The organism is Vibrio harveyi, assembly GCF_030060435.1.
Taxonomy (GTDB): Bacteria; Pseudomonadota; Gammaproteobacteria; order Enterobacterales; family Vibrionaceae; genus Vibrio; species Vibrio harveyi.
The window spans coordinates 1,557,128-1,614,798 of record NZ_CP125875.1; the positions used below are offsets into that span (position 1 = coordinate 1,557,128).

54 protein-coding genes (2 of these 54 running past the window's edge) are annotated in these 57,671 nt (G+C 44.5%); 27 read left to right on the forward strand and 27 right to left on the reverse strand.

What is annotated here, in order from left to right:
• The 4 genes from QMY49_RS07615 to QMY49_RS07630 all read right to left on the reverse strand — a co-directional run.
• A protein-coding gene (locus QMY49_RS07615) for an efflux RND transporter permease subunit (protein WP_283313845.1) crosses the window boundary here: on the reverse strand, nt 1-227 show its beginning. Its footprint begins 2,821 nt before the window's first position; the window shows 227 of its 3,048 coding nt (coding positions 1-227); it begins with the start codon at nt 225-227; its stop codon lies beyond the left edge, outside the window.
• Nucleotides 224-994: an efflux RND transporter periplasmic adaptor subunit gene (locus tag QMY49_RS07620; RefSeq protein WP_017819443.1), complete on the reverse strand. Its 771-nt coding sequence runs from the start codon at nt 992-994 to the stop codon at nt 224-226. Before QMY49_RS07620 ends, QMY49_RS07615 begins: the two co-directional genes overlap by 4 nt.
• Nucleotides 995-1,685: 691 nt before the next feature.
• Entirely contained in the window at nt 1,686-2,252 is a 567-nt protein-coding gene (locus tag QMY49_RS07625; protein WP_005451891.1) for a hypothetical protein, read from the reverse strand.
• Nucleotides 2,252-2,887, reverse strand: coding sequence for a LysE family translocator (locus QMY49_RS07630; RefSeq protein WP_050903073.1), 636 nt, complete (start codon nt 2,885-2,887; stop codon nt 2,252-2,254). Before QMY49_RS07630 ends, QMY49_RS07625 begins: the two co-directional genes overlap by 1 nt.
• Nucleotides 2,888-3,290: 403 nt before the next feature.
• Between QMY49_RS07630 and QMY49_RS07635 the strand changes: the two genes are divergently transcribed.
• From QMY49_RS07635 to QMY49_RS07670, 8 genes are all read left to right on the forward strand, one after another.
• Entirely contained in the window at nt 3,291-3,794 is a 504-nt protein-coding gene (locus QMY49_RS07635) for a hypothetical protein (RefSeq protein ID WP_223295806.1), read from the forward strand.
• An 88-nt stretch (nt 3,795-3,882) separates the two neighbouring features.
• Nucleotides 3,883-4,377 carry a hypothetical protein gene (locus QMY49_RS07640; protein WP_005451888.1) on the forward strand — a complete coding sequence of 165 codons (495 nt, stop codon included), beginning with the start codon at nt 3,883-3,885 and terminating at the stop codon, nt 4,375-4,377.
• Between the two features lie 76 nt (nt 4,378-4,453).
• The gene (locus QMY49_RS07645) at nt 4,454-5,158 is read left to right on the forward strand and encodes a fimbrial biogenesis chaperone (RefSeq protein WP_005451887.1); all 705 of its coding nucleotides are present in this window, start codon (nt 4,454-4,456) and stop codon (nt 5,156-5,158) included.
• 1 nt (nt 5,159) lies between these two features.
• Complete coding sequence (locus QMY49_RS07650) at nt 5,160-5,846, forward strand: fimbrial biogenesis chaperone (RefSeq protein WP_009696975.1); 687 nt, start codon at nt 5,160-5,162, stop codon at nt 5,844-5,846.
• On the forward strand, nt 5,830-8,313 hold the full coding sequence (locus QMY49_RS07655) for a fimbria/pilus outer membrane usher protein (RefSeq protein WP_283313852.1): 2,484 nt from the start codon (nt 5,830-5,832) through the stop codon (nt 8,311-8,313). Before QMY49_RS07650 ends, QMY49_RS07655 begins: the two co-directional genes overlap by 17 nt.
• Nucleotides 8,303-9,175: a hypothetical protein gene (locus tag QMY49_RS07660; RefSeq protein WP_017819447.1), complete on the forward strand. Its 873-nt coding sequence runs from the start codon at nt 8,303-8,305 to the stop codon at nt 9,173-9,175. The genes QMY49_RS07655 and QMY49_RS07660 overlap by 11 nt, the downstream gene beginning before the upstream one ends.
• A 107-nt stretch (nt 9,176-9,282) precedes the next feature.
• Nucleotides 9,283-9,951, forward strand: coding sequence for a response regulator transcription factor (locus QMY49_RS07665; protein ID WP_017188108.1), 669 nt, complete (start codon nt 9,283-9,285; stop codon nt 9,949-9,951).
• Nucleotides 9,952-10,187: 236 nt separating this feature from the next.
• Nucleotides 10,188-11,666, forward strand: a complete 1,479-nt coding sequence (locus QMY49_RS07670; RefSeq protein WP_283313856.1) for a carboxypeptidase M32 — start codon at nt 10,188-10,190, stop codon at nt 11,664-11,666.
• Between the two features lie 131 nt (nt 11,667-11,797).
• Here QMY49_RS07670 and QMY49_RS07675 read toward each other — a convergent pair whose 3' ends face one another.
• Complete coding sequence (locus tag QMY49_RS07675) at nt 11,798-12,100, reverse strand: DUF3861 domain-containing protein (protein ID WP_005451880.1); 303 nt, start codon at nt 12,098-12,100, stop codon at nt 11,798-11,800.
• A gap of 203 nt (nt 12,101-12,303) precedes the next feature.
• Between QMY49_RS07675 and QMY49_RS07680 the strand changes: the two genes are divergently transcribed.
• Nucleotides 12,304-12,741, forward strand: a complete 438-nt coding sequence (locus tag QMY49_RS07680) for a MarR family winged helix-turn-helix transcriptional regulator (RefSeq protein ID WP_283313857.1) — start codon at nt 12,304-12,306, stop codon at nt 12,739-12,741.
• Between the two features lie 91 nt (nt 12,742-12,832).
• On the opposite strand, the gene QMY49_RS07685 is transcribed toward QMY49_RS07680, so the two are convergent.
• From QMY49_RS07685 to QMY49_RS07700, 4 genes are all read right to left on the reverse strand, one after another.
• Nucleotides 12,833-13,405, reverse strand: coding sequence for a hypothetical protein (locus tag QMY49_RS07685; protein ID WP_283313858.1), 573 nt, complete (start codon nt 13,403-13,405; stop codon nt 12,833-12,835).
• A 49-nt stretch (nt 13,406-13,454) separates the two neighbouring features.
• Entirely contained in the window at nt 13,455-13,985 is a 531-nt protein-coding gene (gene thpR, locus QMY49_RS07690) for an RNA 2',3'-cyclic phosphodiesterase (protein WP_005451877.1), read from the reverse strand.
• A 104-nt stretch (nt 13,986-14,089) separates the two neighbouring features.
• Nucleotides 14,090-15,037, reverse strand: a complete 948-nt coding sequence (locus QMY49_RS07695; protein ID WP_283313862.1) for an LpxL/LpxP family Kdo(2)-lipid IV(A) lauroyl/palmitoleoyl acyltransferase — start codon at nt 15,035-15,037, stop codon at nt 14,090-14,092.
• A 242-nt stretch (nt 15,038-15,279) separates the two neighbouring features.
• Nucleotides 15,280-16,218, reverse strand: coding sequence for a LysR family transcriptional regulator (locus tag QMY49_RS07700; RefSeq protein ID WP_017819450.1), 939 nt, complete (start codon nt 16,216-16,218; stop codon nt 15,280-15,282).
• A gap of 466 nt (nt 16,219-16,684) precedes the next feature.
• Between QMY49_RS07700 and QMY49_RS07705 the strand changes: the two genes are divergently transcribed.
• Complete coding sequence (locus tag QMY49_RS07705) at nt 16,685-17,314, forward strand: LysE family translocator (RefSeq protein WP_009698046.1); 630 nt, start codon at nt 16,685-16,687, stop codon at nt 17,312-17,314.
• Between the two features lie 147 nt (nt 17,315-17,461).
• On the opposite strand, the gene QMY49_RS07710 is transcribed toward QMY49_RS07705, so the two are convergent.
• Complete coding sequence (locus QMY49_RS07710; RefSeq protein WP_255211851.1) at nt 17,462-17,587, reverse strand: hypothetical protein; 126 nt, start codon at nt 17,585-17,587, stop codon at nt 17,462-17,464.
• Nucleotides 17,588-17,928: 341 nt separating this feature from the next.
• Between QMY49_RS07710 and QMY49_RS07715 the strand changes: the two genes are divergently transcribed.
• Nucleotides 17,929-19,356, forward strand: a complete 1,428-nt coding sequence (locus tag QMY49_RS07715; RefSeq protein ID WP_005451870.1) for an APC family permease — start codon at nt 17,929-17,931, stop codon at nt 19,354-19,356.
• Nucleotides 19,357-19,451: 95 nt separating this feature from the next.
• On the opposite strand, the gene QMY49_RS07720 is transcribed toward QMY49_RS07715, so the two are convergent.
• The 3 genes from QMY49_RS07720 to QMY49_RS07730 all read right to left on the reverse strand — a co-directional run bounded on the left by QMY49_RS07720 (nt 19,452) and on the right by QMY49_RS07730 (nt 21,325).
• The gene (locus QMY49_RS07720) at nt 19,452-19,784 is read right to left on the reverse strand and encodes a DMT family transporter (protein ID WP_005451868.1); all 333 of its coding nucleotides are present in this window, start codon (nt 19,782-19,784) and stop codon (nt 19,452-19,454) included.
• A gap of 153 nt (nt 19,785-19,937) precedes the next feature.
• Nucleotides 19,938-20,618, reverse strand: a complete 681-nt coding sequence (locus QMY49_RS07725) for a hypothetical protein (protein WP_226982052.1) — start codon at nt 20,616-20,618, stop codon at nt 19,938-19,940.
• 305 nt (nt 20,619-20,923) lie between these two features.
• The gene (locus QMY49_RS07730) at nt 20,924-21,325 is read right to left on the reverse strand and encodes a DUF6559 family protein (protein ID WP_005451865.1); all 402 of its coding nucleotides are present in this window, start codon (nt 21,323-21,325) and stop codon (nt 20,924-20,926) included.
• 577 nt (nt 21,326-21,902) lie between these two features.
• On the opposite strand from QMY49_RS07730, the gene metA reads away from it, so the two are divergent.
• The 4 genes from metA to QMY49_RS07750 all read left to right on the forward strand — a co-directional run bounded on the left by metA (nt 21,903) and on the right by QMY49_RS07750 (nt 25,995).
• Nucleotides 21,903-22,844, forward strand: a complete 942-nt coding sequence (metA, locus tag QMY49_RS07735) for a homoserine O-acetyltransferase MetA (protein WP_005451864.1) — start codon at nt 21,903-21,905, stop codon at nt 22,842-22,844.
• A 148-nt stretch (nt 22,845-22,992) separates the two neighbouring features.
• Complete coding sequence (pilW, locus tag QMY49_RS07740; protein WP_009698053.1) at nt 22,993-23,721, forward strand: type IV pilus biogenesis/stability protein PilW; 729 nt, start codon at nt 22,993-22,995, stop codon at nt 23,719-23,721.
• 305 nt (nt 23,722-24,026) lie between these two features.
• Nucleotides 24,027-25,604 (forward strand): S41 family peptidase, encoded by a 1,578-nt coding sequence (locus QMY49_RS07745; protein ID WP_009698054.1) that lies wholly within the window; start codon nt 24,027-24,029, stop codon nt 25,602-25,604.
• Complete coding sequence (locus tag QMY49_RS07750) at nt 25,588-25,995, forward strand: hypothetical protein (RefSeq protein ID WP_005451861.1); 408 nt, start codon at nt 25,588-25,590, stop codon at nt 25,993-25,995. Before QMY49_RS07745 ends, QMY49_RS07750 begins: the two co-directional genes overlap by 17 nt.
• 91 nt (nt 25,996-26,086) lie before the next feature.
• Here the strand turns inward: QMY49_RS07750 and QMY49_RS07755 are convergent, their stop codons facing one another.
• The 3 genes from QMY49_RS07755 to hrpA form a co-directional block, all read right to left on the reverse strand.
• Nucleotides 26,087-26,602: an outer membrane beta-barrel protein gene (locus tag QMY49_RS07755; protein ID WP_009698056.1), complete on the reverse strand. Its 516-nt coding sequence runs from the start codon at nt 26,600-26,602 to the stop codon at nt 26,087-26,089.
• 195 nt (nt 26,603-26,797) lie between these two features.
• Complete coding sequence (locus QMY49_RS07760) at nt 26,798-27,277, reverse strand: outer membrane beta-barrel protein (protein WP_005451857.1); 480 nt, start codon at nt 27,275-27,277, stop codon at nt 26,798-26,800.
• A 213-nt stretch (nt 27,278-27,490) separates the two neighbouring features.
• On the reverse strand, nt 27,491-31,528 hold the full coding sequence (gene hrpA, locus QMY49_RS07765) for an ATP-dependent RNA helicase HrpA (protein WP_283313872.1): 4,038 nt from the start codon (nt 31,526-31,528) through the stop codon (nt 27,491-27,493).
• Nucleotides 31,529-31,703: 175 nt separating this feature from the next.
• Here hrpA and QMY49_RS07770 point away from each other — a divergent pair, with 175 nt between their 5' ends.
• Nucleotides 31,704-32,288: an FMN-dependent NADH-azoreductase gene (locus QMY49_RS07770; RefSeq protein WP_283313875.1), complete on the forward strand. Its 585-nt coding sequence runs from the start codon at nt 31,704-31,706 to the stop codon at nt 32,286-32,288.
• A 55-nt stretch (nt 32,289-32,343) separates the two neighbouring features.
• Here the strand turns inward: QMY49_RS07770 and QMY49_RS07775 are convergent, their stop codons facing one another.
• The 6 genes from QMY49_RS07775 to QMY49_RS07800 form a co-directional block, all read right to left on the reverse strand.
• Nucleotides 32,344-32,841 carry a 4Fe-4S binding protein gene (locus QMY49_RS07775; RefSeq protein WP_283313878.1) on the reverse strand — a complete coding sequence of 166 codons (498 nt, stop codon included), beginning with the start codon at nt 32,839-32,841 and terminating at the stop codon, nt 32,344-32,346.
• Complete coding sequence (locus QMY49_RS07780) at nt 32,828-33,439, reverse strand: TorD/DmsD family molecular chaperone (RefSeq protein WP_140280177.1); 612 nt, start codon at nt 33,437-33,439, stop codon at nt 32,828-32,830. The genes QMY49_RS07775 and QMY49_RS07780 overlap by 14 nt, the downstream gene beginning before the upstream one ends.
• Before the next feature lie 149 nt (nt 33,440-33,588).
• The gene (locus tag QMY49_RS07785; RefSeq protein WP_023585783.1) at nt 33,589-34,440 is read right to left on the reverse strand and encodes a dimethyl sulfoxide reductase anchor subunit family protein; all 852 of its coding nucleotides are present in this window, start codon (nt 34,438-34,440) and stop codon (nt 33,589-33,591) included.
• The gene (locus QMY49_RS07790; RefSeq protein ID WP_005433785.1) at nt 34,440-35,069 is read right to left on the reverse strand and encodes a DMSO/selenate family reductase complex B subunit; all 630 of its coding nucleotides are present in this window, start codon (nt 35,067-35,069) and stop codon (nt 34,440-34,442) included. The genes QMY49_RS07785 and QMY49_RS07790 overlap by 1 nt, the downstream gene beginning before the upstream one ends.
• Nucleotides 35,069-37,516 (reverse strand): DmsA/YnfE/YnfF family dimethyl sulfoxide reductase, encoded by a 2,448-nt coding sequence (locus QMY49_RS07795; RefSeq protein WP_283313882.1) that lies wholly within the window; start codon nt 37,514-37,516, stop codon nt 35,069-35,071. Before QMY49_RS07795 ends, QMY49_RS07790 begins: the two co-directional genes overlap by 1 nt.
• 524 nt (nt 37,517-38,040) lie before the next feature.
• A complete protein-coding gene (locus QMY49_RS07800; protein WP_283313884.1) occupies nt 38,041-39,354 on the reverse strand; it encodes a MipA/OmpV family protein in 1,314 nt (437 codons plus the stop codon).
• Between the two features lie 290 nt (nt 39,355-39,644).
• Here QMY49_RS07800 and QMY49_RS07805 point away from each other — a divergent pair, with 290 nt between their 5' ends.
• The 3 genes from QMY49_RS07805 (at nt 39,645) to QMY49_RS07815 (ending at nt 42,542) form a co-directional block, all read left to right on the forward strand.
• Complete coding sequence (locus QMY49_RS07805) at nt 39,645-39,995, forward strand: VC1380 family protein (protein WP_050902287.1); 351 nt, start codon at nt 39,645-39,647, stop codon at nt 39,993-39,995.
• Nucleotides 39,996-40,017: 22 nt separating this feature from the next.
• Entirely contained in the window at nt 40,018-41,958 is a 1,941-nt protein-coding gene (locus tag QMY49_RS07810) for an alkaline phosphatase D family protein (RefSeq protein WP_283313889.1), read from the forward strand.
• 143 nt (nt 41,959-42,101) lie between these two features.
• Nucleotides 42,102-42,542 carry a tellurite resistance TerB family protein gene (locus tag QMY49_RS07815; RefSeq protein ID WP_005451837.1) on the forward strand — a complete coding sequence of 147 codons (441 nt, stop codon included), beginning with the start codon at nt 42,102-42,104 and terminating at the stop codon, nt 42,540-42,542.
• Nucleotides 42,543-42,745: 203 nt separating this feature from the next.
• On the opposite strand, the gene QMY49_RS07820 is transcribed toward QMY49_RS07815, so the two are convergent.
• Both QMY49_RS07820 and QMY49_RS07825 read right to left on the reverse strand, forming a co-directional pair.
• On the reverse strand, nt 42,746-43,276 hold the full coding sequence (locus QMY49_RS07820) for a 3'-5' exonuclease (RefSeq protein ID WP_283313891.1): 531 nt from the start codon (nt 43,274-43,276) through the stop codon (nt 42,746-42,748).
• 82 nt (nt 43,277-43,358) lie between these two features.
• Complete coding sequence (locus tag QMY49_RS07825) at nt 43,359-44,900, reverse strand: sensor domain-containing diguanylate cyclase (RefSeq protein WP_045488391.1); 1,542 nt, start codon at nt 44,898-44,900, stop codon at nt 43,359-43,361.
• Between the two features lie 287 nt (nt 44,901-45,187).
• Here QMY49_RS07825 and QMY49_RS07830 point away from each other — a divergent pair, with 287 nt between their 5' ends.
• The 3 genes from QMY49_RS07830 to QMY49_RS07840 are packed head-to-tail and all read left to right on the forward strand — an operon-like array spanning nt 45,188 to nt 50,650.
• On the forward strand, nt 45,188-45,820 hold the full coding sequence (locus tag QMY49_RS07830) for a DUF2760 domain-containing protein (RefSeq protein ID WP_005434042.1): 633 nt from the start codon (nt 45,188-45,190) through the stop codon (nt 45,818-45,820).
• Complete coding sequence (locus QMY49_RS07835) at nt 45,820-47,784, forward strand: Hsp70 family protein (RefSeq protein WP_283313897.1); 1,965 nt, start codon at nt 45,820-45,822, stop codon at nt 47,782-47,784. Before QMY49_RS07830 ends, QMY49_RS07835 begins: the two co-directional genes overlap by 1 nt.
• A 55-nt stretch (nt 47,785-47,839) precedes the next feature.
• Complete coding sequence (locus tag QMY49_RS07840; RefSeq protein ID WP_283313900.1) at nt 47,840-50,650, forward strand: Hsp70 family protein; 2,811 nt, start codon at nt 47,840-47,842, stop codon at nt 50,648-50,650.
• 85 nt (nt 50,651-50,735) lie between these two features.
• Here QMY49_RS07840 and QMY49_RS07845 read toward each other — a convergent pair whose 3' ends face one another.
• A complete protein-coding gene (locus tag QMY49_RS07845; protein ID WP_005377692.1) occupies nt 50,736-50,930 on the reverse strand; it encodes a hypothetical protein in 195 nt (64 codons plus the stop codon).
• A gap of 86 nt (nt 50,931-51,016) precedes the next feature.
• Between QMY49_RS07845 and QMY49_RS07850 the strand changes: the two genes are divergently transcribed.
• Complete coding sequence (locus QMY49_RS07850; RefSeq protein ID WP_017819464.1) at nt 51,017-51,703, forward strand: DNA-3-methyladenine glycosylase I; 687 nt, start codon at nt 51,017-51,019, stop codon at nt 51,701-51,703.
• 84 nt (nt 51,704-51,787) lie between these two features.
• Here the strand turns inward: QMY49_RS07850 and QMY49_RS07855 are convergent, their stop codons facing one another.
• Together QMY49_RS07855 and QMY49_RS07860 are read right to left on the reverse strand one after the other, a co-directional pair.
• Complete coding sequence (locus QMY49_RS07855) at nt 51,788-52,765, reverse strand: Gfo/Idh/MocA family protein (protein ID WP_283313903.1); 978 nt, start codon at nt 52,763-52,765, stop codon at nt 51,788-51,790.
• An 11-nt stretch (nt 52,766-52,776) separates the two neighbouring features.
• On the reverse strand, nt 52,777-53,064 hold the full coding sequence (locus QMY49_RS07860; RefSeq protein ID WP_283313906.1) for a putative quinol monooxygenase: 288 nt from the start codon (nt 53,062-53,064) through the stop codon (nt 52,777-52,779).
• A gap of 103 nt (nt 53,065-53,167) precedes the next feature.
• On the opposite strand from QMY49_RS07860, the gene QMY49_RS07865 reads away from it, so the two are divergent.
• The 4 genes from QMY49_RS07865 to QMY49_RS07880 form a co-directional block, all read left to right on the forward strand.
• The gene (locus QMY49_RS07865) at nt 53,168-54,046 is read left to right on the forward strand and encodes a LysR family transcriptional regulator (RefSeq protein ID WP_258455316.1); all 879 of its coding nucleotides are present in this window, start codon (nt 53,168-53,170) and stop codon (nt 54,044-54,046) included.
• Nucleotides 54,047-54,472: 426 nt separating this feature from the next.
• Nucleotides 54,473-55,816: a sodium/glutamate symporter gene (locus QMY49_RS07870; protein ID WP_283313914.1), complete on the forward strand. Its 1,344-nt coding sequence runs from the start codon at nt 54,473-54,475 to the stop codon at nt 55,814-55,816.
• A 229-nt stretch (nt 55,817-56,045) separates the two neighbouring features.
• Entirely contained in the window at nt 56,046-56,537 is a 492-nt protein-coding gene (locus tag QMY49_RS07875) for a type II secretion system protein (protein WP_005451816.1), read from the forward strand.
• A 271-nt stretch (nt 56,538-56,808) separates the two neighbouring features.
• Nucleotides 56,809-57,671: the start of an ABC transporter transmembrane domain-containing protein gene (locus tag QMY49_RS07880; protein WP_074050361.1), read on the forward strand. It continues 880 nt past the right edge of the window; 863 of the gene's 1,743 nt are visible here — the first part of the coding sequence; it begins with the start codon at nt 56,809-56,811; the stop codon falls past the right edge of the window.

Consider the following 57,671-nt stretch of genomic DNA (forward strand, 5'->3'; position numbering starts at 1 on the left):
GAAATAGACAGCAATTCTTTCTCAATTTTACTGGTGATGTTGCTTTCAATATCTTTCGCACTGGCGCCAGGATAAACCGTGACGATATCGCCTTTTCCTAAGTCAAATCGAGGCTTCTCAGCAAGGGGAAGATTGTAGGCAGTAAGGGCACCAATGCTGATGATCAAAATGGTCAGGATTTTAGACGCAAACTTTCGGTGAGAGAGCAAATCTAAGAAGAAATTCACATTGCCTCCTGATCATTGAAATACACGTACGATTCCATGCCCGGATTAAGCGTGCCGTTGGCGTTATCTACCGTCACTTCAACAAGGAAGCCCGGCTCACTGTTTTGGAAAGCAGGAGAAAGTAAAGTGATGGTGCCGTCCAACGTCTGCTCAACAGAAGGCACTTCGACCTTAACCTTCTCGCCTTTACTGAACTTGTTGAAATCAATCTCTAACAGGTGAAAACGTACTTTCAATCGTTCCATATCTGCAATGGTAAAGAGCGCATCACCCACCGAAATAAACTGCCCTAGCTCAACAGAGCGATTGATGACCACCCCATCAAAAGGTGCATCCGGAGAGGCTTTATCCAGCGTTCGTGCGGCGATTTTGTAGTGTGTATTACTTACGTTGAATTGAGCTCGACCAATGTTGGTTACACGAATTTGGTTGTCCACGTCACTTGCCGAGACGCCATTACTGGTCAGCAAGGATTGATAACGCTTTAATTGCTTTTCTTGAATATCTAACTCGGCACGACTCACCTCTAACTCGTTACGGGCTAAGTCCAAACTCAATGCATAATCTTCTGAGGATAGAGACAATAGCTCCTGCCCTTGAGTCACAGAGTCACCGTTATCGTAACGATAAGAATCCACCACGCCGACGACTTCACTTTTTACCACAACACTTTTTTCAGGAATCAATTGACCAACAACGTAATCGCTCGCTGCATGAGCAGCGCTTGATAAAAGAAATAAAGGAATTAGTACGGATCTTTTTTTCATTTAGTTATCTCATTTCCGATGAACCAAATGACTTGTGTAACCGTTCCTCCGACAAGTCACCACTGACAGGAACACACAAGCCTTTAGTGTTTACTAAGGCATTAACCAGAAGTACAGCAAACGATTAACGCTCTTATTTATTGATGCTTGATATATAAATTATCAGTGGAGGTGTGGAAAAAAAGTGAGTCCTGAATGAAGCGTTTAACTACTTAAATCGAGGGAGTCCTTTCTGATTTGTTAGTACTTCGTTCAATCAAAACCGTTGCAGTTCTGTCGAGAGAAACTAACCATGATTTGATATATACCCAAGTAACCTCGAGATGCTTGGTTCAGCGAGAATGACTTGGTTTGAAGGCGAGGCAACAATTTGAAGATCTAGTGGTTCTAAATCGAAAATTGTTAACGAAGCATGCGAACCAAGGCAACTCGCCCTTCGGGAGCGTGTCACTGAAGCAATTTCATCGTCAAACAACTTGGAAATAGCTTGCTATTCCGCTTCGTTGTTTTCCTTGAACTTGAATCAGTGACGACGCTCTGAATCTAGCATCTTGAAGTCACTTGGGTATACCTCTATAACCTCGCGATGCTTGGCTATAAAAAAAGAGACAAGCCGATCGACTTGTCTCTTTCTCATTTCATCTTATTGTATTTATACCCAGGTCACTCCTAGATACTTAGGTATAGCACATCAATCTCTGAGCCATTGATGATCTTCACCACCATCTTTCTTATTGAAAAATGCAGAGTGCTGTTGTTTGAACTGATCCGCTTTTATCTCTGAAATCGGCCACAATGTAAAATCTTCACGAATAAAGCTATCGTCAATACCAAACTCAAGTGTTCTTAGCTTATTGCCGATAAATCGATAGATATACGTTTCACCGGTCTTCTCGCACACCATTGGTACATGCGACATCGGCTGACCATTGACGGAAACTGACACCCATTTACTGCTCTTTGGCTCACAAGACGCTTGATTTACTACATCAATTTCGAACTTGTTGTCTAAGGTCGTACCGACAAAGACGACGGTGGAATCTTGCAAATAGACGCGCCTTAATAAAAGCTGTTTAGTATCTTGAGTACGTGTGGTTTGAATACCATTAGAAAATGGTTCGAAGTAAGACCAATGCCAGTTCCATTGCATGCCTTTTTCAACAAAGTGAAGTTGAGGTATGGTTTTCCAAGCCACAATACCAGCAAGCGCCGCAATAAAAGCGATCAGGATAATTAGAATTCGAACAAGTGAGTGCATTAGACTGGTTTTTCTACAAGTAATTTAACACCAAGTGCAACCAGTACCGCTCCAGTTGCCCCTTCCATCCATTTCATAAAACTTGCATTTTTTAACAAGCTTTTCGCGGAATTTAATGCACCAGCCAGACCACATTGCCAAACCATCGCAATCATAAAGTGAATAGACGCCATAACCATAGATTGCATTAATGGAGAACCTTCTGGGTTAACAAACTGAGGTAAGAACGCCAAATAGAACACTGCCGTTTTTGGATTAAGCACATTAGATAAGAAGCCTTCACGGAAAGAGCGTTTACCGCTATACGCTTGGTGGGTCTGTTCAGAGACAGCAATGCCGCCATTCGATTTCATTAACGCTCTCAAACTACTTAATCCAAGCCAGATCAAATAAGCAGCACCCACCATTTTCACCATTTGAAATAGTTCAGCGGATTGAGCTAAAACAGCAGAGATGCCTACAGCAGAGAAAAATGCATGAACAAACAGACCGAAACAAATACCTAAACTTGTCGTACAACCATCTTTAAGACCTGCACGACTGGTGTTACGAATCACCAAAGCGGTGTCCAATCCCGGTGTAAGCGTCAAAATAGTGATAGCAATGAGGAATGCCTCAAAATTCAAAATATCCATATTCTTGTAGTGAGTGATTGTGCATTACCCATCAATACCGTCAATCCACGTAATTCGCAAGCAACTTTTGTGATCAACATCGTTGAAAATCACATAACGTACAAAGCCATACGCATAAAAGCACTTAATAAGCATACACACAAATGATTTTAAGATGCAGAGCTCAAAACGTTGTCATTGATTCGAGGTCAAGGAAAACAACGTAGCGTCTACAAACCAAGTCATTCTCGCTAAACAAAGCATCTCGAGGTTACTTGAGTATAAGGTCTTTCTTATATAAAGAGAGTTACTACTATTTCTACAACTTTTATAAAAACGATCAACCTCCTTTACTACTCTTCTATTTCCATCAGGAATTATAGTTTATTTCAACAACACAAAATAAACGAAAGTTGGTGTGCAAATGGGATATATGCTTCTTTTTCATTGCTGCCTGATGATCGCAATTTGGTTATTTATATTTGCGCCACTTTTTAGTAACGCAAATACCTTAACGATGAATCTTGTTGGCAAATTAGAAGACCGATGTGAGATAAATTTCACGTCAGGTCAGAAAATCGACTTGTCCGACAGCAATATAAAAACACTACCATTGGACATATATTGCAACCAACCACTCGGCGTAAGCGTATATTCAAAAAATGGCGGACTAAAATTGGATAAAAGAGATGATATTCCACCATTCGAGTATTTATTTGAAATCAACATTAACAAAGCAAATATTCATGAAGAAGTAAAAAGCATTGATTTGCTCTCTGAAAAACGCTTTGACAGTTCAGGTGTTATTCCTTTCTCGGCACTAGGAGAAATTAGAATAACACTAGAAGACCGCTTGCTATACGCAGGCTATTACGAAGACGTGATTGAAATTGATGTATTCCCCTCAATTAACAGCGTCATCAACTAGGAGTTCTGTATTCGATACAGAGAAAGGCTAGCTCGGTGGGATTTGGGCTAAACATGTATGTTATCTCTCAAGTTAAAGGAATCTTTTTATGAAAAAACTTACGATTTGTGCAGCGGCTGTTACAGCAATTTTCGGTTCGCAAGTTCACGCAGGTCCGGGTGATGTTCAATTAGTGGGTTATGTTTCTCCAGTATGTGAAGTATCAGGGCTTGCTACTCAATTGCTCGACTTTGGTGATGTAACACAAGAACAAACTGTTTCTATCGATCTGGATATGAAATGTAACGATGTCGATGGTGCAACCGTTTCTTTGACCAGTTCTGAAGGTGGTCTTGAATCGGATGATGACGAAGATTTCGCGCTAACTTATACCGCAACTTTTGCGCCTACAGGTCTTCCATCATTTGATCTAAATGCACCTGGTGGTCCGGGTTTAAACGATGTCTCTAGTGAGCTGTCATACCCAGGTTCTTCGGGTCTAGCATCTGGTGTTGATGCGACATTGACTGTACAAACAACAGAAGTGGCAACATGGGCGGGTGGCTACTCAGATACGCTAACCGTTAACGTGACTTCTAACTAAGTTCCCCTCCGGGAGGCTAAGCGTATAGCCTCCCTTTCTACACAGCCATACCAAGCTGACATTGATGGAGCTCAACATGACTCGATGGATTATCCTAGTCGCAACATTTTTATTTTGTTCTTACGCTAACGCATACAAGGTTGAACCTATGGTTGCTGAGATTGAACCTATAGGCAATCGAGCCCAAATGTCGATGCGTATCGACAATACATCCCGAGTACCCCTAACTGTTGAGCTCTATCCTTTTTCAATGACCATGGATGAGCAAGGTGTAGAAACAACAAAACCCGCAGACGATGAATTGCTCGTTATTCCAGTAACCGCAATCATAGAGCCAGGTCGCTCTCAATCGGTCATGATTCGTTATTTGGGTGATCCTTCAATCTCTGAATCAAAAGCATACCGTGTCTCCATTAAGCAGGTTGAAGTAGCCCGTGGCGAAGAACAAAGCGCTAAGATGGGGTTATTACTTCAATTCAATACATTAATTAATGTTAAGCCCAAAAATACATCGGCAAACTTAGATATAAAAAGTGTCAAACAAAAAGGAAGCAAATGGATTGTTGAAGTAGAGAATAATGGTAATAGTTATGGCAGGCTAACGAATACTAATTGGCATTTAACGGATGGCAGTAATTCTAAATACCTAAAAGGATTAGATATCAGTAAGTTAATCGCAGGCACACTTGTACTTCCTCATTCAACACGATTTTTTGAAATGAAACCATTGAAAGGGTTTGACGTGTCAGATTTGTCGATAGAAATAGAGCAGGATAAATAACATGTTCTATCAATCTATAACATGTCTAATCTTGTTATTATTTAGTGGTTTTTGTAATGCAATCATTATTTCACCGACTGTATTTGAATTGAACACAGATAGAAATACAACATCACAGATCATAGTGACAAATAATTCAACAGAAAAAATGCCGCTAGAAGTAAGTATTCATCAGCTAGTATTTAAGAAAAATGGTCAATATGAAACCAAAGCTTTAAATAGCGACGCACTTTTGGTTTTTCCACCAGCAGCAATGTTAGCACCGAACTCAAAGCAAGTATTTCGTATTCAATGGCTTGATCCTTCTGTACAAAAAACATCCTCTAGCTACTTTATACGCTTTACGCAAGCTCATTTAACGGGTGCTAATGGACAAAGTAGAGCTTTGCCTGTGCAGCAGAGCGGAGTCAAAATTAAAGTGCATTATAACGCACTGCTTCATGTGTACTCCAACAACCAACAACCTGACGTCACCTTGGAAGTGTCTGATGCCGGACAATTGGTTATTCGTAATACTGGCGAACGCTTTACCTACTCTCGACTACTGTATTTTGAGCCGTTAACAGCGACAGAAAATTACTCGCTCCAACAACAAGTCGGTGACCAATTTTTGCCACCATTTTCTACCTTCACCCTGCGTTCACGGAAAGCAATCCCAGTAGGAAAATATCATGGAAGAGAGCAATGAGCGTCGGAGCAGTGCTGTTTGGCTCCTATTCATTTTATTAACGATTTTATGTATCGCTCAAATCAACATCAGTTGGGCACGCGAGGTTGTGCTTAATCCAACAGGTCGAGATATCGAGCTATCCTCTCTTTTAAAAATCAGTGACAGCGTCTTGGGTCAGGCACAAGTCACCATTACCGCTGATGACGAGATTCGCTTACCGAAAGACAGTACCATCGCCCTACTTTCGTCATCTGTCGCCGAGTCAGCCTTAGAGAAATTACGAGACGCCCATTCAGAGACCTTATCTCAAGAAGACTTTCGACGTGCCGGGCTTGGGCTTACCTTTGATTTATCCACCCTAGAATGCATCATTTCAGTTCCTAACGAATTGAGCGTCACGCGACAAATATCGTTAGCTGAAGACAATGAACATTTTAATTATTCTGAACCCAGCTTTTTCAGTGGTTATGTTAATGTCACCGCATCGGCGAATGAAACTCAGACCATAGCAGAGCAAAATGACCGACAAAGTATTTACAGTACAAGATTTGAATCGGGCTTAAACGCAGGTTCTGCAAACCTTGAATACGAAGCCACCTTTGAAAATGGCTCGTCTCAAGACTCAGATTATTACCGCCAAGGCACGCGCTTAAACTATGATTTTCCTTCACAAGGAACGCGCCTTGTATTGGGTGATATGTTTAACTCTGGCAAGAGCTTTCAAGATGGTACCGACATCCTCGGAATCGGCATCACACGTGACTTTACTTTAATTCCTACTCGAAACGTGCGCCCTAAAGCCAATCAGTCTTTTACATTGCAACGCACCTCGAATGTCGACGTTGTTATCGATGGCATTGTCGTTCAGAGGCTGACACTGGGCGCAGGCAGCTATAACTTGAGTGATATCCCTCTCGCACAAGGTACTAACGATGTCGAATTGGTGATCACCGACTCTTCTGGGCAAACCGAAAGAATTCAATTTTCTGTCGCAACGGGGTATGACCTTCTTAACAGCGGAGAGTTTGAGTACAGTTTAATGGCGGGCGTGCCGTCAGAGGTCAATAACAACGAGCTCGATTATCAAACCGATCAAAAATTGATACATGGTTATCTTGATGTTGGTGTATTGCCATGGCTTACGCTAGGCGTAAACGGTCAAAAACGTGAAGACCTGTACCAATATGGTGGGACGGCTTTAATTGCAAGCTCACTAGGTGTCACCGAATTGTCCGCCTCTCAAAGCCATCATCCCACTCTCGATTCTGGGCAAGCATTCCGCGTCGCTTTCGATGCAGAATTTGATGATGACAACCCTTGGCAACCACAATTAAGTGTTTTCTATGAATACCAATCGGAAAACTTCGCGGGCGTAGAAAGCTACGACACCATCGACTCTCCTCTCAACCAAACCACTCACTATGCCTCGGCGTTTGGTGCGTTTTATATTAATGACGATTTGCGTGCAGCCATGACGGTCAATTACCGCTCTGGCACTGAAGATGCTGCGAATTATTGGTCAGTTAGCCCTAGCCTGTCCGGTGCGTTCTTCTCGACACCTGCGACATGGAGCGCAAGGGTCAACTATCAGAACAACGACATCGGTTCAGATGAATGGAATACGTCTCTCACGTTAAGCTGGCCATTAAGCGATTCCACACGATTAGTCAGCCGCTACAACAGTGAGGTCGATCAAGCAGCACTAGACCTCACTTATCAAAATAATGTAGGTAATACTGGGGGCATGTCAGGCTATGCTTCTGTTGTTACCAGCCGAGACAGCGACGCTGACATTGACCTTGGCGTTAACTATTCTGCCAACCGCTTTCAAGTTATCGCTGACCACGCTACGCGTATGGAGAGTTTGAACGAAGATATAAGAAACCACAGTACGCGTGTAGAAGTCAGTAGTGCGATTGCCTTTGCTGGTTCCTCAATCACAGTTGGACGCCCAGTCCGTGAAGCGTTTGCAGTGGTGTCTAAGCACCCAAGCTTGGAAGAAAACAATGTTGATATCGATCCAACTCTAGACGGTGAAAACGCCCGCGTATATAGCCATAGCGCATCCAATGTATTGATACCGGACTTGGTTGCCTACAACCCTCAATTGATCAGTTATGACGTAGAAAACCTACCGCCCGGTTACGATTTAGGTGACGGGGCATTTTGGCTGAATCCTGGCTACAAACGCGGTTACCAACTCAAGATTGGCTCAGATTCTGTGTTAACCGTAATGGGAACATTACTCGATCGACGTACTGGCAGCCCTATCCCACTCATTGCTGGCGTGGCGACTTATTTGGGTAGCGAAACCCAACAGCCCATCGAATTCTTTACTAATCGAAATGGCTTGTTTGCAATCTCCGGCTTACGCCCCGGTCAATACCAACTCACACTCGACACAAAAGAAAAACAGACTGTGGTGATCACTTTAGATGAACGCAGCAATGTTTTAATCAGATTAGGAGAGCTTTATGTGGATTAAACCTTTTATCACTCTAATATTGCTTGCTCCCCCAGCATTAGCGGGTTCTCTTTGCTCAATGAGTAACTTAAGTGTCGAACCTGCTTCTACGCAGGCACGCTATGATGTGTTTGCCTCTGGTGCATACACACTCATTTCGACATATCGACTGCGCGCGAATATTGAAGGCGAACAATGCCAAATTCCGGTCAAGTTAGAGATTGATGATGGTGACTCTTTTTTAAAAGGAGAAGCCAATGCCCAGCTAATTTTCGAATGGCAAGGCGGGAACGGTTACCAAAAAGGTAATCAATGGCATGTCGTCTTAACAGAGAATAACGCTGATATCACCTTTCAAATACGTTATCCGGCTCAACAATGGCTCGCCTCAGGTATTTATCAAGGCAAGCTCGAAGCGACAGTATTAACCGAACAACTGCTCAATAACGAATATGTTTTACCAGCTGTGACAAATATCGCAGTCACTGTTTTGCCGATGGCCAAAATACAGTTTTATGGTTTGACTCAACAGCATTACGAATTGGATATGGGGATACTCCAATCCAATAAAGTAGTTACATCCGCGCCCAAACTTTGGATTCAAAGTAACGCCGGATATAACTTGGTTTTTGAATCAACAAACCGAGGTGCGCTCCGACACGAATCTGCGGACACCCAATGGGATATTAGCTACGATATGTATCTAGATTCTAAGCAAATTAACCTAGATCAGGCGAGTGCTAGAGTCAGCGAAAATACGCCATCTAAGGGACACGCTAACAACATGAAATTTATCATCGGCGATACGCTAAATAAACCGGGAGGTACCTACAACGATGTGCTCCAGATCTCAATTGAACCTAAGCTTTCGCAACAACCTTAGGCAGTCGCAAAGTTGAAACAGAGAAAAGTGGCGAGCACTATACCCCTAGACTAAGGTGATTACATTATCAATATTATTAGTACAAAACTATTATATAGGGGCTAGTTATGAATATGGGGACGCGTAGGAATGAATTAGAATCTAACATCCTTCTTATTGGTGAAAACTGTATTCAAAACCAGTTTATTCGCCGAGAGTTGGAAAAGAACCCCCAAAACAAACTTACCCGTAAAAGCATCCATTGCTTAGACGACGAAATTAACTTGTCCAGCTACAACGTTGTTCTGATTTCTAACTATTTATTGGAAGAAAGACCACTGTCTGACTACATCTCACTCAAAACAAAAAACACCGACTTAGTGGTTTATGACGTACCGAAAACGGGCTCAGATCTTCGGCTTTTTTCTTGTCTCAATCTCAAAGGCGTACTTTATGAAGATTCGCCAATAGAGCATTTAACTCGCTGTATCGATGCCGTCTTAAGTGGCGAATTGTGGTTACCTCGAAAACTGATGGCAAAAATGCTGATTCATTTCAGACCTTATGCCATCAGCTCTCAAGAAATCAGCAACACATTAACGAAAAGAGAAAAACAAATCCTCGACCGTATTGTTCAGGGACAATCAAATTTAGAAATTGCTGACGCCCTGTTTGTTGCGGAAAGCACGGTAAAAACCCATGTTTACAAGCTTTACAAAAAACTCAACGTTAGCTGTCGTAAGGAAGCCATTCAAAAATTCAGCCGCCCTCTTAGGCAAGAAACTCAAGAACATTAGCCATCGCTGACTCTAGCTTTGTTTCTCAACGCTCCTTTTGGTTAGGTGTACAAGTGTCTGAATTTGTGCACAATAGACCTGCATTGTTTGTTAATAAATAGTAAATTAGCAACGCTTCTCTATCGGCATTCTCTTGATGCGGCACTTTTTCTGCATCGGTGCTGAGGGATTCGAACAGTACGTTCAAGGACCCCGCTTGGGGCGTTTAAGGAAAGAACATAACAAAGAGTAGTCACATGGGCGCATTTCAAAAACTCGTCGAACATTCAAAAAAAGTCTCTAATTTTGGTCACTTAGCCTCCATCGTAGGGTGGGACCAAGCTGCCGTTATGCCATCAGGCGGTGCGGAAGCCCGTTCTAATGCAATGGCAGAACTTAATGTCCACATTCACTCTCTTATGACTCAACCTCATTTAGGTGATCTATTTGCACAAGCAGAAGAAGAGTCATTATCAACGCAAGATCAAGCCGTACTGCGTGAAATGAAACGCGATTGGCAGCAAGCGAATCTACTGCCTGAATCTTTAGTACAAGCGCAATCTCTCGCAGGTTCTAAGTGTGAACATGCGTGGCGTAGCCAACGTGGGAATGATGACTGGACTGGTTTCGAAAAAAACTGGGCAGAAGTCGTTAAACTGTCTCAAGAAGAAGCTCAAATTCGTGCAGAAGCTGCTGGCACATCACCTTACGATGCCATGCTGGAGCTGTACGAACCAGGCACAACATCCGCGTCTCTAGACGTGTTGTTTACGGACGTAAAAACATGGTTACCATCAATGATTGATGAAGCCATCGAGAAGCAAAAAGCCAACAACATCCTGCTTCCGAACGGTCATTACCCGGCTGAAAAACAAAAAGCATTGGGGCTGGAAGTCATGAAGCTGCTTCAATTTGACTTCGAACATGGTCGTCTTGATGAAAGTGTTCACCCGTTCTGTGGTGGCGTTCCTACTGACGTTCGTATTACCACTCGCTACGACGAAAAAGAGTTCGTGCAATCATTGATGGGTATCGTACATGAAACAGGTCACGCGCGTTACGAGCAAGGTCTGCCAAAATCATTAGCAGGCACTACGGCTGGTGAAGCTCGTTCAATGGGCATCCACGAATCTCAATCTCTGTTCTTCGAGATGCAAGTGGGTCGCAGCCAAGCCTTTGTTGAGCACCTTGCTCGTCTGGCTTCTAACCATTTCGAAGGTCCTGAGTTTGCTCAAGACAACTTGTCGAAAATCTACACTCACGTGGAGAAAGGTTTCATCCGTGTCGATGCTGATGAACTGACTTATCCTGCTCACGTTATCTTGCGTTACGAAATTGAACGCGATCTCATGAATGGCGTTATTAAGCACACTGACGTTCCAGAACTGTGGAATGAGAAGATGAAGGCTTACTTAGGTCTGTCAACAGAAGGTAACTTCAAGAATGGCTGTATGCAAGACATCCACTGGACAGACGGCGCCTTTGGTTACTTCCCTTCCTACACGCTCGGTGCAATGTATGCAGCTCAATTCATGGCTGCAATGAAGCAAACGGTTGATGTAGATGGAGCGATTCGCTCTGGAGATCTATCCCCAATCTTCACTTGGCTATCTGATAACATCTGGAGTAAAGGTAGCTTGTTGTCTACTGACGACTTGGTAAGCCAAGCTACAGGCGATGTATTAAACGCGAAACACTTTAAAGCACACTTAGAAAGCCGTTATCTTGGTAAGTAAGATTTGCTTTTGAAAAACCAAAAAGGCTGGTGAAATACCAGCCTTTTTATTAGTTTTAAATTTATCCCCAAATAACCTCGAGATGCTTGGTTCAACGAGAATGACTTGGGTATAAAACACAGTTAAATCGATCATTGAGCCTGTTGACGCTTCACTGTGCTTTTCAAGTTTTGCATGAAATTTCTAAAGTGCGGCATAAAGTCAATAAACAACGGATGTTTACGATCTTTCATCATCACGGGTCCCAGCAGGCGAAGCGCTACACCAACACGAGTCGCATCAGTTGGCTCTAATCCACTGCCCTGATTAAGCTTCTCAACAATGTTTAGCATGTCTTCACGATCTTGAACTTCAAAACTCAAGCTTCTTGCTTCACACCCTTCTTCAACATTTACTTCTTCAATGGTGATGCGGTAGCAGTTGTCTTTTCTCATCTCATTTCTCCAATCAAAATTCATCAGCTTGTTAAAAAGCGTTCAATCTTTGGTTTGATGGTCACGGATGTTATGGTCATCAACACCATTGCTAAGGATTCTGTTATTCAATTCTAGTTCTTGAAGTTGCTTTCAATTAAGTTGATAATGTCAACTATAGTTATTTAGTTGATAATGTCAACCACTTTCACTTGGAGTGTTACATGTCGAATCCAAAATCGCTGGATAATCTATTCCAACTCGTACACGCTTTGAAGCGTCAACTGCACGAGCAAATAGAGCAACTAGAACTCCCTATCGCACCTATGCATGTGCGCGTTATAAAAATCATCAGCAAGCAGTCACCTTGCACAGCAATGGATGTAGTGAAATTCTTAAATAGAGATAAAGCGCAGGTTACACGCTTAATTAAGACATTGATTGAAGAAGGCTTTATTGAGAAAACACCAAACCCAGACGATAAGCGCAGCCAATGTTTATTAACCACCGAGAAAGGCAATGATGTGTTAGCGAAGATCAAAACGGTCGACGCCAAGATCTTTCAAAAGATGACGCTAGATGTGTCGGACGACGACCTTGCCGCATTTCAGATTACTGCAGGTAAGTTAGCTGATAATTTAGCGAAAAAAGACAGCAAGTAAACTCACGTAGCCTCCAAACTTTTATGAGTATTAGCGGTTATTTTCCATGATCGTGATTGAATAAGAGAGCAACGCGTGCTGCTCTCTCCAATTAAGCTCTTATCCGGCTACGAATTTCTAATGTTTCTTGGTAAACATCTTCAAGGTGATACGGCTCAATTGCTTCATTAGAAATAAGCCACTCACCCAAGATCGAATCATCTTCCGTTTTTACTGCAATACAAGTGCCATCAACAAACATAATGTTGAGCCCATAGTCGTAGATAACAACTTCTGAAGAAGGGACAAACGCTTTATCAGCCAAATTTTCTTTTACTGCTTTACGGCTGCGTAATCGAATGACGTCGATACACTCGATCACTTTAGATTCTTCATAAAACCTCGCGCCTTCAAGCTGTGTCAGCTTTACCTCTTGTGGATTCAGCTCATCGACAAACCTTGCTACTGGCAAATGAAAGTCATGACCTTGGGGGCTTGTGTACCATTCGTTTGTCAGCTCAACAAAACCAGTAGGTATCTGAAAAAACAATGGAGATAAGCTTGTCACCGGATCTGATTCAAGGCACGTATTATCAAAACTTGTCATTAACTTGCATTCTAATCCTACAATGCGCTTTAGTGCGTGTATCGAAGCATCATCCATTTGATAGTCGAGTATTTCCATTACTTACCTCCTTACTCCATTGCTGACAGTTTTAATAACATAAACATCATCAAGAAGATGAACAAGCGACTTCTTCGATAACTTGATAGCTCAATTGCCCCTCTATCGTTTTACTTTCCATCAATGCGATGGAGTAAATTGGTATTGTTAGCGGTGAAATAAGAACCTCATCCAAAGGGGCTTGTTTTTCGACATGTCGAGCTAATGTAATGTGGGGGACGTACGTGCGTGACTCTGTCACAAACCCATGGTGCTCTAGAGTTTCTATTAATGCATTTTGTCGTTCTGCTATGGCGGGATTGTTCTTGATGCCTAGCCAAGCTAACTGTCTACCACTTTGATGGAACGTGCCGAGATGATCGACGACAATCTGATCGCAAGAAGGCGTAACTGTGTGGAGAATCTTTGTTAGTTGCTGAGCTTCCTCGTTGGTCGATTCACCAATAAACGCCAAAGTAATATGGAAGTTGTCTTTTCGGGTATAACGCCCTTCTATTCCCTTTTGCTTCAGCTTATCTTGAATCAGTTTGAGCTTTGACTTACTTGCATCGTCAAACGTCATAGCAAAAAACAATCTCATCATAAACGTCCTTAAAGCCAGAATATCCATATTGTGGCAAACAAGCCTATGGAAATGAATCAACAGACAAAAGAAAGCCCAGAACAAACGTCTGGGCTTGGTGTTCACATTGCGGGTGCAAGTTGAGGTTTATACAAACAGCATTCACCATCAGGGCGTGTCTTAAAACGACGGTGCAACCACATATATTGACTCGGACATGCCATGATCGATTGTTCTACGATCTTGTTTACAAACACTGCCGCTTGGTCTGGGGCATTTTTCGGAAAACCTTCAACAGGAGCACGAAGGGTCAATGTATAGTGACCATCGCTACCACGAACCATGGTAAATGGTACTATTGCGCAGTCTGTTGAATCGACGAGCAAGCTTGTTCCTGTCGTAGTGCATGCACGCTTTACTGCAAACAAAGGTGCAAACGTCGAGCGACGCGTACCATAGTCATGATCCGGTGCGTACCAAACGCGATGACCAGTATTGAGTGCTTCAAGCATGCCCTTAACATTTTTACGATCGATCAATGTACGATTCGAACGAGAGCGTCCCTTGTATTGAAAGTAGTCAAAACAGGGGTTGTTGTTTGGTCGGTAAACACCAGAACCAGATTTTTTGATGCCAAACGCACGAGCACCTAATTCTAGGTTCATTGAGTGAACCGCTAACATTAATACGCCCTTCCCTTGTTTCTCAAGCGCTTCGATGTTCTCCATACCTTCAATTGTCACGTGTTTGTTCACTCGTTTATCCGACCAGAACCATGCCATCGCGGTTTCGAATAAGGCAATACCTGCGTTGTCGATGTTATCTTTTAAAATCGCATCACGCTCTTGTTCACTCATCGCTGGAAAACATAGTTCTAAATTACGTTTGATCGTGACTTGTCGCTTTTTCATTAATCGCATAGCAAGACGACCAATTCCGCTTCCTAGCGCGAGTTGAACACGAAATGGGAGGAGACTAAAAAGGTACATGATGCCGATAATGATCAATGTGCCCCAGTAGCGAGGAGCCAGAAATTCTGCCTTGAATTTTGGTGCAGTATGCTTATTCATGAATGTGTCATCAGACGAGTTCGCCTATAAAGTTCTAAAAACAATGATAGAGATTAAAATCATTGGCTGTGCTTATTACAAAAACTAAAGCGCGCGGATTCTAGGGCTCTTTAACACAACACACAATAAGAACTTTCCGATATTGCGGTCAGACCTATCAACTTGAACATAAAGGTCGTGATTTTCGTCGAATGGACACAAAAAAGCCGCCTTTCGTGGTTACAAAAGGCGACGAGTTAAGACTAGAGTTTTAAAACTTCGCTATCTAATACATTCTCTTTTACTAATTCAGACAGAATAGCTTTTGTTTTCTCTCTAAACAGATCTCTAAGTAGCCTTACCGTTGGCGTTATAGACTGTCGGCTTGGGCAAATTAACCATAGCTCCGTCGGCGTCGGTTTATATTCACTCATGACATTCATTACCTTGCCATCCAGTAAGTCCTGCGACATGTCTAGACAAGATTTAATGGCTAATCCTTTGCCTGAAACACACCAACGTCGAACTAAGTCTCCGTCATTCGAAGCTCGGTTTCCTTTAAGCTTCACTTTGTATTCAGCACTGCCATCAGAGAAACCCCAGACATCTTGCAACGTATCGTGCAACTGATAAAGCAACCCATTGTGCTCAGCTAAATCTTGCGGATGCTTCGGTGTTCCTGCGAGATTGAGATACTCGGGTGTAGCGCACAATAATCGAGGTACGTTACAGATTTTAAAACCATACATACTGGAATCGGTGGGCGCACCATAACGCAACGCCATATCAACCGAATCACGGTAAAAATCTATGTTGCTGTCACTGATGTTGCTTCGCAATGTGACTTTTGGGTAGCTATCCATGAATTCATCCAACCATGGCGTAACCAAATTGCGCCCTAAATCAGAAGAGAGCGCAATGCGCACCTCTCCATCAATGATATCGAGATCCTCACGCATGTTCTGCTTTGCATGTTCTAACATCTCTAGCGCTTTTTCACATTGAGGAAGGTAACGTTCGCCGGCGCTGGACAAACGTAAATGGCGTGTAGTACGAACGAATAGCTCCGCACCTAAAGAAGCTTCAACCCTTTTCACTGCTGCACTGGCCGTTGCTGTTCTCATATCGAGGGCTGTAGCAGCCCCAGTGATACTCCGAAACTCAGCGACTTTGAGCACGACTTGCAGATCTTCAAGCAACATATTATCTAATCCTATTTGATAATTTTCTGTCGATTATAATGCTTTAGAAAAGATAAGCATGTTCGAAAACTCACTTTTACTTAAGTCAGTTAACCTACTTGATCTACATTGCCCCTTCTGCCAAATAGAATTCTAATATACCCAAGTAACCTCGATGTGCTAGGTTCAGCGAGAATGACTTGGTTTGTAGACGCGGCGGCGATTTAAAGGTTTAGTGGGTCTAAATCAAGAATCGGCAACAAAGTATACAAGCCAAGGCAGCTCGCCCTTTGGGAGCGTGTCATTGACCCGATTGCTGCGTCAAACAACTTGGAAAGAGCTGGCTATTACACTGCGTTGTTTTCCTTACTCTCGAATCAATGACAACGCTCTGAATCCTGCATCTTGAAGTTACTTGGGTATAGTCGTTTGTTTTTAAACACAAGCAGGTGTATAAACAGCGTGTAACCTTTCTATTGGAATAACCATGAACCTCGATACCTTGTTGGCTTTCGGCGGAATTGTTTTCTTTCTAGCGATAATTCCAGGTCCCAATGCCTTGTTGATACTGTTTACTGCACTGACGCAGAGCCGCCGCTTTGCCATTGCTAACATCCTTGGTGTGGCACTTGGCTTTATGATTCATGCGTTTGTATCCGCAAAAGGGTTGAGCTTGCTGCTTTCTCAATCGGCATTGGCGTTCAACATTCTTAAATGGATGGGCGTTGCGTATTTGGTTTGGTTGGGGATCAACAACCTAAAAAGCGGTCTTAAACTGGCTGACCAGAAGTTAAAGCTCGATCGTAAAGTTGAAGAACAAACTCTTAAACAAGCCTTTGTGAAAGGATTACTCACTAACCTTCTTAACCCGAAGATCGTGCTATTTTATCTGTCGATTTTCCCACAGTTTGTACAACCAGAACACATTCTTGAGCAGAGTATGATTCTAGGAGCACTGCAAGCAGGTATCGTGGCAAGTTGGTATTTATTCGTAATTTTCTTCGCAACGAAATTGAAAGTGCTGCTTACTTCTTCGAAAACCAGCAAGTGGTTGAACTACGTTAGCGGTGCATTATTTATCTCTTTCGGCGTAGGGTTAGCAAATACTCGGTTTTAGACACAACGAGTTTTTCTAAACGAACAAAAACACGCTCTTTGGCGTGTTTTCTATTTTATACCGTTTTAACTTACACCTAAGCCCCTCGAAGTGCTTATTTAAAGAGCACGACTTGGTTCAACAACGTATGTTCGGTGTCTTTTTATGTTAGCCAAATACCGCAGCCAACAATAAGATCACAACAAACAGTGCTGCGACTAAACCTAATAAATACGATAGTTTTCCGGTGCCACCTTTTGGTGCTTGATTACAACATCCCATCATTTTCTCCATCTTCTACAACTTGTTGGTCGTATCCAATCTAGACCTTCCCCCAAGGTGAGAGTCAAACATTGGCAAAAATCCGCTAAATTTCCATATTTTCGGTAATAAATAATTCGCTATAAACACATTTATTAATATGCATTTTTTAACTCAATTTTGTGTTTTTTGACCAGAGCAAACGATTAAATTGATTACGATTAAGCCACTGAGATTTCGGTTCATTTTTGGGTAAATACATACCATTTTTGGCTATATACCCACAGATTCTTGCAGCCCTACAATACGCCGGTCTTACTTGTAGCACGCGGGTTCGCATCCAGAACTCGTGGCTCAATCATTAAAGGTATCGAATGAGCAATATCGCCAAATCCGCCGTCAAACTCAGTGTCTTTTCTGTCATCATGATTACGGTTACGTCCGTCGACAGTATAAGGAACATTCCGGGTGCCGCCTTATTTGGTAGTCACGCCATCTCTTTCTTTCTATTGGCTGGTCTTTGCTTCTTCGTTCCAACCGCATTAGTTTGTGCAGAATTGAGTACCACTTATCCGCAACAAGGCGGTGTGTATTTATGGGGTAAAGAGACGTTAGGTCCAAACTTTGGTTTTGCGACCGTGTGGTATCAGTATGCCGAGAACATTGTGTACTACCCACCGCTCATTTCATTCATCGTCGCGACTGGTGCGTACCCTTTCTTCCCTGAACTGGCACAAAACAACATCTTTATGTTGATCATGATTAACGTGATTTTCTGGGCTCTGACCTTGGTCAACATCTTTGGTTTGCGTTTGTCTTCGCTCATCACCAATGTGTTTGGCACTTTGGGGCTTATCTTCCCTATCCTACTGATCATCGGCTTGGGCGGTTACTGGGCTTATACCAACCCTAGTGAATCGCATATCTCCCTTCGTCATGCGTCTGACTGGCTACCGGATTTCTCGCAAGATGGTATTGGTGCAGGCTTTACAGCAGTTGTGCTTTCTCTAACAGGACTTGAGATAACTACGTCTTACGCGAGTGAAGTCGACAATCCGCAAAAGACTTACCCTAAGGCGCTGATTGCTTCAACTGTGTTGATTTTAGTCTCTTTGACTGCATGTTCACTTTCCATCTCTTCCGTAGTATCGAGCGATCATTCCAGCTTGAGCGAGGGCGTAATTCTGGCATTCAAAGCGTTCTTTGATGATTTGAACATGTCATTCATGCTGCCAGTTATCGCACTTGCCATTGTGTTTGGCAGCTTAGCGAGCCTAAACAACTGGATCATTGCACCAACCAAGAGCCTACACGTCGCCGCAAAAGACCACTTCATGCCACTGACGCTATCAAAAGAAAATAAGAACCAAGCGCCGGTTCCACTTCTTTTGCTACAAGGTGCGATTGTGAGTGTGCTTTCTTTGGTGTTTATCTTGGTACCAAACGTGAACCAAGGCATGTGGCTATTGAATATTCTAATGACTCAGCTCTACATGGTGATGTACATCTGTATCTTCGTAAGCTTCTTGGTATCACGCCGTAAACATGCAGATATTGAACGTCCATTCCGCGTGCCTGGCGGCAAGTTCGGTATGATGTTAGTCGCAACACTTGGCTTGGTCAGTTGCTTAGTAACTATCTTCGTTTCATTCGATGTACCAGCAGGCATTAGTGCTCAAACTGGTGCTTACGCTTTGATTCTTGGCTTTATCGCCTTCAGCTTGCCAGCAATTGCAGCGGTGATGTACCGCAACCGTAAGCGTCGCCAACAAGGTCAATTGATTGAAGCGATGGCGAATTAATCTGATCAATGTTTCTTTAGATAGCAAAAAAGTGTTTCTTCAGATAACAAAAAGCCGCGAATCATTCGCGGCTTTTTTATTGATAAACTTTTGGATTAGTGACCGACCGTCTTAGACAGCAAGTTCACAATCATTACGCCAGTAAGAATAAAACCAATACCGACGATAGCTGCAAGATCGAGCTTTTGTCCGTATAGGAAGTAGCCAACCGCAGCAACAAGAACAATCCCTGCCCCACTCCAAATTGCGTACACAAGACCAACAGGCATACTTTTCACAGTGACAGACAATAGAAAGAAAGCGATGCCATAACCGATAATAACCACGGTACTTGGCATCAACTTGGTAAACTGTTCAGTTTTAGGAATAGAAGAAGTTGCAATCACCTCACACACGATAGCAATAGACAACGCAACCAATGGAGGCATAGAAACAAGCATTTTGAACATAAGGCAATCAACGCTCAATTAACCTGAACTCGATGACATATCGAATTTCTGAGCGGCGCATTATAATCAAAATCCGTCAGCGCGCTATAAAAAGTGATGCAACTCACATTTACGCAGGTGTAATAATCACACTCAAAAGTCAGAATCTTCCAAATTGATGACGCAACCAGGTGCATCTTTTCGTGCTGTGATCAAAGCGTCTGGGTCTGCATAAACGATATTATTCAGTCCAAGCTTTTGCATATCATCAATATGGTACATCCACGCCGCATCGTCGATATCACACCCTGCTTTGTGTAATTTCTCGCGTTTATTCATATGACCAAACATGGTGATCTTAGGGTTAACATCAACCAAGGCAAAAAACGCGTCCTCATGTTGACGCCATAAGCTGAGCGACTGTTGCCATTGCTCAAGCTCTTTCTGGTCAAAGCCGTCGACATCCCATTCATCTTGCATGGCACCGCCAAACCAAAGTACATCAGAATCTTTCATCACTAAGGTGCTCGGTGCTGCGGTTAATACATAATTCGCACAGGCAGACGCACATGTACCATTGACGATCAAATGGACTTGGTTGGTATAAACCCAGCGTCCAAGTTCCATAGCAGGACGATATTCACCAGAGTCACTGTCAATCATCATGGCAACCACACCATTTGGTTGAACATTTGCTAACTCAATAGCCTCTGTTACTTTCTCTGCTGTAATCTCACCGTTAAAGTAAAGAGTTCGTCCTTCCATATAAATCTCATTAGACAAACTGCATCCCGCTAATCCCGCGAGTGTGAGTGCGCTAAGCCACCTTTGCATATCCCTCTCCATGATCTTTGTTCCAAAACTGAAAGCCAACTTCAGATTAGTATTGGACAAGATGAATATAAGCGAGAGAGAAACTGGCACATTTTTGACCAACGTCAAAATATGCACACAGACACGCATGAAAAACTAAAAATACGCTAGCTAAAAAGGAGACTAAGGGCTTTTGACGGTACCTTCTAACGAACTTGAGTGAGCGTAACACTCGGAACTGTGTGCCCGCTCATCGAAATACCACTATTAGATCTGCTCTAAATGGTGAGGAAAGCCTGCAAGGAAATGAATTTGAAATGATCGCACTAATAACCGCCATCAACACTATCGACGACATTGGCTTCATTACCAACATTGGCTTGACCGCTACTTAAGTGATGTTGTTGAGCAAGCTCAAAGTAAATATGCATATCAATAGGTTCTGGTGTATTCAACAACATTTTACCGACTTCGCGTTGGAAGTGCCCATAATTACCGAGCTCTTGCGTTAAGCCCAACTGCTCGTAACTCGCGAGACTAGTAAACATCCCATACGCATATTGATAGCGCGTCATATCTCGATGTTTCTCGTGACCTAGCTCTAATAGCGCCTTATCAACTTCATCTGGTGAGTAGCTGTTCTTATCCCCAAACTCTCTAAGTAAAACATTAGGAACTTGATGTGCGATGCTCTGAATGGTCTCTTTTCTCTTAAAAATACCGAACATGATATCCTCCGCTGACGATGATTATCCAAACTGTGTACATAAGCACGAGTTGGTGAACCCTTTCGTGTTTTTAGTATTAGGGTTCAAAAATTATACTAACTCGATCTCATAATTGCCTTCAAACTCTACGCTCTGTGTTTCACAAAAATGTATTCAGAAATCTTGCAGCAATCACAGTTGGTAGTTTGTGTTTTCTTATCGACATGACCTGACAGCACTAAGCTAAATTTCATCGGCAGTCATGGAACATAGCGTGTCTTATTATTCGCCATTAGATGTATCAAGATGAGTTATCGATTTCTTGTCGTCGCTCAGATGTATACCCAAGTAATCTCTAAATGCTAGGTTCCGAGAGAATGACTTGGTTTGTAGACGCGGCGGCGATTTAAAGGTCTAGTGGGTCTAAGTCAAGAATCGGCAACGAGTCACTTGGGTTTACAACGCAAGCTTCTGCTGAGATTGAGCCATATGAAAAGAAATCCCGTTCAAAGTCACATTTCATGTCGACATCCGCAAGCAATTACGTTAGCTTTAGAAGTATAGACGTCTAAAAAGTTAAGCTTAGGGAGAGAAAGCCGTGCCAATTAGAATTCCAGATCAATTACCCGCTAGTGATGTATTAAGGACAGAAAACATCTTTGTGATGAGCGAGAGTCGAGCGGCGAGTCAGGAAATCCGCCCATTGCGAGTGCTTATTCTCAATTTGATGCCAAAAAAGATTGAGACCGAAACGCAGTTTCTTCGCCTACTTTCCAATAGCCCTTTGCAAGTTAATGTTGAGCTACTTCGAATCGACAATCGTCCAAGCAAGAATACACCGACTGAACACCTTGATACCTTCTACCGCCAGTTTGAGATGGTAAAAGGTAAAAACTTCGATGGTCTTATCATCACGGGAGCGCCGCTAGGCTTGGTTCAGTTCGAGGACGTCATCTATTGGGACCACTTGAAAACCATTATGGAGTGGGCAAAAGACCACGTCACTTCGACTCTTTACGTGTGTTGGGCAGCGCAAGCTGGTTTGAAGCTTCTCTACAACTTGCCAAAGAAAACACGTAAAGAAAAACTGTCCGGTGTATATCACCATAACATTCACCACCAGTACCATCCTCTTTTACGAGGCTTCGATGATACATTTTTAGCGCCGCACTCTCGCTATGCAGATTTTTCACCGGAGTTTTTAGAAGAGCACACTGATCTTGATATTCTCGCGACATCTGATGTTGCTGGCGTTTATCTGGCAACAACCAAAGACAAACGTAATGTCTTTGTGACCGGTCATCCTGAATACGATTCCCATACTCTTCATAACGAGTACATTCGCGATCTGGGTGAAGGCATGGAACCTGCAATTCCAATCAATTACTACCCAAATAACAATCCAGATAATCCGCCATGCGCGAGTTGGCGTAGTCATGGTCACTTACTATTCTCTAACTGGCTTAACTACTGCGTTTACCAACAAACGCCTTATGATCTGGACCACTTCAGTGAAGATGCATTTACGAAAGACGATTAAGTCGCTGAATTAGAATGTGAACTAAGCCGCCAACTGGCGGCTTTTTTGTATCAGTTTGCTAACCTGATCGCATAGTAATTTTTCCTCATTAGGCTTTTGCACTGTAATTCATATCATGCTCTGTGGAACAGGGACGCAGGAAAAATAAATGAAAATCGTAAAGCTTGGTGCAGCAGTTCTCGTCATACAGATGGGATTGATGGGATGTGTGACCGTAAATGAAGACGGTAAAAGCCCTGTCGTTAAAGCAGATCCTGTCGCTATGGCTGAATCACGTATCGCTTTAGGTCTAGGTTACCTTGAAAGCGGAAGTATGATTCGTGCTCACGATAACCTTCAACAAGCTTTAACCCATGCACCTAGCTATTACCGTGCACAACTCTCGATGGCGCATTATTACGAAACTGTCGGAGAAGATGTCAAAGCGGAACAAATGTACAAACGCTCATTACGCCAAAACGCGAAGAACGGAAACGTACTCAATAACTACGGCACATTCCTTTGTAAACAAGGGGAGTACAAACAAGCCGACAAAATGTTTAATCGTGCAATTGAGCAGCCTTATTACTACCTTATCCCTGCAAGTTATGAGAACGCCGGTTTTTGTGCGCTTAAGTCAGACGATGTAGAAAAGGCGAAATACTATTTCACTCGCGCAATCGATCATGACCCTCACCGTCCTAAGTCTATTCTTCAACTGGCTAAACTTGAAATCGATAGTGGCAACTACACCGATGCGCGAATTCGCTTAATGCGCTTTAACCAAATGTACGGTGTTAAAAAGCCTTCCCTTCGCCTCATGGTAGAACTCGAACGTGCAGCAGGAAACGAAGCGTTAGAAAAGAAATATCAGTACCAATTGGACAGAATGTCTTGATGGGTAGTGAACTCTATACTTCGCCCTGAGTCATTCATCCACCCTCCTCTCAGAATAACGATCTCCCTTTCATTCAGCAGCTTCTGTATCACACAGAAGCTCGTTGATTTTCCAACATAAACGAGTGTGATCGTCCCCACATTGCGATGATTCCCATTTGCGGTATGCAACCAGTTATTTATACATTCAAGCCTCAGTAAAAGGAAATTATATACAAGGTCAATGTTTATATCCAAGCGACCTCAAGATCCTTGGCTCAACGCGAATGACTTATGTATACAATTAACACAGATGTAAGGGAAACCATGTTTAAGTATAAAAACACAGCAGTATTGGCAGCTCTCCCTATTTTACTGTTACAGGGTTGTGGCGGTGGTGGAGACGGCACGACAACTGCCAGCAGCGCGGCTTGGACAGCAGGCGATTTTTCTCAATCAGCAAGTAGCTATGCCAATCAATGTAATAACGTAAGGACGGGGATTGATCCATACACAGGCAAAGCGTACCCGGACCAAGCTGGCTCAAGCATGTACGAAAAAATGTTCTTACGCGCTTTCAGCCACGAGACCTATCTATGGTATGACGAAATTCCAGATAATAATCCAAGCAACTATGCGTCTGTTTCCGATTACTTTAAGTCGCTAGTAACGCCAGCAAGAACCGCAACGGGTCAAAAGAAAGACCGTTTTCACTACATTCGTTCTTATGATGCTTTCATGAAATCTCAACAATCTGGTTTAGTGTCTGGGTTTGGCTTTAATTGGAAGTTTATTCAAGGGACAGAGCCACGAGATATTCGAATTGCCTACACCGAAGACAACTCTCCTGCCGCTCTTAAAGGTGTCGAGCGCGGCGACAAACTGATTAAGATTGATCACGTCGACGTGGTTAATTCACCACTTCAAACCGACGTTGATTACATCAACAACACCCTATTCTCTCCAAATAACAATCAAGACTACACCTTTACGTTTCTTGATAAGAACGGTGCTGTGAAAGTTGTCACCATCAAAGCGCAAGATGTAGCAACGTCTCCGGTTAAAAACGTTAAAGTATTCAACTACGGAGATAAGACGGTTGGCTATATGCAGTTCAACGCATTCGAAGCAACAGCTCAACAACCATTAATAAATGCGTTTAATCGCCTGTCTTCGTCGAATGTCGACGAAGTCGTGATGGATTTACGTTACAACGGCGGCGGTTTGATTTGGCAGTCGGCACAAGTCGGTTACATGCTATCGGGGGCGAATCAGAATCAAGTCTTTGGGCAATTGGTTTACAACGACAAAATCACAAAGTCAGGTCAAGGCGGTAAAGTTTACAATTTCGTTGATAAAGAAATTAACTGGGCGACAGGCAGATTAACAAGCAAATCTTTGCCGACATTAAGCGCCAAACGTGTTTATGTCCTAACCACCGACAACACAGCGTCTTCAAGCGAGCTTCTGATCAACGCACTTCGTGGTATCGATGTCGACGTAATTCAAATCGGAACAACGACCACTGGTAAACCTTACGGGTTTTCGCCTGAAGCAAACTGTGGCAGCGTTTACTACACTATTCAGTTTAAATCGATCAACGCAAAAGGCTTTGGTGATTTTGCAGATGGCTTCATCCCTACGGCAAAAAATCTTGTATCGTCTAATATTGGTATAGATGACAAAGTGGAAGGCTGTGTTGTGGCAGATGACATGAATGCACCGTTAGGCGATATCTCTGAAGGTATGCTTTCTGCCGCTCTCAACTATATGACGACAGGTAACTGCCCTGCTGCGCCTTCAGTGGCTCCTGCTCCTAGAGCAATGCCAATGCTAGGTGGTACTCCACTTAATCAAGGGATTGATCCACTTCGACAAGAGGCTATTCATGTCAACATTAACTAAAACAATGACCTTGCTTACCGGAGCGGGTATGAGTGTGATGCTATTGGGTTGCTCATCATCAAGTAACAACGATGATATGGTGAACGCATTGAGCATCAAGACTTCTGGTGACACAGTAACAGAGATTCAGCGCGCAATAACTACGATTCAAGGCAATCAAGTTCCACCCAAGATCGCGTCAAATACGTTTGAAACCAACTCTCATCTTTTGATCGTATCTGGACAATTAATGGATGAGCAAGGTGTGTCATTGAACGGAGCTGAAACCGAGTTGCCTGATCAATATACGTTGCAACTACGAGGTGAAGATTGCGGAGTGTATTACGAGAAGAGCGATAAGTTTATTCCTCTGACCAACATACAGTGTCGACCAAATCCGATTCAGGACTAAGTAAAAAGCACGCTGTTACCTCATGTACGTACCAGCGTGCTTTTTTCGTTCTAAGCCTTCAAATACGTTGAAGCACTTCCCACTGTTTCGCTTATAAGAAATGGAAAGTCACGTTACCCGTGATACTACTTACGGTGTCACTGTCACCATTGATATCAACACCGAAAGCTTGATAGCTCGCCCCAACAGAGATGTTATCTAACAAGAAGTACTCTGCGCCGACACCATACATGTAAGACACACCATCGTCTTTATCTAGGTTGCTTAAGTTGCCATTGTATTCAACGTTAAAGGCGTTGATGCCACCTTTCGCGTAAACGTGCAGAGGACCAAAGTCGATACTTGGTTTTGCCGCAAGATAGAAGGATGAGAGATCCACATCACCACGGCTACCCGCTAAATTTAAATCTACCTTGCCATGGTTGAAGTAACCCACTTCGAGACCAATGAGCGGCAAGATGCCAGTACCCACATGTACGCCATAAGTCGTATCGTTTTCGCTGTCGATATCAGACTGACCGATTTGACCACCAGCATAAATCCAAGAGTCAGCAAACGCGGAAGATGAGCATAGCGCCAAAGCCAATAACGAGAGTTTTGTTTTCATAGTTATACCTTTCCTGTTCGATTCCAGAACGGAACATCACGTGATGCATAGTCAGGTAATTACTATATGCGAAAGATTGATGGTTTTAAGGTCAAGAAACGAATAATTTTTGTTCAATGTCTATTTGTGTGATTTACAGACAAAAAAACACCGGCATATTGCCGGTGTTTATCAAACCTTCGAAAGACTCGCCGATTATAGGAAGTGCAGTGTCGCGTTTAGAGAGAACGTACCGATGTCGTCTTTGCCCGCTGTGTAGTTCATGTAGCTTGCGCCAACAGACATAGGACCGAAAATGAAGTATTCCGCACCTACACCGTACATTAGATCTAGATCATCGTCATCTTTGCCGCCAGATACTTTCTTATCCCACTGGTGAATACCGCCTTTCGCGTAAACGTGCAGAGGACCGAAGTCGATGCTTGGTTTAAGCGCTGCATAGTATGAAGTCAGCTTAGTTTCTTGACCTGCAATCTTGAATTCACCGTGCTGAGTAATACCTGCTTCGATACCGATAATTGGCAGGATACCTGTACCTACGTGCACAGAGTAAGACGTGTCTGTTTCACCTTTGAAGTCAGACTGACCTACAGAAGCACCACCATAAATCCATGAATCTGCCATTGCTGCAGAAGAAGCACTTAGAAGTGCCACTGCCAATAGAGTTTTCTTCATCATCAACCTTTACTCTTTATTATTACCCACTTCTGCGTCACGCAGAGGTTGGTACTGCAAACATAAGGGAGGCGAACCATTGCCTCCCTTATGACTTAAAAACACTTGTGGGAAAATATTTGCAATTACTGTACCAATCGCGTCTATCACTGGACAAACCATTGATTAGTCATTAAACCCCACAAGAAAAACTGCCGCTATTGTACTGATCGATCAGCAAGCATCAATCGCATTTTTGACTCGTTTATCAGAAACCGGATACGGCGTGCCCAATTGTTGAGCAAAGAAGCTCACTCGAAGCTCTTCGATCATCCAACGGATCTCTTTCACGTTCTCTGGAATCACCATACCTTTCGGAATTTTGTTGAGCAGCTCTTTGTAGTCGCTCGTAACGGATTCCACTTTCAGCATGTGCAAACGGTCTTTGTTTGGATCGATCGGCAGCTTCTCCATACGACGCTCAATCGCACGCATGTAACGCAGAATATCTGGCAGGCGTTTCCAGCCACACTCTGTCGCGAAGCCTTTGAAGATCAATCCTTCGATTTGTGCTTTGATGTCCGATAATGCGAACGCCATGGTGAAATCGATCTTGCCTTTCAACTTCTTATTGATATTGAAAGCGGTCGTCAGGATGGTTTCCACTTGCTGTGCAATGTCCACCACCGTATCACCAAGCTCAGCACGAACGTGTTCTTTCAGTGCGTCAAACTTCTCTGGCTCCCAAACCAAACCGCCCTGCTCTTCGATAAGCTTATCGACACCACACGCGATACAGTCATCAATCAGATCCAACACTTTACCGTAAGGGTTAAAGTACAGACCCAGCTTCGACTTATTCGGTAAGTTAGAGTGCAGGTATTTAATTGGCGACGGCACGTTCAACAAGATCAGACGACGCTGACCCGCTTGCATTGCCGTGACCTGTTCGTATTCGGTCTCGTACAGTTTGATTTCAACACTGTCTTTGGCATCCACAATCGCTGGGTACGCCTTAACGTCGTAACCACCGCGTTTTTGTTGGTATACCTTAGGCAGTTCGCCAAAGCTCCACGTATGCAGACCTTCTTGCTCGATGTCGTCATCCGCAACTTTTGAAAGGGTTTCTTGAACTTTGTCTTTCAAACTCTCTTTCAATTCGTGAAGGTCTTTGTTTTCCTTCAACTTGCGATTTCTATGGTCAACCGCGCGGAAAGTCACCTTCAAGTGCTCCGGAATTTGATCCATATTCCAATCTTCGCGCAGAACTTCTACACCCGTCATTCGACGTAGCTCTTTCTCTAATGAGTCCAGTAGCGGCGCTTCCATCGGTGTTGCACGAGCTAAGAAAGCATCGGCGTAGTTTGGCGCAGGAACAAAGTTCTTACGCACTGTCTTCGGCAACGATTTAATCAAACTCACTACAAGCTCATGGCGTAAACCTGGGATCTGCCAGTCAAAACCCGCAGGCTCGACTTGGTTCAAGATCGGCAGCGGCAAGTGTACCGTCACACCGTCACTGTCATCACCCGGCTCAAACTGGTAGCTCAGCTTAAGTTTCAGGTTGTTTTGATGCCAGAAGTTCGGGTAATCCAAATCGGTAACGTGGCTTGCATCGCCCTTGAACAGCATCTCTTTCTCGAAGTTCAGCAGTTCTTTGTTGTCTTTCGATGCTTTCTTCCACCATGTATCGAAGTGTTTGCCAGAGACCACTTCAGTGCCAACGCGTTGGTCGTAGAAATCAAACAGTTCATCGTCATCCACCAAGATGTCACGGCGACGAGATTTGTGTTCAAGCTCTTCCACTTCTTGAAGAAGCTTACGGTTTTGCTTGAAGAACGCGTGCTTGGTTTCCCACTCACCTTCCACCAGCGCACTACGAATGAACAGCTCACGACTGACGGTTGGATCGATACTGCCGAAGTTCACCAAACGCTTCGGTACAATTGGCACGCCGTAAAGCATCACTTTCTCGTGTGCCATGACTGCTGCACGTTTCTTCGACCAATGCGGCTCGCTGTAGCTGCGCTTAATCAAGTGCTTCGCTAATGGTTCAATCCACTCAGGCTGAATCTTAGCAATGATGCGACCCCAAAGTTTTGAGGTTTCCACCAACTCAGCAGACATGATCCACTTAGGCTGTTTCTTGAATAGACCTGATGCAGGGAAGATATGGAACCGAGCGTTACGCGCGCCTTGGTATTCATTCTTCTCTTGATCTTTCATACCGATGTGTGACAACAAACCGACCAAGATTGAGCTGTGTACGCCATGGTAAGACGCAGGCTCATCGTTCAGTTTGAATTCCATTTCACGCATCGACTGGTGAATTTGGAAGTACACATCTTGCCACTCACGCACGCGCAAGTAGTTCAAGTAATCTTGTTTACATTGCTTGCGGAACTGGTTACCCGTCAGCGCTTTTTGCTGCTTCTGGATGTAGTTCCACAGGTTCACAAACGTCAGAAAATCTGAGTCTTCATGGAAGAAACGTTTGTGTTTGTCATCTGATGATTGCTGCTTGTCACTTGGACGCTCACGCGGGTCTTGAATCGACAGTGCCGCCGCGATGATCATCACTTCTTTCAATGCGCCTTGCTTTGGTGATTCCAAAACCATACGTGCTAGACGTGGGTCGATAGGAAGGCGTGCAAGTTGACGACCAATGCTAGTTAGGCGTTTCTTCGATTCTTTCGCATCAGAGTTGATTGCACCTAACTCTTCTAGAAGGCGAACACCGTCTTGAATGTTACGTTTGTCAGGCGCTTCTACAAATGGGAAGGCTTGAATATCGCCCAAACCAAGTGCGGTCATCTGCAAGATAACCGACGCTAGGTTAGTACGCAGGATCTCAGGATCGGTAAACTCCGGACGTGACTCAAAATCTTCCTCTGAGTACAGACGGATACAGATACCCTCTTCCACACGACCACAACGACCTTTACGTTGGTTCGCACTCGCCTGAGAAACTGGCTCGATTGGAAGACGCTGAACCTTAGTACGGTAACTGTATCGGCTGATACGCGCCGTACCTGGGTCGATAACGTACTTGATGCCCGGAACCGTCAACGAGGTTTCTGCTACGTTGGTTGCCAGTACAATGCGGCGACCAGCATGAGGTTGGAAAATCTTGTTCTGTTCACCCGCCGACAAACGCGCGTAAAGCGGCACAATCTCCGTGCTCTTTAGATTGCGTTTAAGCAGTGCATCAGCGGTATCACGGATTTCACGCTCACCGTTCATGAAGATCAGGATGTCACCTAAGCCTTCATCGCACAGTTCGTCTACCGCTTCGAAGATACCTTCAAGTTGGTCACGATCATTATCGTCATCACCACTTAGTGGGCGGTAACGCGTTTCTACTGGGTAAGTACGACCTGACACCTCAATGATTGGCGCGTTGTTGAAGTGTTTTGAAAAACGCTCAGGGTCGATGGTTGCCGACGTGATGATCACTTTCAGATCAGGACGACGTGGTAGCAACTCTTTCAAGTAACCCAAGATGAAATCGATGTTCAGGCTGCGCTCGTGCGCTTCATCGATAATGATAGTGTCGTATTGGTTCAAGAAACGGTCATGCTGAATTTCAGCCAGCAAGATACCGTCCGTCATCAATTTGATTTGGGTATTTTCAGAGATCTGATCGTTGAATCGAACCTTGTAACCAACAAACTCACCAAGCTTGGTTTCCATCTCTTCAGCAATACGGTTTGCAACCGAACGCGCCGCAAGACGACGAGGCTGAGTATGACCAATCAGACCGAACTTACCACGACCAAGCTCAGCACAGATTTTTGGTAGCTGAGTGGTTTTACCTGAACCGGTTTCACCCGCAACGATAACCACTTGGTTCTCTTCAATCGCTTTCGCAATGTCGTCGCGTTTTTGGCTGACAGGCAGGATTTCAGGGTATTCAATCGTTGGTTTGTAGCTACTGCGTTGCTCCACAACCATCATGGATTTGGCGATGTCTAATGCGATTTCATCAAACACAGCGTTACGCGCTGCGTCTTTTTTGATTTTGCTTGCACCAGAGATTCGTTTACTCAAGCGGAAGCGGTCACGCATCATGCACTGGTTAAGCGCCTTGCGCAATGACGCCGCGTTGTTTACTTGAGCCTGAGGCGCAGCATTCTGAGAAGCTTGTGCTTGAGATGCATTAGCCTGCTTCGCTTTGGCATTTTGCGCACCATTTGACGGTGTCGCTTGCTCTTCAGCGGGATTCTTTTTTGAGGGCTGTGACGAAGTCAAAGCGTTTCCTATTCTTTTCATTACATAAAACTGCGCGGATTGTAGCACATAAGGGCTAGAACAAGATAACGGAAAGCAGCTTCAAGCAATCATTCAATTTTTTCGAACAACTTAAGCGAATCCATCGGGTTTTGAGTCGATGGGCATTGACTATAATGCATCACATAGCCGAAAGCACTTATTAAAGGAAATCCATATGTCTCGTGTACTAGCTCTTAAATCAAGCATCCTTGGCGATTACTCTCAATCAAACAAACTGGTTGAAGACTTCATCAAAAATGTAGACCAAGATAAGCTAACTGTTCGTGACTTAGCTGCAAATCCACTGCCAGTTTTAGACTTTTCAGTTGCGATAGCACTTCGTGCAACAGAAGATCTTTCACAAGAGCAGCAAGCAGTGGTTAACCTATCTGATACCTTGATTGAAGAAATTAAAGCAGCAGATACTTTGGTTATCGCAGCACCAATGTACAACTTCACGATTCCAACCCAGCTTAAAAACTGGATTGATTTGATTGCTCGTGCAGGCGTGACATTCAAATACACAGAAAATGGCGTTCAAGGTCTGATTGAAGGTAAGAAAGCAATCGTAGTCACCACACGTGGCGGTCTTCATAAAGACTCACCAACCGACAGCATGACACCATACCTGCGCACAGTATTAGGCTTTGTTGGTATCACGGATGTGGAGTTTGTCTACGCAGAAGCGCTAAACATGGGCGAAGACGCAGCAGCGAAAGGCATTTCAGACGCGCAAAGCCAATTGGCAACCTTGGTGTAAGATTAAATAGAATTGAATACAAACAAAAAGGGATTGGTTCGCGCCAATCCCTTTTTTATCGTTTTAAGTCAAAGCTGATCATGCTGTTGTAGCAGCTTTGCGCGCATTGTCCGCAACCTTTGCACTTGGCGGCGTCAATTTTAGGTTTGACATCATCTTGCCATTGCAAAGCATCATATTGGCAACTGTCCTCGCAACTGCCGCAATAACCGTATAAGTTTTCGCAGCTGTTCGAGATAGTTGCTATCAAGCCTGTAGACTCTGTTTGGTTTGAAAGTGCTAATGTAGGGCACGCCGACTTACACGCGCCGCATAAATCACATGCCGAGTAACTGATGTCTAACGCGGCAACGCCATCAACCATTTCTATGATTTGGCTCGGACATGCAGAAGCGCATTTTCCGCATCCATCACATAGCCTTGTGAACATCGACTCTTCCACCGCATACGGCGGTCTCGCTTTAACACGAGGCTCTTGAGCTTGCTCTACTGGCGCGCGACGAAATGAAAACAGGCGTCGCTTGCTTAGATCAACCGATTCAGACTGGCGCATCCGAGTAATCTCTCTTTACTAGCACAACGACTTGGTATTGCTCACTCAAGGATTGAAGCAATTCTTCAGTAAGGTTCGACAGTTTTGAGTAAGGCGCAAGAGTCACTGCTTTTTTGAAGCGCTTGTTGAAAAAGCCAAACCATGTCATCAAGTGCTCGCGCAACATTTCAGCCGCCAGTTTTTGTTGATCAGTTTCAATCAACATGCCTAACACCATCAGCATCAAGCCGATCTGGTCTTCTGGCTCACGTTGGTCAGATTCCAAAGCAAAACCACAACGCTGCAAGAAGTAACGATATTCAATGGTTGATTCACCAAACAACACCGCTTCTTTATCCAGATAAGCCGACCCCCAAGGTGGCGCTGGCATCTCACCAATACCCGCAAACATGCGATCGTGCTCCATTTGCAGTGCCTCTTCGCTCTCGCTCTGAAAGCTACGCAGCATGTCATTGAGCGCTTCGATTGGCGTATCAGTATTGCTCAACAACGTATCGAGATTTGCCGCTGGGTAATCTTTTGGTTGGTAGTAAAACAGTGCACCAAACAGCTTAAGAACGATGCTGGTATCTTGTGGTTCAAGTTGAGAAATTTGCATGAAGTACCTTTGATGACTGGTGTTTTTATTCTTCGATTAAGTAAAACGGAAAAGAGGTGGGACGAACACTCGCCCCCCTCTGCTAATTGTTATCAGTACAAATAATGGTTATCAGCACAAATAATGGTTATCAGCACAAATAACGGTTATTAGTACAAACCAGATGTAAAGTGCATGCCGTAGAACACGTTGCGACCCAGAATCTCTGCAACGAACAAGGCAACGAATGCAACGATAACCAGCAAGTTCTTCTGACGACCTTCTGCGGTAAACAACTCAGCGAATACCCAAAGAGCAGCAGCAACCACAAGCAACAACACATGACCAGCAACATAGCCAGATAGCATTGTGATTTGATCCAAGCCACTGTGAATCGCCGTTGAGATACCTGCGAAGTGAATCGTCTGCATCACTGAAAACGCTAGGTTCAGCGCAATCAAGCTCACACCAGCCCACATTAGGCGACGATTGGTTTTCTCAGCCGTCACGTCCAATACGTTGATTAGCGTGTAACCGAACATCAGACCCGAAGTCACGACCGTAAACCAAAACGCAACCGTGGTCATTGGTGAGTACCATGCTGGTACCGTTTCGATTTGGTAAACATTTGCCATCGCGAACATGAAAATCACGCCAACCGCGATAGACAACCAGTTCACGATTTTGCGAACGCCTTCGCTGCCGATTTTTAGAATAGTTAGCAACCAGTACAAACCCGCTAGAGACAGAAAGCTTGCACCCGTTAAGATCTCGTTAGATAGCGCCGCACTACCAACACGGTTTAATGCGTTGAAGGCACGAAGTGGGCTACCCAAGTGAGTGGTTGAGAACAAGAAACCCAATCCCATTACAACCAAAATTGCGAAACGAGCGATGTTCATACGAGGTTCTGTCACACGTGGTGGCTTACCGAATTTCTCGAACGCGTTAACCGTTAAGTGCGCGCCAACCGCTGTTTGAGCAAGAACCGTAAAGGCAACTAATGGTGCTTCGTATAACATTATTTCACCTCTCTTGGATTCTGTAGGAAACCAGTGCGGTCATTGGTTGGACGACCATTTGGATTTAGCTTCACGATCAAGTTCGGGCTCGTAATGCGAGAATCTGGCAGTGGTGCCACATCCGCGTTTGAACCGTATTTCGCGCGTAGCTCATCAATTGGACCAAACTCAATCGCACGCAATGGACAGCTATCAACACACACTGGCATTAAGCCTTCTGCGACACGTTCATAACAGCCATCACACTTAGTCATGTGACCTTTTTCTTCGCTGTATTGAGGTGCGCCGTATGGGCATGCCATGTGACAAGATTTACAGCCGATACACACGCTTTCATCGACAACAACAAAGCCGTCTTCTTCACGCTTGTGCATTGCCCCTGATGGACAAACCTTGGTACACGCAGGGTTAGTACAGTGGTTACAAGAGATCGATAGGTAGTACGCGAATACGTTTTGACGGAACGCACCGTTTTCTTCCGTCCAGTTGCCGCCTACGTATTCGTAAACACGACGGAAGTTGCGGTCGATACCCAGATCTTTGTTGTCTTTACAAGAGAGCTGACATGTTTTGCAGCCAGTACATTTGCTTGAATCAATGTAAAAGCCATACTGCTTCGCTGTGCTCATTATTTAGCCCCCATTTTCTTAATTAGCGTCACTTCAACGAGGTTGGTATGGCTCGGGTTCGACTTTGCCAACGGGCTTGGACGTTGTGTTGTCAGCACGTTGATTGAGCCCGCTTGGTCAACACCTTTTGCGTTTGGTGCATACCATGCGCCCTCACCTAAACCAACCACATGCGGCATGATGCGTGGGGTCACTTTTACACGAACGTTCATTTCACCGAACTTGCTGCGCACGCTGACCAAATCGCCGTTATCAATGTTGCGAGAAGCGGCATCGACTGGGTTGATCCAAAGCTCTTGTGGTGCAGCTGCTTTTAGGATGTCCACGTTACCGTACGTAGAGTGCGCACGTGCTTTGTAGTGGAAGCCCGTCAACTGAAGCGGGAACTCTTTACGATCTGGTGAATCCCAGCCGTTGAACGTCGATACGTATTCAGGCAATGGCTTGATGGATTCATCTTCGTCCAGTTCCCATTCTTCGTTTATCTTCGCTAGGGTCTCTGAGTAGATCTCAATCTTACCTGACGGTGAAGGCAATGGATTCGCTTCTGGGTCACGACGGAAGTCTTCAAACGCCACATGTGGACGATCGAACTGCTTCTTGTAGATACCCTGCCTTCTCATCTCATCGTAAGACGGCAGGTTTGGATCGTTGTTTTGTTTAACGGTCTGAGCGTACATCCACTTAAGCCACTCTTCTTGAGTGCGACCTTCAGTAAACTCATCAAACACGCCCATGCGTTTCGCCACACCAGACATGATGTCGTAGATAGGTTTGCATTCGAAACGAGGTTGAATCGCTTGGCTTGCAAAGATGAAGTAAGGCATTGACGCTGCCGCACCATCCATACAGAAATCCGATTGCTCTGACGTTGTACAGTCTGGCAGTACGATATCAGCATACTTCGCAGATGACGTCATGTGGTTGTCGATCACCACAATCATTTCACACGCTTTTTCATCTTGAAGAATTTCGTGTGTGCGGTTGATGTCTGAGTGTTGGTTAATCAGACAGTTACCTGCATAGTTCCAGATGAACTTGATGTTGTTTTGGAGCTTTTGAACGCCTTTAATGCCGTCAGTAAGATCGGTCATCTCAGTGCCACGGAAAATCGCGTCTGTCCAAAGGAACATTGGGATAGAAGCGCTGATCGGGTTTGGCACTTTCGGGAAGCGTTGGAATGGGTAAGAATGGTTACCCTCACGAGCACCAGTACCACCACCTTGTAGACCAACCTGACCACGAAGCAGAGACAGCATCATGATCGCTTTACACGCTTGCTCACCATTTGCTGAGCGTTGTAGACCCCAACCTTGGGTGATGTAAATGCGTTTTGCATCACCGATTTCACGCGCAAGTTTCAAGATCACATCAGCAGGAATACCTGTGATTGGCTGTGCCCACTCTGGTGTTTTCTCGATACCATCTGGACCTGTGCCCATGATGTAATCTTTGTAGCTGCCGTTTTCTGGCGCTGACGCTGGCAGTGTTTTGCGGTCGTAACCCACACAGTAACGGTCAAGGAAGTCTTGGTCGACTTTATCTTCGCTGATCAATACATGTGCGATAGCAGCGATCAGTGCAGCGTCAGTACCATGCTTGATTGGTACCCATTGGTCTTCACGACCCGCGGCAGTATCGGTGTAACGAGGGTCGATACAGATCGTACGTGTGTGACTGATGTTTTTTGCGTCCACGTAGTTGTGAACCTGACCACCGCCCGACATACGAGTTTCTGCAGGGTTGTTACCAAACATCAGACAAAGATCTGCGTTCTGTACGTCGTCAATCGAGTTGTTGTCTACCCAAGTGCCGTAGAAGTACTCAGACATACATTCAATGTTCGCTGCTGAGTAGTCACCATAGTGGTTCAGGTAGCCACCACACAGGTTCATCATACGTGCAACCAATGTCGCGCTTGGATCCCAACTCTTAGTTACCGTACCACCCAAGGTACCCGTACCGTAGTTTAGGTAAACCGCGTCATTACCGTAGTCTTTAATGATGCGTTTTAGATTGTCACCAATGAGGTCAAAGGCTTCATCCCAAGTGATGCGTTTGAACTTACCTTCACCACGCTTACCAACACGAAGAAGTGGGTATTTCAAACGGTCTGGCGAGTAAACACGGCGACGCATAGAGCGACCACGCAAACAAGCGCGAACTTGGTGATTGTGGTTATACACATCATCACCCGTGTTATCGGTTTCTACCCATTTGATTTCACCGTCGACCACGTGCATACGAAGTGGACAACGAGAACCACAGTTTACGGTACATGCCGACCAGACAATTTTTTCGTTTGGTTTTGCTGGTGTTTCTTTGGCAACCGCTTTAGTTGCAAACGGGAGAGAAAGCGCGTTTCCTGCTAACGCCAAAGCGCCAAGTGCAGAACCGCCCTTTAAAGCATCACGCCGAGTAATATTAAACTTACCATTTTGACTCATGGTTTTTTCCTAAATTACGTTTTTGAATTTGGTCGTGGCGCTTAATTAATGGCTTTAAGTGGGGAAAGAACACTCGTTAGAAATAAAAGACATAGAGATTGTATTTTCAAAATAGGCATTCATTGAAAATATCTAATTTCGCTTTAATTAATACACAAGGCAAATCAAAGCAACATTTCTACAAAACCATCAATTAAGCTAGATAGCACAAGCCTTGAGCAACTAAGGCATGGCCACCCGCCACTATTAATATCCTTGTAGATTTAAGGGGTGGTAATCTTGACCACAGTCAATTATTAAAAAATACAAAATGCAATCTTATATTTCATTTCAAAGTTTTATATGAATGAAATATTAATAGGTCAGAGAGGTGTCAATTTAATTAAATATTAGAATAGTTTTTAAATTGAATGGATAACAATTACAAATACAGAAGAATAGAAATAAGAATAATTACCAATTAACAGGAAATAAATAAGCCTCATGTCAAGATGAGGCTTATTCATATTTGTTTTTAGCTAAGCTTAAAAATCGTACTGGAAGTATATCGTATTGTAGTTACTGCCGCCTTTGATACGACCAAACTGTGATGCGTTCTCGAAGATCGCACTGCGGTGATGCAGTGAGTAGCCGACCCACATGTTCTCCCAGTCTTTTTGGTTGAACAGGTCACCGACGTTTACATCCAATGAGAAATCGAGATAGTTGAGCAGGTTGCTTGGTGTATAGCCCTTCTCCTCCATCTCTGTCCCTTCGATATAGGTAATGTTATCGATGTAAGACATACCTTCTGCAACACCAAAACGCCATTTCGTAGGCCAATTAAAGGTGTAATACGCTTTAATCGCCATCACGTATTCAGTGCTAGAAGATTGCACGTCTGACGACCAATGGTGAACAAGACCTGGGGTCAGATAGATATCTAGAGGTAAGCCAAATAGCTCGTCTGTCAGCGGATGCCCGTAGAAGAACGACGTCAGTTGGTTATTGTATTCGTCTTTCTCTGCATTGAACTTAAAGATGTCACCCATGTTCGAAGGTGTCGCCCAGCCATGTGCAATTCGAAGATACGGACGATTACGCAAATCTGACTTGCGCTCTTTGCCTTTATCGTTGAAGAAACCAAAACCAACGAACACTTCACCTTGGTAACGATCTTCCACGATTTGGCTGTTGTACGCTTCACTATCCAGACGAGTGATGCTGGTTTCACCCAATAGATACAGGTTAGAAATTACGTGGTAACGTGCTTTGATACCCAAATTCGCATCAATACCCGCACCAATTTTCTCGCCCGTTACTTCATCAAACGAGTAGTAAGTACTGTTGAAATCGGCATCTTTATAACGAATGGTAAAAGAGGGTTCTAACTCCCAATCGCCCAATTCATAATTAGCAGCGATACGGTAATTAGAGTGAAATTGAAATTCGTCATCCGTCATGACTTCAAATTCAGCGCGCCAGTTTTCGTCAAAGTTGTAACGAATCTGACCACCAAAATCGACGCGATCCCCTTCGAAGGCATTTTGAATGGACTTCGGGATATCTACAAAGCGCAGGCGCATAATCGCACTTGCACGCCAATCGGAGTCACTCTCATCATACAAGAACACCCCACCTTCAATACCGTCAATGTAGAGATGCTCGTTTTCAAAGAACATCATCGGCACAAACGTGCTCACTGTTGAGTCGTCATTGGCAGTATAAAATGGAATTGAAGCAGTACGGTACATCGCTGCAATCCCCCACTCTTGCTCTGCGTTTTTTGACTCCGCTAAAGCAGCACCACTAAGCAATAAACCAGAACATGCCAGCGATACTGTTAATACGTGTTTCATAGTTCCTCTATGTCACTGTTATTTGAGAAGGTCTCGAATGAGAAAGAGTATATCTGACTTTACCCGCCTATCTGTGAAAATTTTGCTTTATACACCAAAGAGCAAGCCCTACCAGTTAACACTGGCAATAAGTTAACCTCCTACACACTGCACTTTTGGCTAAGTTGGTTACTCTGCGCACAATCAAACGGGAAACGGTCAAATTTCTCTCTTCTCTCGTCAATGAGATTTAGATTTTTGCCAGATTCGCCGATACAATAGAAAACCAATGATCAAAGCCGCAGTTAATCGTGAAAGCATCTGAACTCATCTCCATTATCAACAACTTGCCGGAAGGTAGCGACCCCGATATCGTGATGGGTGAAGAATGGCTACCAGAACGCTTGGAAAACACCACTCTCGATGGTGATATGCTGTTTTTACACTTCGATAATGCACCGGAAGATGGTCAGGGTGAAGAAGAAGGTCGCGGCTTCGTTGAGCACGAAATTGACTTGATTCGAACTCGCCTACAACAAATTCTCGATGAAGACAGCGACAATGCTTCAAAAGCTGACGCAATGTTGGGTTTATTTCTGATGGGACATGAACTTAGCAGCTCACAAGTTATCGAAATACTCGAAGAAAACTCAGAACACTGATCCAGAATAGAAAGGTACCACTTTGCCAACATCGCTCAATACCAACGAATGTTCCTCCCTTCCTCTGGTTGTTGCCGGTCCAATTTTAAGAAAAATTACCGCGACGGAAGTGAATATTTGGTTGGTGACCACGCAACCTCTCGAAGGCTTGGTTGAAATCAGCGATGCGAACACTGGTGAACAATACTATTCCAAGCCCGTATCAGCAGAACATCTATTGCAAGTAGGCAAACGTGCTTGGGTTTGCATGCTGACGTTACAAGGCGAATTTCCTACCCATAAAGCATTGCGTTATCAACTCCATACTCAATCCGGTTTATTGACCGAGTTGATGCCCCACCTAGTCTACGGTGAAGACACAGATTCAGTGCAAGGTGTCGAGTTCCTAATCAGTGAAAAAGCCGATTATGTTCTGCATGGCTCTTGTCGCAACCCACATCATTTTAGTAAAGACACTCTGGTCCAAGCTGACGCAAAAGTTGCTAGCCAACCGATAGAAGACCGCCCTGATATGCTCATCATGAGCGGCGACCAAATCTATGCCGATCATGTCGCAGGTCCGATGCTTGATGCTATTGAACAATTGGTCAAATTATTAGGCTTGCCTGATGAAGAGTTCGACCAAGCGCCAATTAAAAACACGCAAGAGCTGTATCAAAGCCCAGATTGTTTTTATGGCAGGGATAACATTCTTCCCCACTATGTTGACGATGGAAGCATACTCACCAAGCTCTTCCCGCATCGTGGCACACCCATTTTTAGCTCGCGCGAATGTGAAAACCACCTCATCAGCTTTGCCGAGCTTTTTGCGATGTACCTACTCGTTTGGTCTCCAGTACCTTGGACATTAGTCAATCGTGAACGTTTATTGGATAGAAAATTCACGACCGGCGGAAAAGCTTTAGAGCCGAAATGGCAACAACATTGGCGCGATGAGAAGATTCACATCGATGCATTTGTCGCAGGGTTAGATAAAGCTCAACGTTTGCTAGCTCACGTACCGACCTACATGATCTTTGATGACCATGACGTCACCGACGATTGGAACCTAACGGTTGGCTGGGAAAAAGCAGCGACTGAAAATCTCTTCTCGCGCCGAATCATCGGCAACAGTCTGATCGCTTATTGGTTGTGCCAAGGTTGGGGCAACGCGCCAGAAAAATTCAACGCCCCGTTTATGGAGCATGCGCGCCGTTACTTTGAAGAGCTGACTTCAGAATCTCAAGACGAGTTCATAAAGTACCTCTATCGTTTTGAAGATTGGCACTACACGATTCACACCTCACCAAAAGTGGTGGTATTGGATACACGTACTCGCCGCTGGCGTTCAGAATCACGCATGAATAAACCATCGGGTTTGATGGATTGGGAAGCCTTGATTGAGTTCCAACAAGAGCTGATGCATCAAGACAAAGTGATCATCGTCTCTGCCGCACCCATGTTTGGTGTGAAGTTTATTGAAACATTGCAACGCATCATGACCAGTTTTGGTCAGCCGTTGCTGATTGACGCAGAAAACTGGATGGCGCATCCAGGCAGTGCGAATACCTTGATCAGTATTTTCACTCACACCAAAACCCCGACTAACTTTGTCATTCTGTCTGGTGATGTGCACTACTCTTTCGCTTATGACATCAAGTTGCGTTTCCGTCGCAATAGTCCAAATATCTATCAAATCACATGTAGTGGGATCAAGAACCAGTTCCCAGCGCAACTGCTGACAGCGTGTGATGCCATGGACCGTTTGCTTTATAGCCCCCGTTCACCGCTAAACTTCTTCACAAAACGTAAGCGTTTGAAGATTTTTAAGCGTGCGCCAAGTAACCACAATTTTTACCGATTAGTGAACCAAAGTGCAATTGGCGAGCTGAGATTGGATGAGGACGGAAAGCCAAGCAATATCAGTATTTTAACTGGTGAAGGTGATTCAATACATTTCCCGCCTACAAAGGTTGAGGAATAAATCCGCTTTTTGGCGGTCAAATACTGTATTGAGCAAAAATGTCATCTCAATCGTATGAGATCTTGATCAAATTCAATCAAGACCTTGAGATTTGCTCAAACCATTACCATCTTAAATAAATAGATAACAGCTTGGTGCTCAACATGTTTAATTCGCTTACTTCATTATTTAAACAACTTATAGAAGGCTCGGACCTTAGCCAATCCAACACACTGTCACCCAATATGGCGATAGCATGTTTGCTTTGTGAAGTAGCTGGTGCGGACCATCAAATCGATGAAAGAGAGCAAGCAACCAAACGCTCTTTGATCATGAAATTGCTTTCCCTAACAGAAGAAGAGACCGACACCCTACTGAATCAGGCTCAAAACAGATCGAGTGAGTCGACTTCCCTTTATGACTTTACGTCCCAACTGCGTGAGCTTTCACAAGAAACCCGCTATGAACTGATCAAGAGTATGTGGGAAGTGGCGTACGCTGACGGTGAAATTGACCCATTGGAAGATGCCGTAATTCGCAAAACAGCGGAGCTGCTCTATGTAGACCACAGCGATTTTATTCGAGCGAAATTGCAATCTCAGTGAAGCCCAGTCTCCATAAACAGTAAGAATCAATAAAAAACGCGCTACATGAGCGCGTTTTTTGTGTCTCTAGTCTGGATTAGGTCGAATCAAACATCGTCATCTCCGCAAGAGACTAGCCAAAATTGTTGTTATTTAAAACTAACTTAGTACTGGCTTATGACGAGCAGACTGAAATCCAATGAAAGATTTATGAAAACAGAAACTTATAGCATGGTCAGTGCTAGTTTCGCCAAGTTGTAAGCGTCAACATAGCCCGAGTGCTGGCGACCTTCCCACTCAATGCCTTTTGCTTCTTGCGCCGCTTTATGACCAATGCGCTTATCTTTAAGACGGTTTTGGATTCGGTACAACGTCGCTAAGTTGATGAACTCGGTATATGGCGCGTCAATGCCCTTTTGTTGGCATTCTTCAAGCAAGATAAGATCATCGCGCCCCCATGAAGCATAGATCTTATTACGACCACCAAAGTTCTTTAGCATCGACTTAAGCACTTCTTCTAATGGTCGACCTTGCTTTTCAATCTTACGTGGTGTGATGCCAGTTAACTCTGCACAAAACAGGGACACTTCATCATGCTCAGGTTTCACGTAGTATTGCGCGCGCTTAACGATTTCACCTTTCGACAAATCTATTTCCGCCAAACCAACTTCAATGATCTCGCCTGTACGACCCACGCCGTTTTCATTCCAGCAGCACATTTCTAAATCGAAGCAGACGATACGGTTATGGTTCATAGTTTGTCTTGATTCCTAACGTAAATTTGAAAGCGTGAGATTCTACCGTAACGAATCTCAAAACTCGAATTTGCTCGCTGAATTAATCGCCGATCGATACAGAGTTTCGACCATTTTTCTTACTTTGGTAAAGTTGCACGTCCATTTTATGGAATAAGCTCTCAGGATCTTCGTTGTTATGTACCGCAGCGCCAATGCTCAAAGAACAAATGATCGGTGTACTTTCATATTCAAATGGCGAACTTGCGACAATACCGCGCAACTTCTCCAGATAGGCGGCTAGTTCTTCCTTGTCCGTCACTCTAGATAAAATGCAGAACTCATCGCCACCTGCTCGGTAGAAACGATCACCATCGAGCAAGTTAGCATTCACAAGCTTGGTTACGTGCAATAACGCTTCATCTCCGGCTAAATGACCGTACTTATCGTTAATCACTTTAAAGCGGTCAATATCGAAACCCACTAAAGAAAACTCAACGCCACTATTAATGTAGTGCAGTAAGTTATCGTTAAATACGCGTCGGTTAAGCAATTGGGTCAATGGATCCAACTCCGCCATGCGTTTTAGCTCAACCGTTTTGTTATCAAGCATCACCGCAAGACGTTCTTTTTCACGTGATTGAAGATTGACGATATAGCTGATCAAGATAGCAATGACTAAACCCGCAATACCGGTCCCATAAAGGACAGAACGCTCCCACGCCGAAACGGATTCAGACAGCTTAAACTCAACACGCCATTCGCGATTTGGCAGTTGAATCGTGCGACTAATAACTTTGCCGTGCAGCTCATCCCAGTTTGAGCTTTTGAACAATAGAGGGTCGTCGTAAGCATCAAAGCCCTTGTCTTCAACTTTTACTGACATATCCAATTCCGTCGCGGTTTTGGTAATCAGTTGATCAAAATAGACAGTACTGCGCACTACCCCAACAACGACACCAAGTAGCTCGTGTTTGTCATAGCTAAATACCGGGTGGTAAACCAACAGACCACTTTTCTCTAATGACTTGTCGTATCCGTCTTGAAGTAATCGGACTTTGTCTGAAATATTGGCTCGATCGTGGGTAATAATGTCATCTAGGATCAGTTCGAAACGCAAACGTGAAGAATAAAAGCCAAGCAAAGACAAGTTAGTTTCAGTTCTTGGATAAATATCAGTCGCTATGTATGCAGGAGCTTGGTCTTTCAAGATGTAACCAAACGTCTTCTCACCATCTTTCGGTACTGTAAAGATGTCAAAATCAGGGAAAATTTGACGAGTTTTCGCCAAATAGACGTCGAGCTCACTTGGTTCAACACGTTGCATCCATTGCAAGCCAACCAAGCTCTGTGAACTTTCGACGACTTGTTTTGCGTAGTAAGGAAATTGTGTCCAGTATGACTTATCAACGGAATGGAAAAAGTTTGCACCAGCGCCGATGAACTCAAGATCGTTTTCTACTGCCAGTTTAAGAGATTCCGCTTGGCGATCTGCCAGGGTATCGAAAATGGTCATGGTGTAACGCTGTTGTATTTTATAAGCGACACCAACCATGCCCGCAGTGACAATAACGACTGCAATAAAAGCTACAATAGAAGCAGAGTACCGTTTGAAAATGCTCTGTTGAGCCGTGCTATATGTCATTTACTGTTCCACGTTTTTTGCGTGTCATGCTTCGATAATGATGGAAATACTGCGCCACATGTGGGTAAACATCAAGCAACAACGTTTGCGTCCCCATCTAATCGTTGATTTTTCATGCTAATCATGCGGTATATTCACGAATTATTACAGTCTTAAGCCTTGAATATGCTACCATCCACCATCATTTTAATGTCTAAACTTGGTGCAGGTCGCAAAGCCGATCTCTTTAGTAAACATGTGTGAGCCAATACTAAGCGCCAATAAATCAATAGAAAGAGAAAAATGTCATGAACATTGATTTGAACCTAATTCCTCAAACGTTCGATATGCTTCACGCAGGTCTAGCGGCTTCGAGCGTTTTGCTTCTTCTGATCGCAGTATCTCGTAAATCTAAAGTGATTGAGAAAGTGGTAGAAAAACCAGTCGAGAAAATCGTCGAGGTTGAGAAGCCTGTCGAGAAGATCGTTGAAGTAGAAAAAGTAGTGGAAGTTGAGAAAGTCGTAGAACGTGTTGTAGAAGTTGAATCGAAACTTGCAACGGCATCTACAGACTCTGCAATGCAGCTACTTTCTATCATGCAGCAAGAAGCTCGTCTGATTGACTTCCTAAAAGAAGACCTAACATCATTCTCTGATGAAGAAGTCGGCGCAGCCGCTCGCGTAATCCACACTGGTGGTCAGAAAGTACTGAACGACTACGTGACGCTAGCGCACGTTCGTAACGAAGACGAAGAAACTCGCATTACGGTTGAAGAAGGCTTCAACCCACAAGAAATCCGCCTAACTGGCAACGTAACAGGCAGCGCGCCATTCAACGGCACGCTAGTTCACAAAGGTTGGAAAGCAACATCAATGACGTTGCCTAAACTGGCTGAGAACTACGATGCATCTGTGATCGCTCCAGCTGAGGTTGAGCTGTAATGGAACACATGAACCAAGAAAACCATTCTCAAGAAGCGTCTGTTGAAACTCAACAGACGCCTAAATTCAGTGTTGGTATCGACTTAGGTACAACACACTGTGTCATGTCTTTTGTTGATACTCACGACGAAGACGCTCGCGTTGAAGTGATGCCTATCCCGCAGTTGACTGCGCCGGGCACGGTAGAGACTCGCAGCCAATTAGGATCTTTCCTATACCAGCCGCACGAACACGAAATGAACCCGCAATCACGCGTTCTTCCGTGGTCGAGCGAGCCAAAAGCTCTGGTTGGTGCTATTGCACGTAACCTAGGTTCAAAAACACCGATTCGCCTTGTTGCAAGTGCGAAATCTTGGCTTTGCCACGCTGGTGTGAATCGTCGTGATGCTTTCCTGCCAGCAGGTAGCCCAGAAGAAGTGGAAAAAGTATCCCCTCTTCGCGCGACAGAGCTTTACCTAGAGCACCTAAAAGACGCTTGGAATCACGCGAACCCAAATCACAACCTTGCCGATCAAGACGTGACTATTACAGTCCCTGCTTCTTTTGATCCTGCTGCTCGCGATCTAACTGCAGAAGCAGCACGTAACGTTGGCTTTGTGCACCTAACGCTTCTAGAAGAGCCACAAGCTGCCCTTTACAACTGGATCGATAACAGCAACGACAAATGGCGCGACGAAGTTGAAGTTGGCGACATCGTACTTGTGGTCGATATCGGTGGTGGTACAACCGACCTTTCTTTGGTTGAAGTAACTGAAGACGACGGCAACCTAACTCTGAACCGTATCGCGGTAGGTGAACACATCCTACTTGGCGGTGACAACATGGACCTTGCACTTGCGTACCGCTTGAAGATGAAGCTAGCGCAAGAAGGCAAAGAGCTACAACCATGGCAGGTTCAGGCAATGACACACGCATGTCGTGACGCAAAAGAAGCGCTATTGAACGACAGCGAACTTCAGTCAGTGCCAATCGTAGTACCAAGCCGTGGTTCTAAACTGCTTGGCGCAACGCTGAAAACAGAACTGACTCAAGAAGAAGTACAACAAACACTAGTTGACGGCTTCTTCCCTCAAGTTGCGATTACTGACCACCCTGTTCAACGTAACCGTGGTGCACTAACGCAAATGGGTCTGCCTTACGCACAAGATGCAGGCATTACTCGTCACATTGCAGCGTTCTTGTCTAAGCAAGCCAATGCTCTTTCTGCGTCAGGAAATGGCGGCGAAGCAGCGGCTCAAGATTTCAACCCATTCGCTAACATGCCTGGTATGCCAGGTGCGGATGCCGCGCAATCGGCTGACTTCATCAAGCCAACCGCAATCCTATTCAACGGTGGTGTTCTGAAATCGAAACTTCTAGCAACTCGTCTAGAAGACACGATCAACGAATGGCTAATTGAAGCAGATGCAGAAATGGCAAAACGCCTAACAGGTGTGGATCTAGACCTTGCGGTTGCTAGCGGTGCGGCTTACTACGGCTCTGTACGTCGTGGTCAAGGCGTTCGCATCCGTGGTGGTATTGCTTCGGCGTACTACGTGGGTATCGAAAGTGCAATGCCAGCGATTCCGGGTATGGCGCCTCCAATGGAAGCACTTTGTGTTGCGCCATTTGGTATGGAAGAAGGTTCAAGCGTTGACGTACCAAGCCAAGAGTTTGGTTTGATCATCGGTCAGCCAGTTAACTTCCAATTCTTCGGCTCAACGGTTCGTCGTGATGACCTAGCGGGTACCCACCTAGACTACTGGGCACCAGAAGAGCTTGAAGAGCTTCCAGAAATCCAAGTAACGCTGCCAGTATCTGAAGGTCGCCGTGAAGGTGAAGCGGTTCCGGTAACCCTAGCCTCTCGCGTGACAGAGCTTGGTACGCTTTACTTAGAAGCCATTGCCGCTGATAACGGTCAAAAATGGCATGTTGAGTTCGATGTGCGCGAAGACGCGAAAAGCAACTCAAACGAAGAAGAATAAATAGAAATCAAACGGCATCCAATCGGGTGCCGTTTTTAAATACACGAAGGTTTGTATGGCATCTCCTCGTTTTCTTGTTGGTATTGACCTTGGCACCACAAACACTGTTGTGGCGTACTGTGAAATCACCGACAACCTTGAACAATCCGAAGTATCCCTATTCGACATCGACCAATTAATTGGTCCGGGTGAAGTGGTTCGTAAACCATTACTGCCCTCTTTCCGCTATCACCCTGCGGTTGGTCAAATCTCCCCTTCTGACCTAACACTCCCTTGGGAAAACGAACCTGTCTCTGGCGACATTAGTAATGTGATCGTGGGTGAATGGGCTCGTGAATTAGGCGCTAAGGTGGAAGGACGTCAGGTATCCAGTGCTAAAAGCTGGCTATCGCACCAAGCAGTGGATCGTAGCTCAGACATTCTTCCTTGGGCTGGTGCGCAAGACGTAGATAAAGTATCCCCCGTTATTGCCAGCGCAAGCTACCTCAACCACATTCGTCAAGCATGGAACTACCGTCACCCTAGCAACAAGCTAGAAGACCAAGATGTGGTTGTGACCGTTCCAGCGTCGTTCGATGAAACCGCTCGTAAACTCACGCTTGAAGCTGCACAGCTGACTGGTTTAAAGAAAATCGTCCTGCTCGAAGAGCCACAAGCCGTATGTTACGACTGGTACGCACGCCACCAGCAAACCGTAGCTGATGAGCTCAAAGAGTTACCGCTGATTCTGGTGTGCGATGTGGGCGGTGGTACTACCGACTTAAGCTTGATTGAAGCAAGTTTCTCTTCACAAAATGAGCTAGCCCTTGATCGTATTGGCGTTGGCGAACACTTGATGCTTGGTGGTGACAACCTCGACTTAGCATTAGCGCACCTTGCAGAGAGTCGCTTCAATCAAAGTAAGAAGCTTACTGCAGCAAGCCTGACTAAGCTGATTCAGCAGACACGCAAAGCGAAAGAGAACCTACTTTCAGCAAGTGCACCTGAAGAAGTAAAAATCACCATGCTAGGCAGCGGCTCGAAACTTCTTGGTGGAACAAAGAGTATTGGGCTGAGCAAACAAGAAGTGCACCAAATCGCTTTAGATGGCTTCTTCCCGCTTTCTGATTTCAGTGAAGTGCCAGACAAACGCCGCAGCGCCGTTGTTGAGTTTGGTCTTCCATACGTCGCTGACCCAGCAGTGAGCAAACACGTTGCCGAGTTCTTAACTCAGCATCAACAAGTGTCTCGTGCCGCTCTTGGTATCGAAGACGACAAACAAAATGCCATTCCAGTCGGTTTGCTACTCAACGGTGGTGTGTTCAACAGTGAGCTTGTGACTGAGCGTGTCACTACCCTCCTTTCCGATTGGCGCGGCGCACCGGTTACGGTATTAGATAACCCGCATCCAGATTGGTCGGTTGCGCTGGGTGCCGTTGCCTTTGGTAAAGCACGTCGTGGTGCACAGCTTAAAATTGGTGGTGGTGCAGCCCGTTCTTACTTCTTGCATCTTCAAGAAAAGAACAAGATGGGCAAAGCACTCTGTTTGCTTGCAAAAGGTACAGAAGAAGGTCACGAGATCCGCTTAAGTGGTCGTCGTTTCTCGCTTACCTTAGGTGAACCTGTTCGCTTTAACCTGCTGACGTCTACCCACGACACCTTAACCAATAACACCGCTATTCAAAACGGTGTGATGGTTGACGTTGATCCTGACTTGTTTGCTCCTCTGCCACCTTATATCACCACCCTTGAAGGTGAAGGCGCCGAACTACAAGCCAATCAGAAAGAGCGCGTAGAAGTACAACTTGCGTGTCAGTTGACCGAAGTCGGCACGCTTAAGATGGAATGTGTCAGTGCAGAAGATGACAGCAAACGTTGGGAGCTGGAGTTCGAAGTTCGTAACAAGCAAACCGACGACAGCGAGCAAGTTAAGCTTCACCCTAAACTGAATGAATGTAAGGAGCTGATCGCTCGCCTTTACAGCGGTAACAAGAAAAGCGCAGAAAGCAAAGAGATCAAAACCTTAGCCAAAGATCTTGAGAAGAAGCTTGGCAAACGTGACGAGTGGGATTTCACGACCCTACGTCAACTGTTTGATACCTTTGCTCAAGGTCGTAAGCGTCGCCGCCGCTCTGAACAGCACGAGAAAAACTGGCTTCGTTTGGCGGGCTTCGCGTTGCGTCCGGGCTTTGGCGATCCAACCGATTCATGGCGCATTGAGCAAGTTTGGGGTCTCTACCAACAAAACATTCAATTCAAGAACCATCAAGGTTGGACCGACTGGTGGGTGTTCTGGCGTCGTATCGCAGGTGGTTTGAGCCAAGAGCAACAAGAGACCATCTTGGCGGACATCGCGAAATACCTACATCCTGGTGCGATGAAAAACCCACAATCAGCCAAAGCGGCGCAAGACATGGGTTATGAATCCATGGTTCGATTAGCGGCGTCGCTTGAGCACCTAGAAGTCGAAGACAAAGTTCTATTGGCAACGTGGTTCTTGAGCAAAGCCATCAACCATAACCAGTTCGAACAAGCGCACTGGTGGGCAATGGGTCGTTTGGCATCGCGTACGCCTTTGTATGGCAGCCAGCATAACGTAATTCCTCGTGAACAAGCGGAACAATGGTTGCCTAAGCTGTTAGAGCAGAACTGGCAGAAAGAGCCAATGATCGCTTTCGCAGCCGTGATGATTTGTCGTAAGACGGGCGACCGCCTATTTGATATCTCAGACGACTACCGTGAACAAGTTCTCACCAAGCTGAAGCAAAGCAAGGTGCCTGAATCTTGGGTATCACTGGTTGAAGAAGTCAAAGAGCTATCTGAGAGCGAATCGAAGCGTATCTTTGGTGATGCACTCCCAAGCGGTCTGACGCTGGTAAACAACTAAGCTCCCATGCTTATAAACGCAACAAAGCCCTTCATGAGAAGGGCTTTGTTTTGTCTGATTCTACTTGCTGACGAAAAGCGGTTCGTTAGTTCATTTCCGTATTGATTACCACATCACGCGTTTCATTATCCATATCACTGATGCCAACAACTGAGATTTCACGGTCAGATAAATTCTCAATCATGCTGTCTTCTAACCCACCGTCCGTCATCCACGCATAGAATTTTTCTGCAATACGATCCGAACCTTCCCCGACAAACGTTAATGTGACCTTCTTCATTTGTGACACTCCATCAATTTACGATTCAGCCACTTAAGCGTAGTATGTTTCGCAAATATCGACATAAACTAGGACTAACTTCTTTTATGAGTATCGAAAAATTTGACGCGATTTATCAGCGCGCTGCTGAGCGTAAAGGTGGTGAAGATCAACTTGAAGCGCTTTTGTCTCATCCACTAAGCAAAGAAGAATTGGCAGCGATTCCCGATGACCGTTGGCTGGCCGCTTTTTCGATGAAGGTATTCCAAAGTGGGATTTCGTGGAGCGTGGTTCGCAACAAGTGGCCGAACTTCGAAGAAGTATTCTTCGGATTTAAGATTGAGCCCTTGTTAATGCTGTCAGACGAGCAATGGGAAACCAAAGCAACCGACAAACGCATCATTCGCCATCTCACTAAAGTCATGTCGATCCCTGCTAATGCTCGTATGATCCACGAAGCAAAAATCGAATACGGCTCGTTTGGCAAAATGGTTGCCGATTGGCCGCAAGAGAAAATCACCGACCTATGGGCATATTTGAAGAAACACGGTAATCGCCTAGGTGGAAATACCGGTCCTTACACACTTCGCCAAATGGGCGTTGATACCTTTATCTTGTCTAGCGACGTTGAGGCTTACCTGCGTAATTGCAAGATCATTGAAGGTGGCAAAGACACTAAAAAGTCGCTCGACGCCACCAACAAAGCGTTTGTGCAATGGCAACAAGAAAGTGGCAGAAGCCTGTCTGAAATCAGCCAAGTTATTGCGTTCAGCACCGGCGATAATCGCATTTAACCGAGATTAAACCCAAAATACAAACGGCGCACTGATCATTGGATTTAGTGCGCCGTTTTTATGTTCATTGGTTCAAGTACAGACTTACTTTGAAGCCAGTGATTCCCACTCAGTCAGTATCTGCATAATGCGGTGAGAGTCTTCCCATGTTGCACAAGGGTTTTCTAACGAGGTACGCCCCTCCTCAACCGCTTGGCGAATAGTGCGCACTTGATAGAAGAAAGCGTCCCCAGTTGCCGGTACAAACACTTCACGCTTCGACGTCTCGTAAATTTCCACACTAAACTGGTTATCTTGCGTTGGGAGCCATGGGTTCGAGTCTAACGTAATACAGCCTTTGCTACCCAGAATGGTGAATTGGTGTTTCAATCCGTGATCTTCGGCGGTATGCACGCTCGCCGTTTGTTGCTCACCGAATTGCATCATCAAGCTCGATTCACAGATATTCCCATCGTTACCTCGTCGACCAATCGCCGTCATAGAGCGGTTTCCAAAGGCTTGTTCACCCAACATGGTTTTCACCACCAAGTGCACCAATGATATTGGGTAGCAACCTAAATTATACAAAGCACCTTTGCTGTCTGGATTAACAAACTGCGCAATCGACGCAATATAAGAAGTATGGATGGAGCGAAGTTCACCGATCTCTCCCGATTTAAGCACCGAAAGTAACTCGCTGATCAACGGGTGATGCAAGTACATCAAGCCTTCAGCAAAGAATACCTTGTGCGATTCGACTGCCTTTAGAGCCAGCTCAGTTTTTTCCATATCTACCGAAAGTGACTTCTCACAAAGAATCGCTTTACCCTGCTCTGCCGCTTTGACGATAAAGTCATGATGAAGGTGATTTGGCAGTGCGATGTAAATAATGTCGACTTGTTCATCGGCAATCAACGCATCGTAATCGGTGAAGGTATTCTCGATGCCATATTGCTCAGCAAATGCATTCAAGTTCCGTTCCGAACGTCCAGCAACTGCGTAGAGCTTACTCTTGTCATCGCCTTGGATTGCCTCTGCCATGACACCTGAGATAAAGCTTGTGCCTAAAATGCCCCATTTCATGTTCACGTCTCCTATTGCGCTTGAGTTTCGAATGCTTGGACTAACTCTGCCATTTCAGTTGCAATGAACGCTTGTGTATGCGGCATAGCAAAATGCGCTTCAATCGCGGCGCGGTTTTCATATCGCTCCCAAAGAATCACACGCAGTGGGTCTTTAGAATCGTAGGTCGCATTCGCTTGCAAACACCCAGCTTCGCTCTGCATATCAAGGCAAAATTGTTCAATGGTCTCAACCACTTGTTGTCTTGGCTTATCGGCATTCATTTTCAGTTCGGCGGTAACAAAAATCGTCTTGCTCATGATGGATCTCTTTCTCCACTCTTAATCATACGTCCACTGTAATTAACCTCATATGATTGATAAACTCTGCTTTAGTTATTTCTTTATCAACTCTGGGTGTGTAATGGATAAATTAACAAGCATGAAGGTTTTCGCTTACGTGGTCGAACATGGCAGCTTTCGTAACGCCGCACACCACTTTGATATTTCACCGACCATGGTTGGCAAACACATGAGCTTTCTTGAGCAAAGCTTAGGTACGCAGCTGATTCATCGCACCACGCGCAAACAGTCCTTGACCGAAGCTGGCAGACTCTACTATCAAGAGTGCCACCGCATTATTGAAGACATCACCAACGCAGAGAACCTAATCCAGACGCTGATCAACCGCCCAACTGGAACAGTAAAAGTTAACTGCCCAGTTACCTATGGTAAAAAGGTGATTGCGCCCATCGTGGCTGACTTCTTAGCTGAATTTCCCGAACTGAACGTTGAGTTAATGTTGGATAACAGTTTGATTGACCCATATCGAAGCGAAGCAGACGTGATTATTCGTATTGGTGAGTTGGTCGATTCATCGTTAGTTGCAAGAAAACTCGGGGAATACGACATGACTTACTGCGCCTCACCCTCTTATCTTAAGCTGCATGCCCCTATCCAATCGCTTGATGACCTTGAACATCATCATTGTTTGGGATTTCAGTACCACCAAGGGGAAAGCCAACAGGTGGTGAACATGCCATCTAATACCTTTGGAAACAGCAACACCCGATTAACGTCTAATAATGGTGATGTGCTTAAGTTTGCCGCGTCAAAAGGCTCTGGTGTTCTTCTACAACCAAAGATTTTAGTTGAACAAGAAATCCAGTCTGGCACGTTGGTAGAAATTCTCCATTCACACATTCCCAAGCCAAAGCCGATCCACCTGCTTTACCGTTCAAAACAGCTTTCCCTTAAAAATCGCACCTTCGTCGATTTTGTTCTTTCTCATGTGAGCCAATAATACAAACAGACAAAACGGCTGTAATTTAACCAAGCAATTAGTTTTTATTGTCGATATGACAAATATTATTTCTCATTAATTATCTTTATTTTTCATACCGTTAGCACAGAACGCTCATTTGATGAACATAATTTATTGATTCCCATCAATTGCATTGCCCTGACAAAGTGACTAGGATTGCCGCCTTTCCTGAGTGAACTATCAAAATAACATCGAGAATTTAATCTAATTTCTCTCCAAGTTCGTGCGTAATCACGACATTTGCACTCATTTCAAACTGCATAAGCACATTCCTTTGCTTATGAAAACGACATTGATTTCTCAACACTTTTGGTCACGTATGTGACTTTTTTCGTTGGGAGCGATTTTTCAATCAAGGTTGGTCACAAGGACGCTACCCCTTGACTGCATTTACTGGAGGATAAAATGCCTAAAGGTCTAATGCTGACTGACTTAGCCATTGCTGGCTTACTATTGATTTTGGCAAAAGTCATTCGCGTTCACACGCCACTACTACAACGTATGTACATTCCATCGGCGGTTCTCGCGGGATTATTCGGTCTGATTTTTGGACCAGCCCTGCTAAACATACTGCCGTGGACCGATACATTTACCGCTAACGCAAGCCTATTAACTGCTGCACTTTTTTCTGCGTTAGGTCTGGCAACTGATGTCCCATCACCTAAGACCGTCGCACAGCGCGCTGGCTCATTGTGGGCATTCAACCAAATCGCTTCTGTTTCACAGTGGTTATTTGCAGCAATGTTTGGTCTCGCGATCACTACCTTCTTCTGGCCAGAGATTAATCCAGCCTTTGGCGTAACAATGTCTGCAGCCTTTATGGGCGGTCACGGTTCAGCTTCTGTTGTTGGCGAAATATTCACGGGGCTTGGTTGGGAAGATGGCTTCACACTAGGTTTAACCTTCGCAACCGTGGGTATCTTCATTTCGATTTCTGTCGGCATGCTCATGCTGCAATTCGCATTGAAGATGGGTTGGATTCGTAGCTTTACGACATTCGACAGCATGGACGAACACGAACGCAAAGGCCTTGTTAAACCTGATGATCAAGAACCGGTAATGAAAGACACTATGTCTTCCCTGTCGGTTGATTCTTTTGCGATTCACGCCGCATTGGTGGTTGTAGTAACGGCGTTCTCCTATGTTGCTGCTAACTATTTATCTTCCTTCCACGATAAGGTGCAGATCCCAACGTTTGTAACCGGGTTCCTTGGCGGTATGTTGGTTCGAATTATCGCAAAGCAGACCAAAGCGTCACGTTACCTTTGTGATGGCGCGTTCAAACATGCAGCGGGCATCAGCACCGACTATTTGATTATCTTCGGTATCTCTGCAATCAAGATTACCGTCTTGGCCCAATACTTAATGCCTATGGTAGTACTAGCTCTTGGCGGCGTATGTTTCACACTTTGGTTAATCTTTTGGGTGGCTCCACGCATCATGGGAGACGATTGGTTTGAAAAAGGCATCTTCTCTTGGGGTTGGCTGACGGGTACGGTTGCAATGGGTATTGCCCTACTGCGTATTGTCGATCCAAAGATGCGTAGCAAGGTACTTGATGATTACGCCATCGCTTATGTCCCAGGCTCAATCACTGACATCTTCATCATATCTTTGATGCCAATCGCGATGTATAACGGCATGCACTGGCAAGCGCTTGGCGTTGGTCTAGCTTACATAGCCGTAGTTCTTTTCATTTGGCGTTTTGTTTTCAAACAAGGCTCACAGACCGCAACGAATCCATCATAACGACCTGATTTACCGAGCCTCATTTTAGCTGAAATGGGGCTTTTTCTTACTGATATCTCAATAACTTTTTATGTAAAAACAAACACACTTCAAGTTAAAAAAATGAGCAATTTGTTTTATATATAAGAACATGACTACTCATCGCATAACTTCATTCTTTTTCAATACCTTTCCAGCCATAATTTTGTTCCAGAATAGCAGTCTATAAAAGCAAATTCGGAGGTTGGCTGTGCGTAATTCCAAAGGTTTTACTCTGATAGAATTGGTGATTTGTATCGTCATTCTGGGAATAGTAAGTGTTGTGGCGTTTCCAAAATTTTTAGACATCCAAAAAGACGCCCGTATTGCGGTCTTGCATGGCGCAAGAGAAGCTTTGATGACCGCAAACAATCAAGTTTATGCGAAAGCAGTCATGCAATCTCAAGAACAAGTCGATGGTGGAGAGGTCAAGAATATTGACTTGGATAGCGATGGTGTTAAGGATTTAATTGGCTATTACGGATACATAAAGAACGTAATACCTGCACAAGAACTCGCTGGTTTTGACCCTCAATTGACTATCAATCGATGGTATGGCGTGGATGATGAAAATGAACCTTACTTCTTGATTGGCTTTGCTAATAAGCCCGTAGATATCTCTCATCTTTGTTATGTTGAGGTTTACTACCCGAAAACATCAGGTGGTCAAATAAAATACGGAATTCAAACTAGAGACTGCTAAAACCACTCGGAATGAGCTTCAAAAGCATCACTTTTGAAGCTTTTATCCCCTAACAACCCAAAACCCTTCAAAACTTCAAATTAACAATAAATTCACATTATCTCGTTACATCCACACCTTTCAGCGATACATAAGGCAGCAAACCACACTGTTCCTGCCAAATCGACACATTGTATTGTTTTTCATTTCGCTCAAAAATTCCGCTTGTAAACTCATTAATTCGCTCAATAATAGTTCTATAACAAATTCAATAATTTAAGCAGGAGGCGAAATGAGAATATTCTGGCAGCTGCGTTGGTACTTCCAACTCAAATGGAAACAATATGTGGGGTCAATCCTATTGTTTGCCGTCATTTCAGCCCTTCAGCTTGTTCCCCCTAAAGCAGTCGGCATTATTGTCGATGGTGTGGTTGATAACACGCTAGAAACCAGCACCTTACTGATGTGGTTAACCGGTCTTATTGCGTTATTTTTTGCGATATATGGCTGTCGAATTCTATGGCGTATCTGGTTATTTGGCGCGAGTTGGGAATTAGGCACTATTTTACGTAACCGACTCTATCGTCATATATCCACGCAGCCTCCTCGATTCTTCGAAAGATACAAAACTGGCGACCTGATGGCTCGTGGTACCAATGACGTGCGCAACGTCGTGATGACAGCCGGTGAAGGCGTATTAACCGCGGCAGATTCGGTGATTACGGGTATTGCTGTTTTCATTATTATGGTGACACAAATCAGTTGGAAGCTGACGTTAATGGCTCTTTTACCGATGCCATTCCTCGCGATCATCATCTTTTTCATTGTTCGCATTCTGCATAAGCGTTTTAAGATCGCACAAGAAGCTTTCTCTACAATGTCAGACATGACTCAAGAATCATTGAATGGCGTACGTATGCTGCGTGCTTTTGGGTTAGAAAACCAAGAGCAAAAGCGCTTTGAAGATGTCGTCGATGATACTGGCGAGAAGAATATCGCGGTAGCTCGCGTTGACGCACGTTTTGACCCAGCAATCCAATTGACCATTGGCATGTCTTTCTTCCTAAGCGTGGCATCAGGTGCGTATTTAGTTGACCAAGGTGATATTACACTTGGGGATTTGACCGCATTTACCATGTACTTAGGTCTTATGAT

Bases quoted from the DNA above. Each gene is read 5' to 3' on its own strand.
- QMY49_RS07620 (WP_017819443.1), bottom strand. From the start codon at position 994: ATGAAAAAAAGATCCGTACTAATTCCTTTATTTCTTTTATCAAGCGCT.
- QMY49_RS07625 (WP_005451891.1), bottom strand. From the start codon at position 2,252: ATGCACTCACTTGTTCGAATTCTAATTATCCTGATCGCTTTTATTGCG.
- QMY49_RS07630 (WP_050903073.1), bottom strand. From the start codon at position 2,887: ATGGATATTTTGAATTTTGAGGCATTCCTCATTGCTATCACTATTTTG.
- QMY49_RS07635 (WP_223295806.1), top strand. From the start codon at position 3,291: ATGGGATATATGCTTCTTTTTCATTGCTGCCTGATGATCGCAATTTGG.
- QMY49_RS07640 (WP_005451888.1), top strand. From the start codon at position 3,883: ATGAAAAAACTTACGATTTGTGCAGCGGCTGTTACAGCAATTTTCGGT.
- QMY49_RS07645 (WP_005451887.1), top strand. From the start codon at position 4,454: ATGACTCGATGGATTATCCTAGTCGCAACATTTTTATTTTGTTCTTAC.
- QMY49_RS07650 (WP_009696975.1), top strand. From the start codon at position 5,160: ATGTTCTATCAATCTATAACATGTCTAATCTTGTTATTATTTAGTGGT.
- QMY49_RS07655 (WP_283313852.1), top strand. From the start codon at position 5,830: ATGGAAGAGAGCAATGAGCGTCGGAGCAGTGCTGTTTGGCTCCTATTC.
- QMY49_RS07660 (WP_017819447.1), top strand. From the start codon at position 8,303: ATGTGGATTAAACCTTTTATCACTCTAATATTGCTTGCTCCCCCAGCA.
- QMY49_RS07665 (WP_017188108.1), top strand. From the start codon at position 9,283: ATGAATATGGGGACGCGTAGGAATGAATTAGAATCTAACATCCTTCTT.
- QMY49_RS07670 (WP_283313856.1), top strand. From the start codon at position 10,188: ATGGGCGCATTTCAAAAACTCGTCGAACATTCAAAAAAAGTCTCTAAT.
- QMY49_RS07675 (WP_005451880.1), bottom strand. From the start codon at position 12,100: ATGAGAAAAGACAACTGCTACCGCATCACCATTGAAGAAGTAAATGTT.
- QMY49_RS07680 (WP_283313857.1), top strand. From the start codon at position 12,304: ATGTCGAATCCAAAATCGCTGGATAATCTATTCCAACTCGTACACGCT.
- QMY49_RS07685 (WP_283313858.1), bottom strand. From the start codon at position 13,405: ATGGAAATACTCGACTATCAAATGGATGATGCTTCGATACACGCACTA.
- thpR (WP_005451877.1), bottom strand. From the start codon at position 13,985: ATGAGATTGTTTTTTGCTATGACGTTTGACGATGCAAGTAAGTCAAAG.
- QMY49_RS07695 (WP_283313862.1), bottom strand. From the start codon at position 15,037: ATGAATAAGCATACTGCACCAAAATTCAAGGCAGAATTTCTGGCTCCT.
- QMY49_RS07700 (WP_017819450.1), bottom strand. From the start codon at position 16,218: ATGTTGCTTGAAGATCTGCAAGTCGTGCTCAAAGTCGCTGAGTTTCGG.
- QMY49_RS07705 (WP_009698046.1), top strand. From the start codon at position 16,685: ATGAACCTCGATACCTTGTTGGCTTTCGGCGGAATTGTTTTCTTTCTA.
- QMY49_RS07710 (WP_255211851.1), bottom strand. From the start codon at position 17,587: ATGGAGAAAATGATGGGATGTTGTAATCAAGCACCAAAAGGTGGCACC.
- QMY49_RS07715 (WP_005451870.1), top strand. From the start codon at position 17,929: ATGAGCAATATCGCCAAATCCGCCGTCAAACTCAGTGTCTTTTCTGTC.
- QMY49_RS07720 (WP_005451868.1), bottom strand. From the start codon at position 19,784: ATGCCTCCATTGGTTGCGTTGTCTATTGCTATCGTGTGTGAGGTGATT.
- QMY49_RS07725 (WP_226982052.1), bottom strand. From the start codon at position 20,618: ATGCAAAGGTGGCTTAGCGCACTCACACTCGCGGGATTAGCGGGATGC.
- QMY49_RS07730 (WP_005451865.1), bottom strand. From the start codon at position 21,325: ATGTTCGGTATTTTTAAGAGAAAAGAGACCATTCAGAGCATCGCACAT.
- pilW (WP_009698053.1), top strand. From the start codon at position 22,993: ATGAAAATCGTAAAGCTTGGTGCAGCAGTTCTCGTCATACAGATGGGA.
- QMY49_RS07745 (WP_009698054.1), top strand. From the start codon at position 24,027: ATGTTTAAGTATAAAAACACAGCAGTATTGGCAGCTCTCCCTATTTTA.
- QMY49_RS07750 (WP_005451861.1), top strand. From the start codon at position 25,588: ATGTCAACATTAACTAAAACAATGACCTTGCTTACCGGAGCGGGTATG.
- QMY49_RS07755 (WP_009698056.1), bottom strand. From the start codon at position 26,602: ATGAAAACAAAACTCTCGTTATTGGCTTTGGCGCTATGCTCATCTTCC.
- QMY49_RS07760 (WP_005451857.1), bottom strand. From the start codon at position 27,277: ATGAAGAAAACTCTATTGGCAGTGGCACTTCTAAGTGCTTCTTCTGCA.
- hrpA (WP_283313872.1), bottom strand. From the start codon at position 31,528: ATGAAAAGAATAGGAAACGCTTTGACTTCGTCACAGCCCTCAAAAAAG.
- QMY49_RS07770 (WP_283313875.1), top strand. From the start codon at position 31,704: ATGTCTCGTGTACTAGCTCTTAAATCAAGCATCCTTGGCGATTACTCT.
- QMY49_RS07775 (WP_283313878.1), bottom strand. From the start codon at position 32,841: ATGCGCCAGTCTGAATCGGTTGATCTAAGCAAGCGACGCCTGTTTTCA.
- QMY49_RS07780 (WP_140280177.1), bottom strand. From the start codon at position 33,439: ATGCAAATTTCTCAACTTGAACCACAAGATACCAGCATCGTTCTTAAG.
- QMY49_RS07785 (WP_023585783.1), bottom strand. From the start codon at position 34,440: ATGTTATACGAAGCACCATTAGTTGCCTTTACGGTTCTTGCTCAAACA.
- QMY49_RS07790 (WP_005433785.1), bottom strand. From the start codon at position 35,069: ATGAGCACAGCGAAGCAGTATGGCTTTTACATTGATTCAAGCAAATGT.
- QMY49_RS07795 (WP_283313882.1), bottom strand. From the start codon at position 37,516: ATGAGTCAAAATGGTAAGTTTAATATTACTCGGCGTGATGCTTTAAAG.
- QMY49_RS07800 (WP_283313884.1), bottom strand. From the start codon at position 39,354: ATGAAACACGTATTAACAGTATCGCTGGCATGTTCTGGTTTATTGCTT.
- QMY49_RS07815 (WP_005451837.1), top strand. From the start codon at position 42,102: ATGTTTAATTCGCTTACTTCATTATTTAAACAACTTATAGAAGGCTCG.
- QMY49_RS07820 (WP_283313891.1), bottom strand. From the start codon at position 43,276: ATGAACCATAACCGTATCGTCTGCTTCGATTTAGAAATGTGCTGCTGG.
- QMY49_RS07825 (WP_045488391.1), bottom strand. From the start codon at position 44,900: ATGACATATAGCACGGCTCAACAGAGCATTTTCAAACGGTACTCTGCT.
- QMY49_RS07830 (WP_005434042.1), top strand. From the start codon at position 45,188: ATGAACATTGATTTGAACCTAATTCCTCAAACGTTCGATATGCTTCAC.
- QMY49_RS07835 (WP_283313897.1), top strand. From the start codon at position 45,820: ATGGAACACATGAACCAAGAAAACCATTCTCAAGAAGCGTCTGTTGAA.
- QMY49_RS07840 (WP_283313900.1), top strand. From the start codon at position 47,840: ATGGCATCTCCTCGTTTTCTTGTTGGTATTGACCTTGGCACCACAAAC.
- QMY49_RS07845 (WP_005377692.1), bottom strand. From the start codon at position 50,930: ATGAAGAAGGTCACATTAACGTTTGTCGGGGAAGGTTCGGATCGTATT.
- QMY49_RS07850 (WP_017819464.1), top strand. From the start codon at position 51,017: ATGAGTATCGAAAAATTTGACGCGATTTATCAGCGCGCTGCTGAGCGT.
- QMY49_RS07855 (WP_283313903.1), bottom strand. From the start codon at position 52,765: ATGAAATGGGGCATTTTAGGCACAAGCTTTATCTCAGGTGTCATGGCA.
- QMY49_RS07860 (WP_283313906.1), bottom strand. From the start codon at position 53,064: ATGAGCAAGACGATTTTTGTTACCGCCGAACTGAAAATGAATGCCGAT.
- QMY49_RS07865 (WP_258455316.1), top strand. From the start codon at position 53,168: ATGGATAAATTAACAAGCATGAAGGTTTTCGCTTACGTGGTCGAACAT.
- QMY49_RS07870 (WP_283313914.1), top strand. From the start codon at position 54,473: ATGCCTAAAGGTCTAATGCTGACTGACTTAGCCATTGCTGGCTTACTA.